The organism is Ruegeria sp. O6 (genome assembly GCF_056535045.1).
Window position 1 is genome coordinate 1 of the sequence record NZ_JBQERM010000020.1, and the last position, 48,541, is coordinate 48,541.

Genomic DNA, 48,541 nt, shown 5'->3' on the forward strand with positions numbered 1-48,541 from the left:
ATCCGAAATCGGCATCATCGCAGAGCCAATGATCCCAAACGCATGTTCAATACCATGCATCTGCAAAACCTTAACAAAGGCCTCTTCCGTCGTCATCTTCATAGGGGTGTTTCCTTATCTTCAGAACGCCAAAGCGTTGGTAAATTAGAGTATTTCGTCTCTGAGGTAATAGCCGACATAGGCTATGCGCTGGCCGAGGCGGCGGAAGGGTGTCAGGATGCCATGGCTGGGCAGCGGGGACGTGAAGATCGGCAGGGCAAAGGCCTTGTCTTTCTTGCCCGCGATCAGCTGTGCCATACGACGCCCGGCCTGAGCCGAGTACATCACGCCGTTGCCACCATATCCCATCGCGTAGAACACGCGCTGTTCCGGGTCCGGTTGAAAGATACGCGGCATCATATCGTGGCTGACATCGACCCAGCCCCACCACGAGTAATCGAGGTTGATATCCGTCAGCGCCGGGAACTTTCGGGCAAGACCCTTTTTCAGAAGCTCCAGATGTCTTTCGTTCTCGGCGTCTCGTCCTGTTACCGCGCTGCGGCTGCCGATCTGCATCCGGTTGTCAGGCAATAAACGATAATAATGGCGCAGGGTGCGCGTGTCCGTCAGGGGCGATTTGGTCTGAATGCCACACTCATCCAGCTCGGCCTGGGTCAGCGGCCGTGTCACCATCGAGTTCGACAAGATAGGCATCAGGCGGTGCTTTGTGCGCGTGTTCAGACCTGGTGGGGTATAGCCCGCGGTTGCCAACGCCACGGTTTTGGCGCGGACGATGCCGCCCGGTGTGCGCAGGTGATGCACGCCGCTCTTCGTCTGCCATCCCATGACCGGGCTGCCAGTGTGAATTTTCACCCCCAGACGGCGCGCCATGTTGACGTAGCCGAACGCCAGTTTACCCGCATGGATGCAGGTCCCGTCAGGTTCCCACATGGCACCTGCGGCCTCCATATCGCGCACGTGCTTTTCGTGCAGTTCTTCCCGAGAGAGGATGCGCGAGCCATAGCCGAACACATCGTTGAGCAGCTTGCTCTCTTTCTTGAGGGACGGCATGACCTTGTCGCGATGCGCGATGTAGTAGTGGCCACCCGGCTGGGGGTCGCAATCGATATCGTCGGTCGCAATCAGATCGTTGAACAGCTGAAACGCTTCAGTGACCTCGGCATGCATGCGCTTGGCCACGTCCGTTCCCCACCGTTCGATCCATTGCGACCGCTTGAGCCGCCCGGATGAGATCTGGGCCTGCCCGCCGTTGCGGGTGGAGCAGCCCCAGGAGACGGTATTTGCTTCTAAAACAACGGCTTGAATGCCATGTTCCTTGGCAAGATGGATGGCGGTGGACAGGCCGGTATACCCCGATCCGATCACCACCACATCCGCATCCATATCGCTGGACACAGGTCCATCATCGGCCGGAGGTGTTCCGGCCGTTCCAATCCAATATGTGGGCGCGTGGTCGCGATTGTGACCCGGACCCGCATCAATGATCGGGTCATATTTGGGGTCATAGCTGGCCTTGGGCCAGTGACGCGGGATGCTGTTATCCACCATTCTTGTTTTTCTCCGAGGCTGCGCGCAGGGCGGCGGATCAGGCTTTGAACATTGGGCGCGTTTTGCGAAGCGCCTGTTTTACAACGATTTTACCGTCACGAACAGTGAACAGATCCGCACCTTCAGCTTCGATCCGCATACCGTTTGCATCGGTTCCCGAGAAGGTCCACTCGGACACCGCACGATCACCGTGGACAAAATGACTGTGATGATCCCAATGGGCGTCTTTCATGCCTGCCCAGACGCCCGAAAACGCAGCGGCGATGGCTTCGGCACCTTCAACCTTGTTGCCGTATTTTTCGTCACCGGCCACGGTGTAGAACACGCAGTCGTCGGCGAAGTGGGTCATCACGCCGTCGATGTCGTGGCGATTGAACGCGTCAAACGTGTCCGCCAGGTCCTGCGCGGTCAGGGTTTTGTTCATTTTGTACTTCCTTGTCAGTGGGGTTGTTACATTTCGTCCGGGTTCGGAACGATCAGTGTCGGGATCCTGGAGCGCCGCAAAACGCGTTTTGCGACCGTGCCCAGGAAGGTGTGCGAAAAGCCGTGATCATGCGCACCCAATACGATCAGGTCGCAACCCAGTTCGACCGAGCGGCGCAAGATCACTTCTGCGGGATGGCCGTCAGTCACCTCGACCGAGGTGACCTGATCGCGAATTTTCCCGTCGTCGCCGTCGAACTGCGCCCAGAATTTGGCTTGCCGTTCGGCCAGAACCTTGCGCACCATCTCGTGACGACGCTCAATCGCGGCCTTGCGGGTCTCTTCGTTCATGATGAAGATTTCCATCGTGATCTTGGCATCCTCCGACAGGGGTTCATTCACATGCAGCACGTGAATTTCCGCCCCGGTGGCCTGCGCGATGCTTGCGGCATGGCGCATGGCGTGACCCGAGTTTTCGGACAGGTCGGTGGCAAACAGGATGTTGGTGACCATCTGTTTCATGTCGTCATCCTTTCAGATCAGTAGCCAAACAGCCGTGGGAGCCACAGCGACAGTTCAGGGAAGAAGGCGATGATGAAGATCGCCACCGTGTTGGCCGCCGCAAAAGGCAGCGCGCGAAGCGAGATCTGTTCGATCGAGATGTTCGAGATACCGGATGCGATGAACAGGTTCTCGCCCAGCGGTGGGGTCTGGAACCCGATGCCCAGCGTACAGACCATCACCACGCCAAAATGGATCGGGTCAATACCCACCGAATAGGCCACCGGCAGCATCACCGGAACAAGGATCAGGATGGTGGCCAGTGTTTCCATGAACATGCCGACGAAGAGCAGGAAGAAGATGATCAGCGCCCAGATCACATAGAGGTTGTCGGTAAAGCTGAGCATCCCTTCTGCGATGATTGCCGGGATCTGGTTTTCCACCAGCAGACGACCAAACACCGTCGCGGTGAACAGGATCAGCAGAACGCGGCCGGTCAGCCATGTGGTGGCTTCAAGCGACTGGAACAGCGACTGCCAGGTCAGTTCGCGATAGATGACGACACCCACGAACAGGGTATAGAAGATCGCGACGATTGCAGCCTCGGTCGGGGTGAAAAAGCCGGTATAGATACCGCCCAGGATCACCAGCGGAGCCATCAACGACCAGAACCCGCGATACATCTCGCACCCGACATTGCGGATCGACCAGCCCTCGGCGACGCCTTTGTAGCCGCGCTTTTTCGACATGAAATAGTTCAGGATCAGCAGGCTTGTGGCGATCAGGAAGGCGGGTACGAACCCGGCAATGAACAGTTTCGAAATCGAAACCGACTGGAAGGTGCCGAATTTCTCGACCGCTTCGGGCGGCGGGGCCATACCGAGCGCGGCAATGCCGAAGATCACCATCGGGATGGAGGGAGGAATGATAATCCCGAGGCCGCCAGAGGACGCAGTGATCGCCGAGGCATAGCCGCGCTCATAGCCGCGGTCGATCATTGCCGGGATCATCAGCATCCCAACAGCCGCGGTTGTTGCCGGGCCCGAGCCCGAGATGGCACCAAAGAACAGACAGGCCATGACCGTTGCGGCCGAAATACCACCGGTAAAAGGACCGGCCAGACTTTCGGCAACGTTGATCAGGCGTTTTGAGATACCGGCAGCCTCCATCAGGGCCCCGGCAAGGATAAAGGCTGGCAGCGCCATCAGCGGGAACGAGCCCACGGATGTAAAGGCGATCTGCACGAACTTGATCGGATTGTCGCCCAGATAGAGAAACGAGATCAGCGACGCGACACCCAGCGCCACCGTGATCGGCGCGCCAATGAGCAGCAAGAACAGAAATGATCCAAACAGGACCGTGACGATTTCGGATTCCATGGTTACCCCTCCCGGTCTCAGTGGTCTTTGGCCGCTTCGGCAGCGGCCTTGATCTCGTCCAGATCGATCTGGTCGGGATCGTGAATGTCCTCGCCTTTGACAAGGCGGCGGTAATTCACCTGAATGATGCGGAAGGTCATCAGCGCAAATGCGATGGGCAGCACCATGTAGATATACTTCATCTCGATGCCCAGTGTCTGGGATTTCCAGAACTTGTTCATCTTGTTGAAAACAAAGTCTGTCGCCAGATAGAGGAAGTAGACATTGAAGAAGAGCCAGAAGAGGTCGGCAAAGGCTTCGACATATTTGATCGACCCGTCAGGCAGGAATTTGAACTGGAACGTCACGCGGTTATGCGCCCCTTTCAGGGCGGCGTAACTTGCACCGAAATAGACGAACCATACGAACATGTAGACCGAGAGTTCTTCGATCCAGCTGACCGAAAAGCCGAAGACCTCGCGCGCGATGATCTGCACGAACAAAAGGCAGACAAAGCCGGATAAGAGTATCCGGCAGATGACACTTTCTATGTTGTCCAGAAATTTCCAGAACATGTGGTTTCACTCCTCCCTGAGATGAGAAGAGCGCCGTGGCGCTCTTCCCGGTATCGCTCTGCGGCGATTATTGCTGCACCGGCTCGCGGCCGATGGCTTCCAGAACGGTGTTCAGTTTTTCGACGCCACCGATGGAGTCGTAGAACTGGGGCCATACGGCACCGGTCGCCAGTTCGATGAACTCGGCTTCGTCGTTTTCGGGATCGATGATCTCCATGCCTTTGGCGGTCAGCTCTTCCTTGATGGCGGCTTCGGAATCCCGCAGGAATTGTGCGGATGCCAGGGTGGCTTCTTGTCCTGCTTCAAGGAGGATTGCCTGATCTTCTGCGGACAGGTCCTGGAAGACCGCTTCTGAAACGATCAGCGGTTCAATCGAGAAGATGTAGCGCAGGTTGGTGACGTGGTCCTGAACCTCGTAGAACTTCATCGCGTTGATGGTCAGATAAGGGTTGTCCTGCCCGTCGACCACCTTGGTTTGCAGACCGGTGAAGGTTTCCGACCATGCCATCGGCGTCGGGTTGATGCCCCATGCCTTGTAGGTTTCGATCATGATCTCGTTCTTAGGAACGCGGATGACCAGATCCTGAAGGTCAGCAACCGATTTGACCGGTTTTTTCGAGTTGGTCAGGCGGCGGAAACCGGTATAGGTCCAGCCGATGATGCGCACGCCGGCATCACGGATGGTGTTTTCGACCAGTTCCTGACCGATTGGGCCCTGGGTCAGCTTTTCGGCATCTTCCAGGCTGAGGATCACGTAAGGCAGCGTGAAAACACCGACCGAAGGCGAAAAAGGCGTGATGTTGTTGATCGCCAGCAGCGACATATCCAGCGTGCCGATCGCCGCTTCGTTCACGGTGTCCTGTTCGGACCCCAGCTGACCGTTCAGGAACAGCGTTGCGGTATGTGCACCGCCCGATTTCTCTTCCAGCGCCTTGACGAAGGCGATGCCCAGAGCTTCCTGTGCGCTTCCTGCGCTATCGCCCACCGCGATCTTGAAGTTCTTCGCATCAGCCGTGCCCGCAACCATCAGTGCAGCAACGGAAACGGCGGCGCTGATGGTGCCAAGCTTTTTGATAAATGACATGGATGTCCTCCCATTTGTCGTGTTTCGAGGTGCGCGATGGCCTGGGGAGAAGGTGGCCAGTCCGATTCTGCCTCGGCCACAAGAGGCTATCTTGCCAACATGGTTTCGTCGTTGTTAATATTTGCGTGAAAGGTTTCACAGATGTCGAACTTTTAATATGAGACAAAACCCACTGGCCACCCGCATCGGGGACACGGACATCCGCCTTCTTCGGGTTTTCAAAACCGTTGCGGAAAGCGGAGGGTTTTCAGCGGCGGAAAATGAGCTCAACATCGGGAAATCAACAATCTCGAAACACATATCGGATCTGGAGCTTCGGCTGGATCTGAAGCTGTGCAACCGTGGCCCGGCGGGTTTTTCCCTGACTGAAGACGGCGAGAAAGTGCTGGCCGCGACTGAAGACCTGCTGATTTCGGTTTCTCAGTTCAGAACAGAAGTCAACGAGATCAAGCAGCAACTGGCAGGAAGTATCCGCGTGGCGCTGTTCGATCAGTGTACCACGAACCCCGAAGCGCGCCTTGCCCGCGCCATTCACAGGTTCAACGAAGCCGCCCCTGCCATCCAGATCGAGTTGTCAATCGAACCACCCAACGTCATTGAGACCATGGTTATCAGCGGGCAGCTGGATGTCGGGATCATCGCCCTGCACCGCCCCTCGGCAAGCCTGCATTATGCGCCGCTTTATGGGGAAAACATGTTTCTGTATTGCGGGCAGGACAATCCGTTGTTCAGCCAGTCCGCTGACACGCTGAGTTTACGGGACATTCAGGCGTACAACTATGCGGGCCTGAACGTGAATTCGCCCAACCTGATCTATGGCCAGCAACTGGGGTTTCGGCGCGCTGCCAAAGTGCAAAACGAACAGGCCCTTGCAATTCTTATTCTGTCAGGCAGCTATCTGGGCTTTCTTCCGGACCATCTGGCGCAGGAATTTGTCGAGCAGGGGCTTATGAGGCAGGTGATGCCGCAGGAAATCAAATACAGAACGCGCTTTGCGGCGGTGACGCGAAAACAGCCGGATCCGACACGTGCGGCCAAGCTGTTTCTGGAAACCCTGCTGAGCGTCCATTCCGACGTGCCCTGAGCCCGGCCTCGCCGCCTGTTTGCGCGTGGCACCCCGCAAGAGGATTTGTTCACTGAAGGCATGCGCCAACCGGGTGCGCGCGGCCGCGCTTGTCTTGTCCACTCGGGCGTAAGGCATGAGGAAAATGGGTCAAAAACGTCTGATTGAAAACAAGTTTGACTTGGCAATTCCAGTTTGATTTCAATCAGCAAAGACCCACACCTCTTGCCCCCAGACAACCGGAGAGCCGCATGTCATCCGACCCTGTAGCCGCCTTGCGCACTCAAACCGATCACGAGGCGCTATCATGAGCCGCGATGCCTTGCTGCAACCTTATCAGCTAAAGCACCTGACGCTGAAGAACCGGATCATGACGACCAGTCACGAACCCGCCTATCCCGAAGATGGGATGCCGACGGAACGTTATCGTGCCTATCACGAGGTGCGGGCCAAAGCGGGGGTTGCGATGACCATGACGGCGGGGTCGGCCGTTGTCAGCCGCGACAGCCCGCCTGCGTTCAACAATATCCTAGCTTACAAGGACGAGGTGGTCCGCTGGATGGCGGAGCTGACGGATGCCTGCCATGCCCATGGCTGTGCGGTGATGATCCAGCTGACCCATCTGGGGCGGCGCACGGGCTGGAACAAGGGTGACTGGCTGCCATCCCTGTCGCCGTCGCACGACCGGGAACCGGCGCACCGGGCCTTTGCCAAGAAGATGGAAGATTTCGACATCGCGCGGATTGTGACCGATTACGCCGATGCTGCCGAACGGATGCAGGCCGCCGGGCTGGATGGAATTGAATTGCAGGCCTATGGCCATCTGATCGATCAGTTCTGGTCGCCGATGACCAATCGGATGGACGCGCCTTTTGGGGGCAATCTGGACAACCGGTTGCGCTTTGGCTTCATGGTTCTGGATGCAATCCGCGACCGCGTCGGGCGCGATTTCATCATAGGGGTCCGTTACACCGCCGACGAGGTGGAAAAGGGCGGCATCACCGAAGCGGAAGGGCTGGAGATTGCCCGAAGGCTGCGTGACAGTGGTCAGGTCGATTTCCTGAACATTATTCGCGGGCGTATTCATACCGACCCGGCCATGACGGACGTGATCCCGGTTCAGGGCATGAAAAGCGCACCCCATCTGGATTTCGCCGGGCGCGTGAGGGCCGAGGTTGGGATGCCGACCTTTCACGCCGCGCGCATTCCCGATGTGGCAACGGCACGGCATGCGGTGGCCTCGGGCCTGCTGGACATGGTCGGCATGACCCGCGCACATATGGCCGATCCGATGATCGTTGCCAAAATCCGGGCCGGACGGGAAGAGGACATCCGGCCTTGCGTTGGCGCCACCTATTGTCTTGACCGCATTTATCAGGCGGGTGAGGCGCTGTGCATCCACAACCCGGCCACCGGGCGCGAATTGTCGATGCCGCATGTGATCCCCGCCGCTGAAACGCGCCGCCGCGCGGTGATTGTGGGCGCAGGCCCCGGCGGGCTTGAGGCCGCGCGGGTTGCGGCCGAGCGCGGGCATGACGTCACCGTTCTTGAGGCCGCGCCCGAACCCGGCGGTCAGGTGCGGCTGACCGCGCAATCCCGACGCCGGGCCGAGATGATCGGGATCATCGACTGGCGCATGGCCCAATGCGCGGCGCGCGACGTGACATTTCGGTTCAACACCTTTGCGGACGCCGATGCTGTAACCGCGCTTGCGCCGGATATGGTGGTGATCGCAACCGGCGGGTTGCCCGAGGTGACGGTTCTGGAAACGGGCAACGATCTGGCGGTTACTGCCTGGGATATCCTGACCGGTGATGTGCGCCCCGGCGACAATGTCCTTATCTATGACGATGCGGGGGATCACCCGGCCCTGATGGCGGCTGAGGCTATCGCGCAGGCAGGGGGGCGGGTAGAAATCATGACCCGCGACCGCAGTTTTGCCCCCGAAATCATGGGGATGAACCTGGTGCCCTATATGCGGGCCCTGCAAAAGACCGGAGCCGTGTTTACAGTCGCCCGGACGCTGAAATCACTGGTGCGATCAGGCAACCAGCTGGAGGCAGCCATTGGAACGGATTACTCGGACCTGATAGAAAAGCGCCTGTATGATCAGGTGGTTGTCAATCAGGGTGTTTTGCCGCTGGATGATCTGTACTTCGACCTGAAACCGCTGTCGCGCAACCTGGGCGCCGTGGATTATGAAGCGCTGGTCGGCGGGTCCGGCCCCGTGTTTCCACAATCTGTCCCGGAGGCCGGGTTTGATCTGTACCGGATCGGAGATGCCGTTTCATCACGTAACACGCATGCCGCCATTTATGATGCGCTGCGCTTGGGGCTTCGGTGGTGAGATCATTGAAGCACGCCACAAGCAGCCTTTCACCTGACAGTCAGTCAAAGGACCGGACATGAGCAACACAGAGGTCATCGAAACCGTTTGGATCCCCATGCCGGACGGCGCAAGGCTTGCGGCACGGCTTTGGCTGCCCCGCTCGGCCCGAACGACGCCTGTTCCCTGTGTTCTGGAATACATTCCCTATCGCCGCCGGGATCGCACCCGGATGCGGGATGAAAGCATGCATCCGCATTTCGCCGCAGCAGGCTATGCGTCGATCCGGGTGGATATCCGCGGTTATGGTGACAGCGACGGGATCCCCGAGGATGAGTATTCGCATCAGGAGATTCAGGATGGGCACGACATCATCCAGTGGATTGCAGCTCAGGACTGGTGCGACGGAAATGTCGGAATGTTCGGAAAAAGCTGGGGGGCGTATAACGCCTTTCAGGTGGCCGCGACCCGCCCACCAGCGCTGAAGGCGATTGCGCCGGTGATGGGAACGGATGACCGCTGGCGCGAGGATATTCACTTTTACGGCGGCTGTCTGGCCAATGACAATTTCTGGTGGGGCTCGATCATGCAGCTGTACAATGCCATGCCGCCCGACCCCGAGATCGTGGGCGCGGATCGCTGGATCGACATGTGGCGCACACGGTTGGAGGGGGTCGAATTCTGGCCCGCCATGTGGCTGGAACATCAGACCCATGACGACATGTGGCGGCGCGGCTCGATCTGCGAAAACTATGCGGATGTCGATGTGCCGGTGTATTTCTTTGGCGGATGGATGGACCTGTATCGCGACACTCCGTTCCGCATCGCGGAACACCTGAGTGGGCCGGTCAAGATCCTGATGGGCCCCTGGGCGCATCTGTACCCGCAAGAAGGGGTGCCAGGGCCCCGGGTCGATTTCGTCGGCGAGGTGATCCGGTTCTGGGACCATTGGCTGAAGGGGATCGACACCGGCCTGATGGACGAGCCGCCCTTGCGGTTTTTCCTGCAGGACAGTGCCGCCCCGTCCGGAACTCATGTGCACCGCGAGGGGCGGTGGATCGAGGAGCCAAGCTGGCCGTCGCCACATGTCAAGGACCAGCCCTTGTGGCTGAATGACGGAACGCTGGACGCCTCCGCCGGGTCGGGCGGGGAGATGTCGGTTTGTTCGCCGCAGAATTTCGGGGCCGCAGCGGGCGACATGTGTTCCTTTGCAATACCCGGAGATATGGCAGCAGATTGCCGGATCGAGGCCGCAGGGGCGCTGCAATTCAAAGCAAAGCCCTTGGAAAAGCCCATAGATATTCTGGGCCAGCCCTCGGTAGACCTGACAGTTTCCGCCGATCGGGCGCAGGGTTTTGTTGCGGCCTTGCTGGTGGATGAGGCCCCGGACGGCGCGCAGACATTGATTGCACGCGGGTTCTGCAATCTGACCCACCGGATCAGCGACACTGAACCGACACCGATCACACCCGGCGAAGACATGCACGTGACTGTCCCGCTTTATGGAACCGGTTATCGGGTGTTGGCGGGTCATCGCATCGTTCTGCAAATCGCGTCTGCCTATTGGCCGGTTCTGTGGCCAGCGCCCGAGCCGGTTACACTGACGATCCGACCCGGCACATCGCGGCTGATCCTGCCCGTGCGCAGCCTGCGAGATGACGCGCCAGCCCCACGCCCTCTGCCCGAACCTCAGCGTCCTGACGTCGCCCCGCGGAAGACAAACGTCCGCTCCGGGTCGATGGAGCGTTCGGTCCACACCGATCTGACCAATGGTGAGGTGACACACAGGTATTTCCTTGACGGGGGTGTCTTTGGGCCGGTGGGCGATATTCGCCTTGACGATATCGGCACGGTGCTGAGCGATATGTCGGATCGACGCTATACCATCCAGCCGGGTGATCCATTGTCGGCAGTGGCCACAATGGAGCAAACCGCCGGTTTCGACCGCGAAGGGTGGTCAGCCAAGATCTGGACCCATTCCGAACAAAGGGCGACAGCGACCGAATTTCACCTGACCGCTCGCCTAAAGGCGTGGTCGGGTGACGACCTGATCTTTGAGGAAGAACAGTCTTTTGTCATCCCCCGCAACGGGATGTAGGCGCAGAATGGATTACAGACCTGCCGTCTTGTGATGCGTGGGCTGGTGTTCCCCTCGCGGGATCGAAATTGTTCAGGGCTCTCATCCGGGGGCAACGTGCATCAATCGGAACCTATCTTTGAGCGGGATTGCAAAACCCTGTAGCAATGACGAAAGAAAGCAGGACGAAGGAGAGTTGCCATGACGAGTTTTTTCGAAAACCTGCGCGCCCTGCGGCATGAGTTTCACCGCAACCCCGAGCTTGGCTTTCAGGAGGACTGGACCAAGGCCCGGATCGCCGATCACCTGAGAAGCCTTGGCATCGAGGTGCATGAAGGTGTCGGCGTTGTTGGTGTTCTGCGCGCGGGCCATGGCAACCGGTCCATCGGTCTGCGCGCGGATTTCGACGCGCTGCCCATTACCGAAGCCAACAGCTTTGCCTACAAGTCTCGGAACCCGGGCGTGATGCATGCCTGCGGCCATGACGGCCATACGACGATGCTGCTGGGCGCGGCCGAGCTTTTGGCCAGGGATCAGGGCTTTGACGGCACCGTTGTCTTCCTGTTCCAGCCCAACGAGGAGCACGGGCTGGGCGCGCGGGCGATGATTGAGGAAGGCGTCCTGCGGGATTTTCCGATTGACGAAATCTATGGCGCGCACAATCTGCCGGGCGAACCCGTCGGGCGGGTTTCAACCCGCGCCGGTGTCATTTGTTGCAGCGAAAGCCTATTCGAGATCACCATCACCGGTCAGGGCGGCCATGCCTCGATGCCCCATGTCGGGCGCGAGACAATCACGCCCGCAGCAGAGCTTGTTCTGGCCTTGCAAACCATCGTTTCGCGAAAGCTTGCCCCATTGTCTGGCGCGGTCGTTTCCGTGACCGAGTTCATCACCGATGGGCAGCGCAACGTCCTGCCGGGTCGAACAGTGTTGAAAGGGGACGCACGGGCGATGTCCCCCGATGACCGCGCGCGGATTGAACACCATATGCGGCAGATCGCGGCGGGCGTGGCGGAAAGCCACGGTGTCGCGGTGACGGTGGAATTCCGGACCGAATTCATCGAGGCAATCAACGATACCGACGCCGCAACCCATGTGGTTTCAGCAGCAAAAACGCTGGGTCTGGAGGTTGACGGCGACCGGACCGCCATGTCGTTTTCCGAGGATTTCGCGGAATTTGCGGCTGCGGTTCCGGGGTGTTTTCTGCTGATCGGCAATGGAACCGAGGGGTCGAATGGCCGCCCCCTGCACGCGGACGATTATGATTTCAACGACGCGCTGCTGCCATTGGGGGCAAACCTGTGGGCCGAACTGGTGCGGCAACGTCTGCCAGTGACCACCTGACTGCGCAGGACGATCCGTGGATGTTTCGGATCGCTTCCTCTGGTCGCCTCAAACATTCGCCCACGGATGCCGGACTTTTCCAGAATGATCAGCGTGCCGCTTCGGTGGACACGCGTGCCGAACCCGACCATTCAGCACCGGATGCGCCGGTCAGGAACCCATCGCTTAGCCTTATATCGGGCTCGTCCGTGCACAGGGCATGTTCCAGATCGCCCCGGTCAAGTTGACCATCCAGCCGCTGACGGTAGAGCGCGCAGAGCCTTGGGAACCCCTGAGATTGCGGCGACAGGCGCAGGGCCGAGACGCCCGCGCTTTGCAGCAACTCGATCTGGTGATCCGTGCAGGCATAGCTGTCTGACAGGGTCTGCACGCCGTTCATGGCCATGAACGGCTGTCCATCCCCGGTCAGCACATCCAGCCCGTCGGGATCGTTTTCACAGGCAAACTGGCAGTTGTCTTTGCTGCGCCCATGCAGGCGCGCGTGGTAACACCGGCCGGAGATGGCCAGCGGCAGGCGACCATGGCCCCAAACCTCGACCGCGACACCCAGACGGGCGGCGGCCTGTGCCAGAACCCTGACCGAGGCGATTGGCAGTTCCGGCGGCAGGCATATGCGACGCGCCCCGCGTGTCGCCAGCCATTCCAATGTGCCTTCGTTATAGACATTGATCAGCGGTCCGACATCGAAATCGGTGTTTTCGGGCAGATGCGCCAGCGCGGTCAGATCGTTGATCTCGACCGTGACGCCCAGATCCGCCAGATCGGCGGTCAGCTTGCGTTCACGCCTGAGCGTCACCAGTGCAAGACTGGTCAGCGCAACCTGTTTGCCAGCCTCAACCAGCCGGGCAATCGCGTCGGGGATCCGGTCCTGATAGAACGGCAGGCGCTTGGAGCAAACCAGCTCACCCAGCACGATGCGGTCGACGGGGGTTTGGGCCAGATCCTCATAAAAGGAAGTCCAGTTCTCGGCGGGCCAGAAAAACTGGTTGGGGCCAACGGTCAGTTCCATCACGCTATCTCCAGGTCTTTTTGTATGCGCCGGTTGTCATGGCCTGCCCTTCGGACAAACGGGCCAACATCCCCTCGGGCAGAGGGCGCCCGGCCTCAAGCGCGTCGACAGCGGCACGGAAGTTCCGAACCACCTGCGCAACGTAGGATTTCGAGCGCTGGCGCCCTTCGATCTTCAGCGCGGTGACACCGGCCTTCTGCAATTGCGGGATCAGCCGTTCCGCGTTCAGGCTGACGGGGTCTTCGAACAGGTGGCCCGTCTTTTCACCTGCGGAAAAGCACCCTTTGCACAGTGTCGGATAGGGTGCAGGCTGGTTTCGTTCGACCCGGTGGATCAGGTAGCCACCCAGACGGGTGTTCAACGCGCCCTTGTCGTTCTGGTATTCAACATGGCTGGCGGGCGAACAGACGCCATTCATGTTCGGAGACAGCCCGGTGGCATAAGAGGACAGCGAACAGCGACCTTCGGCCATCACACAGAGCCCGCCGAACACAAAAACCTCGGTCTCGACTTCTGTTTCGGCGTTGATGGCGGCGATTTCGGGAACCGACAGCACGCGCGGCAGGACCACGCGTTTGACGCCAAAAGTTTCGGCATAGAAGTTGATCACATCGGCATTCGCCGCCGCGGCCTGCACGGACAGGTGCCTGCGCAGCCCCGGATGGTTGCACGCGGCATAATCCAGCAGCCCGATATCGGCGAGGATCACGGCATCCGCGCCGCAGGTTTCCGCATCGGCCACGGCGCGGTGCCAGATTGCTTCGCTGCCCGCGCGGGGAAACGTGTTGATCGCAACCAGCACCCTGGCCCCGTGGTCATGGGCAAAGGCAACGCCCGCGCGCATTTCGGCCCGGTCAAAGTTCAGACCGGGAAAGTTGCGCGCATTGGTTTCATCATTGAAGCCGCAATAGACCGTATGCGCCCCGGCCTTGACGGCTGCGCGCAAAGCGGCGGGCGTTCCTGCCGGGCAGACGATTTCCATTACCATAGTACAGCGTCTTCCGGTCGGGTCAGGTACAGGCCGGTTCGACGTTCCACCAACGCGATGAGCTGCTTGAGCGGGCGCGCAAGCGGGCCGGAGAGGGCTTCGGCCTCGTGCGCGAGGTCCAGTTCCGCGTCGTCGATTGCATTGCGCAGCGCCAGCGCCGCAGCCGTATCGCCCTCGATCACCAGATCACGTGAGAAGAACAGCGCATCGCCGTCAAACGCGCCGTGAACCAGCCCAAGAAGGGCCGCCAGAGGGCCGGAAATACGCGCAACCCCTGTCCCGCCGCGCCGGGTCAGTGTCACCTTTGGGGCACCGCCATTCGGATCAAGCAGCAGGACAACAGGCAAATCCGTCGGATCAAGAACGAAAACTGATCTTCCGTATGCGCCAAGCCGTTGAAACATTTCCGGGTTTTTCTTTGCCAACTGGCGCGTGAAGACCGTCAGCGACAGTGATAAGGGGGCAAGCGGCGCTATCCGAAGCATCGCCGCCAAAGCCGCCGGGCAGCGCGGTATCGTGTTCTCAGGAACGGGCAATAAGACCTCCTGCTGTCTCAACATTGTGACCTTGGATGCCTTCCTAGGACGATCGCGGCAGGGGTGACTTGACGGTTGTCAATTCGACCCCTCGCTTTCGTTGCTAGAGGGTGGACACCACCGTCGGAGCAACCCCATTCGCACCCTGCCGCAATATCCCAGCCTTCGGCATTTTCTGAAATGGTGCGAGGACACCGGACAGTTCAGGCGCATCCCTGATCCGGTTTCCGTACGCCACCAGATGACCGCTGTTCACCGCGCCGTGCTTGAGGCGGGCGGACCGGTTCTGCAATTTGACCACCCGACAGACGTGGCCACTGATCGGTTCGATACCCCGGTCGTCGTCAACCTGTTCGGAACGGCAGAGCGGGTTGCTGCCGGGCTGGGTGTCACACCCGACGGGCTGGACGATCTGGGCGCCTTTCTGGCCGCGCTGCGGGCCCCGACGCCGCCGGACGGGGTGCGGGACGCGCTGGCCAGATGGCCGATGCTGAAGGCGGCCCTGTCGACCCGACCGAAACTGGTCAGAACGGCCCCGGTTCAAAGCCACTGCCACAGCGGGGCGAATGTGGACCTGACCACACTGCCGGTCCAGACGCACTGGCCCGGTGATGTGGGGCCGCTGATCACATGGCCCGTGGTCCTTACCCGGCCCTACGGCGGCGATGCCAACGCGGCGCAAGGCTATAACGCGGGGGTTTACCGTGTTCAGGTGCTGGACCGGAACCGTGTCATCATGCGCTGGCTGCCTCATCGCGGCGGCGCGGCGCATCACAGAAGCTGGGCGAGGTGCGCCGAAAAGATGCCCGTCGCAATTGTGCTGGGCGCAAACCCCGCGACGCTGTTGTCGGCGGCCTTGCCACTGCCAGAGGCGGTATCCGAGCTGACATTTGCCGGAGCCCTGAACCAGAAGCGACCACATCTGATCCCGGCCAGAACCATCCCCCTGCTGGTCCCTGCTGATGCCGAGATTGTTCTGGAAGGTTGGGTTTCACCAAGCGAAACCGCCCCCGAGGGGCCTTTTGGGGATCACACCGGCTATTACAACCCGGCTGAACCCTTTCCGGTGATGCAGGTCAGCGCTGTCACCCATCGGGACGCGCCGCTGTATCTTTCCACCTATACCGGGCGGCCACCGGACGAGCCGTCGATCATTGGCGAGGTGTTCAACCGTCTGGCCTTGCCGACCATCCGCGCGCAAATCCCCGAAATCCACGATCTTTGGCTGCCGCCCGCCGCCTGTTCCTATCGCATCGCAATCGTTGCCATCGACAAACGGTATCCGGGGCAGGCCCGGCGCGTGATGATGGCCCTGTGGGGAATGCTGCCGCAATTCAGCTATACGAAAATGATCATCGCGGTCGATGCTGATATCGACCCCCGAAACTGGGAGGATATAGCCTGGGTGCTTGCCACACGCATGGACCCGGGCCGGGATGTGATGGTGCTGGACAGGACACCTATGGATTATCTGGATTTCGCATCGCCCGAACCCGGTCTGGCCGGAAAAATCGGCATCGACGCCACGACGAAACTGGGCAGTGAAACGCAGCGGGAATGGGGGACGGTGATGCACACTGCGGATGGAGATCACGCCTTTGCGGAAGACCTTGTAAACCGATTGATGCCGGAGCTGAGAGCATGACAAACACCCGTGTTGTTCTGGGGGTATCCGGTGCGTCGGGCGCGGCGTTGGGCCTTGCCGTGGCCCGGTGTCTGGCGTCATCGGATATCGAGACCGATCTTGTGGTCAGCGCAGCCGGGATGCGGACCCTTGCGCAGGAATGCGGCCCGGACGCTTTGCCAAACCTGCGGCAACTGGTGACGCGGCATCACCCGAGCGCCGATATCGGTGCCAGCATTGCGTCCGGGTCGGTTCCGGTATCCGGCATGATCGTTGCGCCCTGTTCCATGCGAACGCTTGCCGCAATTGCGCATGGGCTGGACGATAACCTGCTGACGCGCGCCGCCAGTGTTCAGCTCAAGGAACGCAGGCCGTTGGTTTTACTGACACGCGAAGCACCGTTGACGCTGGCCCATTTGCGCAACATGACGGCGGCGGCAGAAATGGGGGCCGTCATCCTGCCCCCGGTTCCTGCGTTTTATCTGAAGCCCGACACCCTGATGGATATCGTGTCCCAGATCGCTGCACGCGCGGTGGACTGCCTGCGCATTTGTGACCCGGTGGCGCAAGAGTGGCGCCCGCAATGCGCTGGTGGGTGAGTTCGGACGCCTCCGGCGGGAGTATTTGGAAAAAGATGAAGTCGCCTGAAGGGCCGGGACGAGACATCTTTTGGAGCGTCTTATTGGCCTTGCCTGCCTGTAGACGGGTTATGAGCGTCAGCACCGCAGTCTGGCGCCTGTCGGGTCAAACGGAGCCTCGGCCAGTACGCGCGCCTTGTGCGGTTTGCCGATGACCTGAATGACCACCTCATCGCCCGGCTGTGCCCTGTTTGGGTTGCGGAACCCCAGCGCCAGCGATTTCCCGACCGAATAGCCGAACGCCCCCGACGTGACACGACCCACGGGCGCGCCGTCGGGGGTAAAGATCGGCTCACCCCCGGTTGCGTCGGCATCTGCGGTCACATCCAGTTCGAAGACGGACAGCACCTCGCGCGCGGGGTTGTCCTTGATGGACAGATAGGCGTTTTTGTGCAGGAAATCCTTGTCCAGCTTGATCAGGCCGGCCAGCCCGACCTCTTGCGGCCAGTATTCCTGAGAAAACTCTCGACCCCACGAGCCATAGCCCTTTTCGATCCGCAGCGCCCCCAGCGCGCGCCCGCCCACCGGACCGCCACCACAGTCTTTGGCGGCCTCAAGCAGGGCGGTGTAGAGCGCCACCTGATCCCCCTCGGCGCAGTGCAGTTCCCAGCCCAGATCGCCGGTAAAGCTGACCCGGATGGCCACGCATTCGACGCCGGCGACCGTGATTTTCTGCGACTGCATGAAGCGGAACGCCTCGTTCGACAGATCGGCATTGGTCAGGCGTGCCAGCGCTTCGCGTGACCTGGGGCCTGCGATGTTGAACCCTGCGATGCGGTCGGTGGCGACCTCAAGAGTTGTGCCCTCGGGCATTTCCACCATTTGAAAGAAGCGCTGATGATAGCGTTCGGCCATGCCGGATCCAATCATCATGTATTCATCCTCGGCCAGCTTGGTGATGGTGAAATCGCCCGCCACGCCACCGCGAACCGAGATCAACGGCGTCAGACAGCTGCGCCCCACTTCGGCAGGCACCCGATTGGCCACCAGACGGTCCAGCCAGTCATGGGCACCGGGGCCCTTGATCACGTAATTGGCGAAGTTCGAAATGTCGATCAGGCCCACGCTGTCGCGCAGCATCTGCACCTCTCGGCCCACGGGCTTCCACCAGTTCTGGCGGGTAAAGCCGGTGGTCTCTTCCACCTCGGGCTCATCGGCGAACCAGAGCGGATGTTCCCAGCCGCAATTAAGGCCAAAGACGCAGCCCATCTGCTTCTGCATCTCATAGGCGGGGCGCACACGGGCCGGACGGCCTGCGCTGCGTTCCTCGTTGGGGAAATGGATCTTGAAGCGGTGGGTGTAGGCATCCTGAACACGGGCCTTAGTGAATGCCTTGTCGGCCCAGTCGCCAAACCGGGCCAGATCCCAGGCGAACATGTCATATTGCGGCTCGCCCTCGATCATCCATTGCGCCGCCAGCAGACCCAACCCCCCGGATTGCGAGAAACCGGGGATCAGGCCGCCGCAGAGGAAATAGTTCTTCAGCTCGGGCACCGGCCCCCACAGCATGTTGGCGTCGGGCGACCAGATCATCGGCCCGTTGATCACGCGTTTCACCCCGGCAGTGGCCGCGACCGGCACGCGTTCGGTGGCGCGGATCACGTTTTCCATGATCCGGTCCAGATCGTCGGGGAACAGATCATGGGCAAAATCCAGCGGCGTGCCGTCTTCGGCCCAGAATTTCATATCTTTCTCATAAGCTCCGATCAGAAGGCCGTTGCCCTCTTGCCGGAAGTAATATTCGCCGTCGCGGTCGGCGATCGAGGGCAGACGGCGCCCCAGGCTGGCGACCTCGTCGATGCTTTCGGTCACGAAATACTGATGCTCGGTCGGTTGCAGCGGCAGGGTCAGACCCGCAAGCGCCGCCACCTCGCGCCCCCAGAGACCGGCGGCGTTGACAACCCACTGGGTGTGAATGTCGCCTTTGGGCGTGCGCACGATCCAGCTGCCGTCGGGTTGTTGTTCGGTTCCCGTCACCGGGCAGAACCGTTCAATAGTGGCCCCCATCGCACGGGCCCCGGCGGCATAGGCATGCGGCACGCCCGACGGGTCGACATTGCCGCCATCGGGTTCGTACATGATGCAGCGGATGTCATCGAACTGCGCCAGCGGATGCAGTTCCTTGGCTTCTTCACGGCTGACTTCGTAGAAGTTCAGACCATAGAACCGGGCCTTGGCCTCTTGCAGGCGCAGCTGGTGCTCACGCTCTTCGGTCTGGGCCAGATAGAGCGAGCCGGGCTGGAATACGCCGCAGCTTTGGCCGGTTTCCTGTTCCAGCTGTTTATACAGATTCATCGTATAGTGCTGGATGCGGGTGATGTTGTTGTTATCGTGCAGCCCGTGGATATTCGCCGCTGCGTGCCAGGTCGAGCCGGAGGTCAACTCGTTCCGTTCCAGTAGGACAACGTCGGTCCAGCCAAGCTTGGCCAGATGGTACAGGATCGAACAGCCGGCAAGGCCCCCTCCGATCACGACAGCTTGTGCATGGGTTTTCATGAGTGCTTGTCCCTTGGTCCGCCGCAGCTCAGGCGGCGATTTCTTTCATGACAGCCAGAAATCTGGCGACTTCGGCGATCGAGTTGTAGTGGCACATCGAGACCCGGACGCAGGCGTCATAACCCAGCGGTGTCAATATGTTGCCAGAGTAATGGTCGGCCTTGCGCAAATGGGTGCGAATACCCTCATCGTTCAGCCGTTTGACGACATCCGCCGAGGCCACGCCCTGCACGCGCAGCGACACCAGCCCTTCGCGTGCGGGGTTGTCGGCACCGCCCAGAATGGTGACCTTCTCCATCTCGGCCAGACCGCTCAGGTTGCCGGTGCCGTGGATCATCGCGTCGGTCAGTGCCTTTTCCTGCGCGTGGATGGCTTCGCCCGCTGCCAGAAATCTGGCACGCCGGTCGGTGGCGTCGCTGACCTGACTGCCAAGCCATTCGAAGTAAGACACAACGTCGGACATGGTCGCATAGGCCCCTGTATCGCGCGTGCCCATTTCCCAGTTATCTGCCGGACCGTCCAACAGGGCATTGTGTTCGAGCCGCGTCAGCCGGTCGGAAATCCACGCCACGCCGTAGCCATGGCGCGAAAACACCTTGTAGGGCGAGATCACGTAGCCGTCGACGTCATACGCGCTGAGGTCGATCTGGCCATGGGCGGCGTGCTGGATGCCATCGACAATGATGAAACAGTCTGGCGCCACGGCGCGAATAGCCTGCGAAACAGCGGCCACATCGACGCCCATGCCCGTCACGGGTGAGGTGTGCAGGATTGTCGCCACTTTGGTGTTGGGGGTAACAGCTGCGGCATAGGCCCCGGCTGTTACGGTGCCGGTGTCGTCATCATGGGGCACCAGCACATGGGCCTGCCCGGCAATACGGGCCCAACGATCACAGGCTGACCGTGTGGCGGGGTGTTCCAGTGTCGACCCCAGCACAATCCCCGGACCGGTTCCCAGACAGGCGTTCATGATTAGCCGGAACAGAAGTTCGGTGCCGCTTTCACCGACAAAGAACTGACCACCGGGTGCATTCACGAAATCCCGCATATCGGCCTTGGCCGCGTTGATCGTGGCAACCAGCGCATGAGACCCCGGATTGTCGCGCCCCTGATTGTCGGGGATTGCGGCATGACGCGCCGAGCTGTCCAGCACGGATTTCAGTGTCAAAGCCCCGCCGGCGTTTTCGAAAAATATCCGCTCGCCCTGTTCGGGGCAGTGATCGATCTGGGCAAAACGGTCGCGGATCTGGTTCAGCAGATTTTCCGAAATTTGGCTCATGAAAAGCGGCACCTTTGTATTTTGTGAACGTATGATGTTTCAGACAAGCCTAAGATGGTTTCCCCGCGGGGCAGGCCAAATTTCCCGTGACTGTGCGGCTGGTTCAACATGTGCTTCAATCCCGAGCGGTCCTTATTCCGACTATGGCGTAGAAGGCGCGGTATCTTGTTCTTTTGCGACGTAAATACAGTCACGTCTGCGACACGGCGCGTTGGGTGGGCTGGAATACCCGCCCCATATGCCGGTGCGCTCCCGCCTTTGATGCGGGCAGCCGACCGGGGCGGGTTCCATGCTTTTGCCTAACCCAAGGCTATAGCAGATCAAACAACCGCCCCGGAACAGTCCCGTGCCTTGGCAGGTCAAGCGCCCGCATCAGGGCAAACATCATGGCCTGATTGGACGTCACAACAGGTTTATCAAGGGCCGCTTCGATCCGGTCTATGGCCTCGACCGCGCGCATGTCGGTGCAGCTGAGTATAACGGCCTCGGCCTTTGGGTGGTCGGCCTGCATGGCAAGGTCGAAAACCTCGTCCGGGGTCAGTTCGCCCTGCCCGTAGTTGCCCAGCTCGCGGCCGATATCGGCACATTTCACCGTTGTGATCCGGTTCTGCGTCAGAAAATCCATGGCCTGCGTGTTGATCTCGCCCAGATAGGGCGAAGAAAAACCGACCCGGGACAGGTCGAGCGCATGGATCGCTGCAACAAGCGCCCCAGCGGCGGTAATACACACGGCCCCCGACGCGGCCCTGATGTCCTGTGCCAGCTGGTGGTCAAAGGACGGGCCATGGGTCAGCGTGGCCGAAGTACAGCCATAGAGCACCACATCGGGCCGAACGCCCGAGATCATCTTGAGGTCATGGCTGATATCCGAGGCCCCCAGACCCGCCATCTGATCCGATCCGGGGATCTCATCCACGTCATAGCCACCCATTCGCTGAAAATGCACCGTCGTGTCCGGGCAGCGCATCAGCATCATGTCAGCTTCGAGATTGGTGTTGGTAAAGGGCACCAGCACCCCGATTTTGGCCCGTGTCCGGGTTTCAAAGGTCATGACGTCACCTCTTTCAGAACAGTCAGGCAGCGCTCCATCACTGCCGTGTCGCAGATCGTGGCGCGCAGGCAATCCGCGAGGCCATAGCCGCCCATTCCGCGCATGAGCAAACCCGCTTTGCGCAACGCGGCATCCGCTTTTTGCGCCGTCGCGGCATCGGCAAAGCGGATCAGGACAAAATTGGTGTGGCTGCGCGGAACAGATAATCCCAGCTCCCGGCACCCGTCGGCAAAGCGATCCCGGATGGTGGCGGTTCTGGCAACCGTGTCGCACATGTGGGGCTGATCCTGCATCGCTGCCGTTGCCATGGCCTGAGAGAGGGTCGATACGTTGTTGGGGTTGAGCAGCTTTCGCAGCTCAATCGCGACCTCTGACGGGAACAGACCCCAACCCACGCGCGCGCCCGCCAGACCGTAAGCCTTTGAAAAGGTGCGTATGACCACGGTATCCCCACGTGCGACGAGGGCAAAGATTTCAGCCGGGTCGTGATCGCGATCGGTGAATTCGGCATAGGCCTGATCGACCACCAGCAGCACGTTCCCGGGCAGGGTGTCGCGCAGGCGGATGACCTCGGCATTCGGGATCAGGGTGCCGGTCGGGTTGCCGGGGTTGCAGACAAAGACGATCCGGGTATCAGGCGTGACAGCGGCCAGAATGTCATCGACCGAGACGGTCAGATCGACCTCGCGCGCTTTCACATAGTCTGCCCGCACCTGCGCCGTGGCTGAGGCCACATAGGCATAGCCGTAATCCGTGCCCAATACATGGTCGCCCGGCCCTGAATAGGCGCGGATCAGGCAGCCGATCAACTCCATCGACCCGGCACCGCACAGGATGTTGTCGGCTGGTACCCCGTGCCCCTGAGCGATGGCGGCGCGCAGGTCCGACCAGTCGGGATCGGGATAAAGCGGCATCCGGTGCAATGCCGCCTGCCCCGCCGCAATTGCGGCAGGGCTGACCGGGAAAGCGCTTTCATTCTGGGCCAGAGATACAGTGTCCGACGCGCCCAGATCGGCCAGCGCATAGGCCGCCATGGCACGAATGTGATCAACTGCGCGGATCATGAGGCACCCCCATAGGCTTTAGCCCCTTCTTCCGTGACCAGCCCGCGCCTGAGGTCCAGCGCCAGCGCCTCTGGGTCGCGCGCGGCCGGATCGCCAAAGCCGCCGCCGCCGGGTGTGTCGAAGATCAGGTAGTCGCCACTTTCCACACGTAGCTCACCCTTACCCGGAATGTCTGCGCCGCCATCGCGGAACCGGATACGCCCCGGCGCGCCGGGCAGGCCACCCATGCGGCCCAGAGCCGGAAATTTCAGACGTTCGACCGACAGGAAGACGATGAAGGGGGCATCGTTGGCAGACGTCATCTCGATCCGCTGACCCAATCCTCCCCTGTACTGGCCCGCGCCGCCCGAGTCGGGCAACAATTCTCGTCGCCACATGATCACCGGGGCGACACTTTCGGTTATTTCGACCTGCGAGCCGAACACCCCCGAAGGGTAGGCCGTCGCAGACAGGCCATCCGCGTGGGGCCGCGCCCCGGTGCCGCCATTGTGAACGGGTTCGATGGCAAATTCGCGCCCGCCATTCGCCGCCACTTCGGGAGCGTGGCGCATTGGCAGGTCGAACATGCACGAGGCCCCTTCGGCAGGCACCTGTTCGGGCAACGCCTGATGCAGGCAGCCCAGAACCAGATCCGGTGTGACCTGCCCCAGCGTATGCCGCATGGCCACCGGCACCGGATGCTGGGCGTTCAGGATGCAACCCTTGGGGCCGTCCACCGTGAAAGGTTCCAGCGAGCCTGCGTTGTTCGGGATATCCGGCCCGACGATGCAACGCAGGGCAAAGACCGTATAGGCGGTCGCATAGTTCAAAGGCACGTTGATGCCCTTCTTAGAACACCCGGACGTGCCCGTGAAATCGACATGCATCCCGTCTTTGGTCACGGTGAGCGTCGCGTGCAGCTCCAGCTCGGCCTCATAGCCGTCCATGTGCAGCACGTTTTTGTAAACGCCTTTGGGCACCTCGGCGATGGCCTGTAACGCGCCTTTGCGCGAGGTGTCGATGATATAGGTGCCAAGCCTGTCCAGATCTTCGATCCCGAACTCCTCCATCATCGCAACAAGGCGGTTCACCCCGGCCTCGCAACAGGCGATCAGGGCGTAGATGTCGCCCTCATTGGCCACAGGCTCGCGCGAGTTGGCGCGGATGATATCCATCAGCAGCGCATTGGGCGTTCCGGCCTCGACCAGTTTGCAAGGCGGGATCAGCAGGCCTTCGTCATAGATGTCCGAGCCTTCAGGTCCCATACCCAGACCGCCCAGATCCACCAGATGCGAGGTGCAGGAGGTAAAGCCCACCACCTTGCCGTCCTTGAACGCGGGCATCATCAGCAGGAAGTCGTTCAGATGCCCCGAGGCCAGCCACGGGTCGTTTGTCATGTAGATGTCGCCGGGGCGCATGTCCTGCACCGCGAAACGGGCGCGCAGGTGCAGCACGGCCTCGGCCATGGTGTTGATATGGCCCGGTGTTCCGGTCACGGCCTGCGCCAGCATCCGGCCATTCACGTCGAATATCCCGGCGGAAATGTCACCGCATTCACGCACGATGGGCGAAAAAGCTGCGCGGATCAGGGTCTGGCCCTGTTCTTCGACCACAGCCAGCAGACGGTTCCACATCACTTGCAGGCGGGCGGGGGACAGATCAGCGGTCATCATGCGCCTCCTTTCTGGTCCTGTATCAGGACAAGGTTGCCGATTGCGTCCATCTCGGCCGAGAAATCGGCGGAAACGAGTGTGGTTGTTTGTGGTTCATGGATCAGCGCGGGGCCTGCCACATGGTCACCGGGGCGCATATCGGCGCGGGCGAGAAAGGCGGCCTGTTTTACCGTGCCATCCAGATCACAGGTGATGGGGCGCGTCTGCGTGACCTGAAATGCGGTTTTGCCCGGCGTTTCCAACACCGTAGGCACCGCTTTGTCCGGGGTGGCAACGCGAACGGCCCAGTTGAGAACCTCGATCTTCATCCCCGGCACAGGACGTGAGAATTGTTTGCGGTATTCTTCTTCGAATGCGGCTGTCAGCGGGGCGATATCCGGGCGTGTCAGGGCGCGGTCCGGCAACGTAATCTCGATCTCATGCCCTTGCCCGCTATAGCGCATGAAGGCGGTGCGCAGGGTTTCGGTGGGTGCATCCCCTGCCCCTTGGGCGACGACCTCTTTTGCTTCGGCAATCATCGTATCGAACAGGGCGTTCACCCCGTCCATGTCCATGCTGTCGAGCAGAGAATAGCGCGAGCGGACGATTTCGAAAGATACCGGGGCAAACAGGAACCCAACCGCCGAACCGACACCGGGATTGGGCGGGATCACGATACGCGACACCCCGGCGGACCGGGCGACGCGGGTGGCATGCAGCGGCCCGTTGCCACCAAAGGCAATCATGGTGCGCGGGCCAAGGTCCTTGCCGCTTTCGACCGCATGCATCCGCCCGGCGCTGGCCATGCTTTCGACAACGATGCGGCTGACCCCATCTGCCGCACCTGTTGCATCCAGCCCCAGTTTGTCCCCGATCACACGTCTCAGGGCGGCCTTTGCCTCATCGGGGTCAAGCTGGATATGCCCCTCGGCAAAGGTGTCGGGCACGATATAGCCCAGAGTGATGTCGCTGTCGGTCACGGTCGGATCGACGCCACCGCGCATGAAAGCGACCGGTCCGGGTTCCGAGCCTGCCGATTTCGGCCCGACTGTCAGACGCCCGAGACGGTCAACACCCGTGATCGAACCGCCGCCAGCACCGATTTCAATCATCTCGATCACCGGAATGCGCACCGGCATTCCCGACCCCTTGATGAACCGTGCCGCGCGGGCGATTTCGAAAGAGCGGGATGTCTGAGGGCGCGCCTTGTCGATCAGGCAGAGCTTGGCCGTGGTGCCACCGACGTCAAATGACAGGACCTGATCCAACCCGGCACGCGCGGCGATGCGGGCGGCCAGAATGGCCCCACCGGCAGGGCCGGATTCTACCAGACGAATGGGGAAACGCGTGGCGGTGTCGATCGTGCACATACCACCGCCTGCCGTCATCATCAGGATCGGACAGGTTACGCCCTCGGCCGTGAACTGATCCACAAACCGGGTCAGATAGCTATCCATCAGCGGCTGAATATAGGCGTTGGCCACAGTGGTGCAGAGCCGGTCAAACTCACGCGCTTCGGGGCTGACATCGGACGAGATCGAGACGGTCAAACCGGGGCGGTGTCGCGCGAGAAGATCGCGCAAACGCCGTTCGTGGGTCGGGTTGGCGTAAGAGTGCATCAGGCAGATGGCCACCGCCTCGGCCCCGCTGGCGTCAATCTCGGCCAGCAACCGGTCTACTTGCGCTTCATCCAGTTCAATCAGCACCTCGCCTTCTGCCGACATGCGTTCGCATATGGTCAACGAGCGTTCGCGCGGCACCAGCATGTCCGGCTTTTCAAGGTTGATGTCGTATTGGGAATACCGACGTTCGTACCCGATATCGAGAATATCGCGGAATCCTTCGGTGCAGACCGTGGTCACGACCGCCCCGCGCCGTTCGATCAGCGCGTTGGTTGCCAGAGTTGTTCCGTGAATGAATCCGGTGACATCTTTCAGCGACCGGCCAGTCTGCGCCATGACTCGCCGCGCGCCTTCCAGTGCGCCTTCTGCCGGGTTCTGGTGGGTGGTCAGGGTTTTGGTGGAGGCCAGTATCGTCTCATCACCCGAGACGAGGACCGTGTCGGTAAAAGTGCCGCCAATATCGATGGCGAGGCGCAGAGCGGTTGTCATGAGGTATTCCGTTGTCGTCTGAAAGCAGGCAGGCAGAACGGCCCCGAAGGGCGGTTACCGGCGCGTCGCGACCAGATCACAGCCGGTCGCACGGCGATCAAGACGGGTGGGGATACACTGACAGGTCATACAGTTTTGTCCCCTAATGCGCCCCGCTTCACTAGCAGATTTACGACAGATTGGCCCGCAAGCGACACATTTGTCGCCGCAGAGGGTTCTGCCCTGAACCTGCCTGGTGTCAGTCTAAGGGTGCTTAAGGTGAACCGTTTCGCCGGTTTGCAGGGCCTGCTGCGCCGCCAATCCCATTCGCACCGCCCACAAACCGTCATGCACTGTCACATCCGGTTCGGCCTTGTGCCCACGCACCAGATCCAGAAACCCCTTGTGCTGATAATAGGTCGAGCCGTTGTGATCTCCGGCAGCCAGCAAACGGGGATCGACAGGGATATCCTGCGACATTGGCCCCTTGGGGTCCCGCGGGCTGACGATGACCTGCGGCACTGGCGGCGTTCCCAGATGGTCGGGCCAGAACCGCCCCGGCCCCGGCACCAGAGCCTCGACCTTGGCTTTCGGTCCGATGGCCGAAATCTCCTCCTGATAACGGGCGCCTTCGGCGAACATGCACAGCTCGAGCATCGCGCGCGCGCCATTGGCGAAATCGACCAGAACATAGCCATGATCCAGTATGTCGGGTGTTTCACCCCCGTAGGTTTCGTCTAGATGATTCACCGCCTGCCCGCCGCTTGCGGTGATCCGCACAGGGTCAGATTGCAGGATCAGCCGCATCAGATCGAAGAAGTGGCAGCATTTCTCGACAAAGGTGCCGCCGGTGTTGCGGTTGAACCGGTTCCAGTCGCCGACTTTCCGCAGAAACGGAAAGCGATGTTCCCGGATCGACAGCATCCTGACCCCGCCTGTGTCCCCGATCTTGTCGATCAGGGTCGCGATGGGCGGCATATAGCGGTATTCCATTGCGACCCAGATCGGGTGTGGATAGTCGCGCTGAACCTTCGCTAGCCTTGCGGCGTCCTGGGGGTTGGTGAACAGGGGCTTTTCCACCAATAGCGGCAAGGGGCGCGTTTGCGCGATTTCACAGATCTGGTCGACATGCATGTGGTTTGGGCTGGCGATGACCAAGCAGTCCAGGTCTTCGATATCCAACACCTCTTGCACCGAGCGTGCCATAACCGCACCCGGCGCAATCGCCTGCGCGGCTTTTGCCATCCCGGGATCGGGTTCGAATATCGCTGCGACACGCGTGCCGTCCAGCAGGGCGATGTTGTGCAGGTGTTCCTGCCCCATCATGCCACATCCGATCAGCCCGTAATTGATGGTCCGGGTCATGCGCGTTTCCTTTTACTTCAGACGTTGGACATAGGTGGCCCGGTCCGGGTCGAACCAGGTCTTGGAAAATTCGACAGGTTCGGCCTTGTCCGACCAGCTGAACCGTTCGATATAGCCCACCGTTTCACCGGCGGCTTTGGTGAACACCGCGGGCGTCCAATCGGGCAACTGGCCAATCGATACGCGATCTTCGGCCCGTGATATCCAGAAACCCAGCTGGTGCTGATAATAGCGGTAGAGCGAGTCCGACAGCAGGCTTCGCTTGATCAGGCCGGCTGATTCGTCCAGCCAGATTTCCTCGACCGCGATGATTGTGTCATTCAGATAGCGCATCCGACGTACGCGCGATCCGGTGTCTGAAGTGCCAAAATCCGGCAGATCGGAAGGTTTCTTCAGATGATCGACGGACAGGATATCCGCACGCGGCAACCCGCCCCCTTGGGGCAATTCCAGCCGGAACATCGCGTAGACGCTGTTCTGAGTTCCGGTCTCGCGGATGTAATTTCCTGACCCCTGAATACGCTCCAACATGCCTTTTTTCTCAAGCTCTGCGAGAGATTTTCGCAGCGTGCCGACCGACACGTTCAGCTCGGCCGCCATATCGCGTTCCGGGGGCAGACGCTCACCATCGATCAAGCGGCCCGCAGCGACATCGCGGATCAGCAGCTCGGCAATCTGAACGTAGATAGGCAGGGCATTGGGGTTTCGGGTGTTGGGGGGCATTTCAGGCGCTTCATTCGGTCGCAGGAAAAATTGATACACTATTGATCTACATCAATGTGATTGCTACGCAAGAGGAAAGTAAAAGATGCACGGAGCGTGAATCAAATGACCATCGTCCCCATCACATCCCCTGATCTGGATGCGGCCGAGGTTTCGTGGTTCGCCGCCTTATGTTCGGACGATTATCAGTTCCTGGGTGTGCCTGATGGTGATCTGCGGTCCAGCTGGGAGCATTGCTCGGCCATCGTGAAGGAGGCCGAGGCGCAGGGGTTCCGCAACATCCTGTGCCCGTCATCGTATCAGGTTGGGCAGGACACGCTGAGCTTTGTCGCCGGTTGCGCGCCGATCACGCAAAAGATCAACCTGTTGGCCGCTGTGCGCTGCGGCGAGATGCAGCCGATCATGCTGGCCCGCACGATCGCGACTTTGGATCACATGTTGAAGGGGCGGCTGACCGTCAACATCATTTCATCCGATTTTCCCGGCGAAAAGGCCGACAGTGCCTATCGTTATCAACGGTCGCGCGAAGTGGTCGAGATCCTGAAACAGGCCTGGACGCAGGAGGAAATCAACCATGCGGGCGAGGTCTACAACTTTACAGGTCTGACAACCGACCCGGCGCGACCCTATCAGACTGGCGGGCCGCTGCTGTATTTCGGCGGTTATTCGCCCTCGGCGCTGGAGCTGTGCGGCGAGCATTGCGATGTGTACCTGATGTGGCCGGAAACCAAGGATCAACTGGCCGAGCGGATGAAAGCTGTTCATGCAGTGGCCGAAAATTATGACCGTACGCTCGACTATGGCTTGCGGGTTCACATGATCGTTCGCGATACCGAAGCCGAGGCGCAGGAATACGCGGATTACATCGTTTCAAAACTGGATGACGACTATGGCCGCGCGATCCGCGAACGGGCGTTGGATGCAACGTCGCTTGGCGTAGCGCATCAGGCCAGGAATCGTGATCTGGCGGATAAGTACGGGTATGTGGAACCCGGTCTGTGGACCGGCGTCGGCCGCGCCCGCTCGGGCTGTGGTGCGGCACTGGTTGGATCAACCGATCAGGTCATGTCAAAGATCGAAGATTACCGGAAGATGGGCATTCGCGCGTTCATCTTCTCAGGCTATCCGCACATGGATGAGGCCATGCATTTCGGTGCTCGTGTGATGCCGCATCTGAAAACCTGCTCGCTTCCCGAAGCCTACGGGCGTGTGCCCAAGACACCCCCGGCCACACCGCTGGGCAACGGAGTGCGCCGCTGATGCAACGCGTGAAACTATCCCCGACGCTGGAAATGAGCCGCCTTGTCTATGGCATGTGGCGGCTGGGTGACGATAGCGACACCTCGGCAGGGCATGTCGAGGCCAAGATTCAGGCCTGTCTTGATCAGGGCATCACCACCTTCGATCAGGCCGATATTTATGGCGGTTACGCGGCCGAAGCCGTTCTGGGCAACGCCTTGCGCGCCAATCCCGGCCTGCGCCAGAAGATGGAGATCGTCACCAAATGTGACATCGTCGCACCTGTGGGGCGGCATTCCGATGCGAAGGTCAAATACTATGACACCTCACGCGCGCATATCCTGAAATCCATCGACATGTCCCTGTCGGAAATGGCCATCGACCACATCGATCTGCTGCTGATCCACCGTCCTGATCCGTTCATGGACCACCACGAAACCGGGGCTGCGCTGGATGAGGCTGTCGCCAGTGGCAAGGTGGGCGCGGTTGGTGTTTCGAACTTCCGCCCGTGGGACTGGACCCTGCTGCAATCGGCGATGAAAACCCGGCTGGTCACCAACCAGATCGAGATCTCACTGGGCGCGATCGCCCCTTTCACCAATGGCGATCTGGCGTTTCACCAGCAGCATGGGCACCACCTTATGGCGTGGTCGCCGCTGGGGGGTGGGCTGCTGATGGCCGGAAACCCGCCCGTCGGGGTTGTTGCTGATGAAATCGCGGAGGAGTTCGGTGTAGACCGGGCCGCTGTGGCCGTCGCCTTCCTGCTGGCTCATCCGGCGGGCATTCTGCCGGTTCTGGGCACCAACAACCTGAACCGTATCAAACGCATCTCGGACGCGCTGAAAGTCACAATTGATCGCGAAACCTGGTTCCGCCTGTACGAGGCGGCGCTGGGGCATGAGGTAGCATGATGAACGCAATCTCAAGAAACATGACCCACACCTTTGTGCCACATAAGGACGACACCCGGACCCTGCGGGATGCTTTTGGTCGGTTTGCAACCGGCGTTACCATCGTGACATGCGACAGCGGTGATGGCCCGATCTGCATCACAGCCAACAGCTTTTCGTCGCTGTCGCTGGACCCGCCACTGATCATGTGGGCCGGCGACCGCAACTCGCGCCGGTTCCCCTATTTTCGCGCGGCACCGCATTTCACGGTGCATGTGTTATCGTCTGCGCAGGCTGAGCTGTGTTTTGGCTGCTCGAAAGATGCCCATGCCCTGCGCGACATCCGGCACGAGCGCTGTGCAAACGGCACCCCGCTGCTGTCGGATTGTCTGGCACGGTTTGAATGCGAACAACATGCCTATCACGACGCGGGCGATCACGTGATCGTGGTGGGCAAAGTCCTGAAGGCCAGCATGAGCGACGGCGACGCGCTGACGTTCTATGCCGGGAAAATGGGCCAATTCGCGCAGCACTAAGCGCGATCTGACGACCGCGGGACACACCTGCGGCTGAACAAGGGAGGATCCGCATGGGCGGACTGGCATCGGTGCTTGCGCCGATTGCATTTGTAAACGAAACCGTGCTGCGTCTGGGCCGCGCGGTTGGCGTTGTTGCGATTGCATTCATGGTCATCGCAATCCTGATTCAGGTGTTCTTCCGATACGTTCTGGGCAACGCCCTGCCTTGGCCGGATGAGGCCGCACGGTTCTGCATGTTGTGGATGACCGGGTTGATGGCACCGACGGCCTTTCGGCGCGGCGGTTTTGTAGCTATCGACATGCTGCAACGGTTTCTGCCGCGTATGCTCGGCCTGTCGCTCAATCTGTTCCTCCTGCTGATCTCGCTGGCCGTGCTTTTGGTTGCGGTCAATATCGGCTGGTCCGAGGTCACGGGCTTTGGCGGCAGGTTCGCCACCGCCGCCCTGTACCTGCCGACATCGCTTGGGTTTGACGAGTGGTATCGCATTCCGCGCAGCTGGATGATGGCTTCGCTGCTGGTGGGCATCATTCTGCTGATCTCGGTCAATATCGAGCTTATCCTGCGTTCCGTGGTCACCTTGCTTGGCGGCGCGCATCTTTTGCCGGACATTCCCGACGCAGCGATGGGGGCCGAATAGATGCTGATCTGGTTCCTGCCTACGTTCCTGATTTTCCTGCTGATTGGCCTGCCGGTCTTTTTCGCGCTTCTGGCGGCGCCCGGCATCCTGCTGTGGCTGAACGGACAGACGAATGACATCACCCTGCTTTATCGCAATGTCTACAACGGCATGGACAGCTTTCCGCTGATGGCCATCCCGTTCTTCATGCTGGCCGGGGAAATGATGAACCGTGGCGGCATAACCATCCGCCTTGTCGAATTCAGCCAGGCCCTGATGGGCCATCTGCGCGGCGGGCTGGCGCATGTAAATGTGCTGAGCTCGATCCTGTTCGCGGGCCTTTCGGGATCTGCGGTGGCTGACACGTCCGCCCTGGGGTCGATGCTGATCCCGGCGATGGAAAAACAGGGCTACACCCGAAAATTCGCCGCCGCCATCACAGCCGCAAGTTCGGTGATCGGGCCGATCATCCCGCCCTCGGGCATTATGATCATCTATGCCTATGTCATGGGTGAAAGCGTGGCCGCCTTGTTCCTTGCGGGGATCGTGCCCGGAATCATGGTGGGTGTCGGCCTGATGGTGATGATCAAGTTCATGGCCGACAAGTACGATTTTCCCGTCGCCAGCCGGAAATACACATGGGATGAGCGGCGCAAAGCCAGCCTCAAGGCGTTCTTCCCGCTGATGACGCCTGTGATCATTCTGGGCGGCATTCTGGGGGGCATCTTTACTCCGACCGAGGCCGCCGCTGTTGCTGTGGGCTACGCCTTTATCATCGGATTTTTCGTTCTGCGTACACTGACCCTGAGGGAAATTCCGGATGTTCTGAGCAATGCAGGTATGACGTCGGCTGTGGTGCTGCTGCTGGTTGGCGCAGCAATGGCGTTCAAGACCGTGGTCAGCCTGAGCCACGCCCCGGAACAATTGGCCTCGTTGATCCTCAGCCTGTCGGAAAATCCGCTGATCCTGTTGTTTCTGATCAACCTGTTGTTGTTTATCGTCGGTATGTTTCTGGACGCAGGCCCCGCGATCATCATCCTTGGCCCGATCCTTGGTCCCATTTTCACTGGCCTCGGCGTAGACCCGATCCATTTCGCCATCATCATGAGCGTCAATCTGACCGTCGGCCTTGCCACGCCCCCCATGGGGCTGGTGCTGTTCGTGGCCGCCGCCGTGTCGCGGGAGCGGGTCGAAACAATCGCCAAGGCGATCCTGCCATTCCTGGCTGTCGAAATCATCGTGATCTTTCTGATCACCTACATCCCCGCACTATCCATGACGATCCCGAGGATAACGGGATTTGCAAACTGACTGAGTATCACAGGGAGGAAACGCATGCTCGGAAACTTCATAAAAACAGCGGCGATTGCCACATCGCTTGTGGCCGCGTCTGTGGTCGCGGCGACGGCCGCTGACTATACGCTGCGCGCCACAGCCAATTCGAACGAAAATGACGAGGATTACGACGGTCTGATCGTTTTCAAGAACTATGTCGAGGCGGCGTCGAACGGCGCCATCGAGGTTGAGCTGTTCATCGGCACCCAGCTGTGTTCGAACGGTGCAGAATGCCTGCAAGGCGTGGCGGATGGCACCATCGATATCTATATCTCTACCTCGGGCGGGGCCTCGGGCATCTTCCCCTATGTGCAGGTTCTGGACCTGCCCTATCTGATGGCCGATGACCGGATCGCCGAGCATGTTCTGTCGGGCGATTTCACCCGCACCATGCGCGACATGGCGCTTGAGGATTCCGGTGGCGCGATCCGCCTGATGACCATCGGCAACACCGGTGGCTGGCGCAACTTCGCCAACACAAAACACCGCGTCGCCGAGCCTGCCGACATGGAAGGTCTGAAAATCCGCACCGTCGTTGCCGACCTGCCGCAGGAACTGGTCAAGGCCCTGGGCGCGTCACCTACACCGATCCCGTGGCCGGAACTCTTCACCAGCTTCCAGACCGGCGTTGTCGAGGGGTCAAAGAACGGCATCACCGACATCATGGGCATGAAGTTCCCGGATGCCGGCCTGCAGTATGTCACCCTGGACGGGCACGCCTATATGGGTGCGCTGTGGTGGATGAACAACGCCAAGTTCCAGGCGATGCCGGAAGATATGCGTCGGGTCGTTGTCGATGGGTTCTACGCCCTGCAACAGGCCACCTTTGCCTCGCCCAAGCGCAAGTCGATCCAGGCATATGAGGACTTCGTCGCAGGTGGCGGCGACCTTTATGTCCCGACGCCCGAGCAGAAGGCAGCGTTCAAAGCTGCGGCTTCGCCTGTCTATGACTGGTTCCAGACCAATGTTGCCCGTGGTGATGAAATCTTTGCCGCGCTGACCGAAGCGGTCGCGGCGGCTGAGGCGGACGTGAACGCCTCGCGCAATGCGGACCTGAACTAAACGGATGGGTCGGGCCTTGTGGCCCGGCCCTTATCGAAACGGGTACATCCACCCTTTGTAGTCGTTGACCAGAACATGCGCCTTCTCGATCTGCTCCGGCGACATTTTCTTGATCACTTCCTCAAGGCTGATCGCCGCATCGGGATCGCCGCCAATGGCGCTGAGCGTGTACCACATATAGGCCCGCACCAAATCGGGCGCGGGCATTCCCAGACCCAGTTCATAGTACCAGCCGACCCCCGACTGCGCCCCCGGATGCCCCTTCATCGAGGCACGCAGATACCATTCAAACGCCCTTTCATGGTCCTGCTCGACCCCAAGACCCAGCCCGTACATCACACCAATCAGTTCCTCGGCCTCGGCATTGCCCGACCGGGCGGCGGGCAGCAGTTCCGCGCGCGCGGCTTCAAACTCTCCGGCCTCCATCATGTCACGGGCCTGTTCCAGCTCAGCCAGAGCCGGGGTCGCAAGAAAACAAAGGGTAAAGAGAAACTGGCGCATTGGGCGATTGTCCTCGTTTGGGCGGGGGCCGCGGTGGCGCAGGACCTGCCGCGCCCGCTGACAGATGATGACTTTATCCCATTTGATATGGAACAGGCCGCTATCGGTCATCAACTGTTTTACGATCCGATCCTGTCAGGCAATCTGAACATTTCATGCGCCCATTGCCATCACCCCGATTTCGGCACCTCTGACGGGTTGTCCCTGGGGATCGGCGAAGGCGGACAGGGTCTTGGCCCGGAGCGCACGCCGGGCACCGGGGCGGACAGGATCCGCAAACGCATTCCCCGAAATGCGCCGGGGTTGTGGAACCTCGGGGCCAAGGACATCCATACCGTTTTCCACGATGGCCGCCTGAGCATCTCGGACCTCTATGGCAACGGGTTCAATTCGCCAGCACAGGAATGGCTGCCCGGCGGATTGAACTCGCTTCTGGCGGCGCAGGCTTTATTCCCGCTGACCGCGCAATTCGAGATGGCCGGTAATGTCGCTGAAAATCAGGTGACCGGCGCGGTTCACGACAGGATTGACAAGGGCTGGCCGATCCTTGCCAAACGCGTGCGGACCGATCCGCGCTATGGCCCTGCCATAGTCGCGGCTTTTGACGATATCGAGACCACCGAAGAAATCACAATCACCCAGATCGCCAACGCGCTGGCGGCCTTCATGGCCATTGAATGGCGCAGCACCGACAGCCCGTTCGACCAGTACTTGGCCGGGGACATGGATGCGCTGTCAGACGTCCAGAAAGACGGGATGAACCTGTTTTATGGCAAAGCGCGATGTGCGACATGCCATGCGGGTCCGTTGATGTCGGACCAAAAGTTTCACGCGCTGGGTTTGCCGCCATTCGGGCCGGGTCGGACCCGGCAATGGGATCCATATGCGCGGGACGTTGGGCGGATGGCGGAAAGCAACCGTGTGGAAGACGCCTATCGCTTTCGCACGCCGATGCTGCGCAATGTCGCCCTGACTGCGCCTTATGGACATAACGGCGCTTTTGCGGATCTCGAAAGCATGATCCGTCACCATCTTGACCCACAGACCAGCCTTGCCAAATGGAAACCCGACATGGCTGCGTTGCCCAAGGTCCCCTGGTTGCAAGAGGTGGATTTCGTGGTGTGGGACGACCGGTTCGAGATGGAACGCCAGCGCAGCAGGATCGACATTGTGCCAGTGACGCTGTCGGATGTGGAAATCGCCGCCCTGGTCGCATTTCTGCATTCCTTGACGGGCACCGGCGTTGGCTCTCCTCCTTTCGGGGTGCCGGCCGATTTCAACCCCTGATGGCGGTCACGCCATAATGACAATTATTCCGGCATAATGTCGGATAAGTCGATCACTTCGTCAAATTGCGGCCTATGAAATGTCTGGCCAGCCTTGCACCATAATATCAGGAACAGAAATTTACGGAGACGTTGATGTCCTGGAATATTTGCGTAATCGGGGCTGGCAAGATCGGTCAGATGATCGCGACGCTGCTGAGGGCCTCGCCAAACTATACAGTGACTGTGGCCGACCATGACCTGAAAGCATTGGGTGAAATCACAAGGCTTGGTATTGGCACGAAGCAGATTGATGCCCGGGATGCGGACAGTCTGGCAAAGGAACTGACCGGGTTTAACGCCGTGGTTTCAGCGGCACCGTTCTTTCTTACCCCAAACATTGCCAAGGCCGCCAAAGAGGCGGGCGCGCATTATTTTGACCTAACCGAAGACGTCGCGGCCACCGAGGCCGTACGCCAGCTGGCCGAAGGCAGTGAGACGGCTTTCATGCCGCAATGTGGTCTGGCACCTGGTTTTGTGGGTATCTCCGGAGCCGCGCTTGCCGCAGAGTTTGATGAACTGGACAGCCTGCATATGCGGGTGGGCGCGCTGCCGCTTTATCCGACCAATGCACTGAAGTACAATCTGACCTGGTCGACCGATGGGTTAATCAACGAGTACTGCAATCCCTGCGACGCCATTGTGAACGGCAAACTGGTCAAGACCGCGCCGCTGGAAGATTACGAGATTCTGGGTCACGATGGCGTGGAATACGAATGCTTCAACACCTCGGGCGGGTTGGGCACGCTGCCGGAAACACTGGAAGGCAAGGCGCGGGCCGTGTCTTATCGCACGATCCGGTATCCCGGCCATTGTGAAATCCTGAAACTGTTGCTGCACGATCTGGGACTGGAACGCCGCCGCGATCTGCTGAAAGAGATCTTCGAGACCGCCCTGCCCCGCACCGATCAGGACGTTGTGCTGGTCTATTGCACGGCCAAGGGCATGATCAACGGCGTTCTGCGCGAGAAATCTCTGATCAACAAGAGCTTTTCCCGCACCATCAACGGACAGGTCTGGAGTGCCATTCAGGTCACCACAGCTGCGGGTATTCTGGGCGTTGTTGACCTGATGCGCACCGGCACGCTGCCTTCGAAAGGGTTCGTCCGGCAGGAACAGGTTAAACTGAACGACTTCCTGAATACGGAATTTGGCCAGCTGTATCGTGCTGGTGACGTGACCCGGCAAAACAAGGCGGCCTGAGATATGAAAGACATCGTAATGACAGCCCAAACCACGCTTGCAAATCTGGATCTGACGGATGCTGCATTGAAGGGCGGCACTCTGAAGGTGACGTCGCCGATTGACGGCAGCCTGCTGGCCGACGTGCATGAAACTCCGGCCACCGAAATGGACGCGATCATTGCCCGCGCCAAAACCGCGTTCAAGGCGTGGCGCGTTGTGCCGGCCCCGCGTCGGGGCGAACTGATCCGCCTGCTGGGCGAAGAGCTGCGCGCCGCCAAGGACGATCTGGGCGCGCTTGTCAGCTGGGAGGCCGGCAAGATCACGTCCGAAGGTCTGGGCGAAGTGCAGGAGATGATCGACATCTGCGACTTTGCCGTTGGTCTGTCGCGTCAGCTTTACGGTCTGACCATCGCATCGGAACGTCCGGGGCACCGGATGATGGAAACCTGGCATCCGGCGGGCCCGGTCGGGGTGATCTCGGCCTTCAATTTCCCGGTTGCGGTCTGGTCGTGGAACGCCGCTTTGGCACTGGTCTGTGGCGATCCGGTGATCTGGAAACCGTCCGAGAAGACCCCGCTGACAGCGATGGCCTGCCAGAAGATCTTTGAACGCGCGCTGGTGCGGTTTGGCGATGCCCCCGAAGGGTTGCTTCAGGTCCTGATCGGTGGCGCGGAGTTGGGCGAGGCGCTGGTGGCCAGCGAAGATGTTCCGATCATCTCGGCCACGGGTTCGACACGTATGGGTCGTGCAGTTGCGCCCATTGTAGCGGCACGCTTTGGCAAGTGCATTCTGGAACTGGGTGGCAACAACGCGATGATCGTTGGCCCTTCGGCGGATCTGGAAATGGCCGTGCGCGCCATTGTCTTCTCGGCCGTTGGGACCGCCGGTCAGCGCTGTACGACGCTGCGCCGTCTGATCGTGCACAACTCGATCCGCGAGGAACTGGTGAGCCGCCTGAAAAAGGCTTATGCTGGTCTGCCCATCGGCAATCCGCTGTCTGAGGGCACGTTGATCGGGCCACTGGTAGATGAGGCATCGGGTGCCGCCATGACATCCGCACTGGAGGCCGCAAGGGCCGAAGGCGGCACCGTGTTTGGCGGCGCGCGCGTGACCGCAGGGCTTCCTGCGGGTGTCTATATGCAGCCCGCAATCGTCGAAATGCCCGGCCAAAGTGCGGTCGTGAAAACCGAGACATTCGCACCGATCCTTTATGTCATGGGCTATGACGATTTTGACGATGCGATCCAGATTCAAAACGATGTGCCGCAAGGGCTGTCATCCTGTGTGTTCACGCTGAACATGCGCGAGGCCGAGCAATTCCTGACTGCGGCGGGGTCGGATTGCGGTATTGCCAACGTCAACATCGGCCCCTCGGGCGCCGAGATCGGTGGCGCATTCGGTGGCGAAAAGGAAACCGGTGGCGGACGCGAAAGCGGCTCGGACGCGTGGAAAGCCTATATGCGCCGCCAGACCAACACCGTGAACTACTCGGCAGAGCTCCCGCTGGCGCAGGGTGTCAAATTCGACATCTGAACCAGCGCGCAAACTGACGGGCAATCTGATCCCCCCGGAGCTTTGATGTTTCGGGGGGATCGCTTTTGTCGTGCAGGGTTTGGCACTGGCAGGCTGAAGCAGGCACAAAACCGGTGGTTCTTGACGAAATCCCTGCCGTGCGGCATGTGATGTCGCTGGGGGGGGAACGGCATGTCCGATAGGGTCAGATGGCCCGACACGGCATGTATGAACAGGTTAAGCGTCCGAGTGGCCCCGATGGCTGGCTGCTTTTATACCGGAAGGTAAGTAAGATATGTGCCCTGCACCCGTTGATGCAGAGACCCCGCGCGGGTTCATCATCCCGATCGGCGGCGGCGAAGACCGCGTTAAGGAAATGCAGATTCACCGCAAGTTCGTAGAGCTTTCAGGGGGTGAGAACGCCGATATTGTCGTGATCCCGACAGCCTCGATGCTGGAAGAAACCGGACCGGACTACAATCGCATCTTTTCCGAACTGGGTGCAGGCAAAGTCGAATTTCTGCCCATCTCGCGGCGTGCCGATTGCGACAATCCCGATTATGCCGAGATGCTGGACCGCGCCACAGGGATATTCATGACCGGTGGCAACCAGCTGCGGCTGTCGGCGATTCTGGGTGGCACGCTTGTGGCGCAGAAAATACGCCGCCGGAATGCGGCCGGTGTGCCGGTTGCCGGCACTTCAGCCGGGGCGTCGATCATGTCCGAACATATGGTGGCCGGGGGCAGCAGCAACTCGGCCCCGGCTGAGGGCAATATCACGCTGGCTCCGGGCATGGGTTTGACCAACGCCGTCATCATCGACCAGCACTTCACACAGCGCAATCGGCTGGGACGTTTGCTAACCGCTTCATCTTTCAACCCTTTTTTGATCGGACTGGGTATCGACGAAGACACGGCAGCCTTCATCGGACCCGATAATGTCCTTGAAGTCGTGGGCAGCGGATCGGTTACCGTCGTGGACGCCAGTCATCTGACCCATTCATCGATGTGGGACGCGCGCCGCGGCGAAGCGCTGAGCCTGCTTGGACTTCGGCTTGACGTTCTGGGCGAAGGGTGCCGTTATGATCTGACGGCTCGCCAGGCTTTTCCGCCGGATGAGCATTTGGCGTTCTGCACATTGCCGGACATGTCCGGTCAAGAGGCCGCCAGCGGGGGGAAAACAAAAAGCTAACCAACGGGGAGCCTCATGAAAATAATCTCGACCAATGTCTTTGTCGGCCCGAATGTCTGGGCAAGTTTTCCGGTCATTCGCCACGTCATCGATCTGGGTGTTCTGGAAGAGTGGCCCTCGGCAAAAATTGGTTCCGAGTTTATTGACGCCTTGATCAAGGCGCTTCCCGGTCTGGCGGAACACGGCTGTTCCTATCGCGAACCCGGCGGCTTTATCCGCCGCCTGCGCGAGGATGAAGGCACCTGGCTGGGACATGTGCTGGAACATTGCGCCATCGAAGTTCAGAACGTGGCCGGGTCCGACGTGACCTTTGGACGTACGCGCGGCACAGGTGAGCCGGGCCAGTACAATATGGTCTATGAATACCGCCAGCGCGACGTCGGTCTGGATGCGGGCAATCTGGCGATGCGGTTACTGATGCACCTGCTGCCGCAATCCCTGAAAGATCAGGTGGATTACGAATTCGACCCGGACTTCAACTGGGATGAAGAACTGCGCAGCTTTGTGCTGCGGGCGCAACGCAAGGAATTTGGCCCATCGACCGGATCGCTGGTCAAGGCGGCGCAGGAACGCGACATTCCGTGGATCAGGCTGAATTCCGGCTCGCTTGTGCAATTTGGACACGGCAAGTTTCAGAAACGCATTCAGGCGACAATTACGTCCGAGACCAAGCATATCTCGGTCGAGATATCCTGTGACAAGGAAGACACCCATAATCTGCTGAACGATCTTGGCCTGCCGGTTCCGCAGCAGCGCATGGTCTATTCGGCCCGCGAGGCCGTACGCGCGGCAGCCCGGATCGGGTTTCCGGTGGTGGTCAAACCGTTGGACGCCAACCATGGGCGCGGCGTTTCGATCAATCTGAATTCCGATGCCGAGGTCGAGGCGGGTTTTGCCGAGGCCAAGGAGCATTCGCGCAGCCGCGCCATTCTGGTCGAGAGCTTCATCACCGGCTTTGATCACCGGATGCTGGTCGTGAACGACAAGCTGGTTGCGGTGGCCAAACGCGTCCCCGGCCATGTAATAGGCGACGGAACCCATACGATTGCCGAACTGGTCGACATGGTGAACCAGGACCCACGCCGGGGCATCGGGCACGAAAAAGTGCTGACCAGGCTCGAGCTGGACAATCAGGCTAACCGCCTGATGGAGAATGCGGGCGTGACGGAAGACACTGTCCTGCCCGAGGGTGAGGTTTTCTATCTGCGCTCGACCGCGAACCTGTCAACCGGTGGCACCGCCATCGATCTGACCGACGTGGTGCATCCCGACAACCGCGACATGGCCGAACGCGCCATCATGGCCGTCGGGCTGGATGTGGGCGGTGTCGATTTCCTGATCGACGATATCACCAAATCCTACAAGGATATCGGTGGCGCGATTGTCGAAGTAAATGCGGCCCCCGGTTTCCGGATGCATGTGGCCCCGTCCGAAGGTCAGCCGCGCGATGTGGCGGGCAAGGTCATCGACATGCTGTTCCCCGCCAATGAACAAACCCGCATCCCGATTGCGGCCATCACCGGCACCAACGGCAAGACGACCACGTCGCGGATGCTGGGTCATATCATGAAAACCAGCGGCAAGATCGTTGGCATGACCTCGACCGACGGCGTCTATGTGGATGGCAAGCTGAGCGTAAAAGGGGATATGACCGGCCCGAAATCGGCGCAGATCGTCCTGCGTGATCCGATGGTCGATTTTGCGGTGATGGAAACCGCGCGGGGCGGGCTGGTGCGCTCGGGTCTGGGCTATCAACGCTCGAACGTGGCAGCCTGTCTGAACGTCTCGGCAGATCATCTGGGCCTGGGCGGGATCAACACGGTCGAGGAGCTGGCCGTCGTCAAACGGGTGGTGGTGGAAAGCGCGACCGATACGGCCGTGCTGAACGCCGACGACATCAATTGTCTGAAGATGGCCGATTACGCCGGGGCGGATCAGATCTTCTATGTCACGACCAACCCCGGTCACAGTCTGGTCAAGGAACATATCAAGACAGGGGGCAAGGCCATCGTGCTGGAAAAAGGCATGAATGGCGACATGCTGACCATCTATGACAAAGGGCTTCACATCCCGGTTCTGTGGTCGCATCTGATCCCCGCCACGCTTGAAGGCAAGGCGATCTTCAACGTGCAAAACGCCATGGTCGCAGCTGCAATGGCCTATAGCTTTGGGGTCGATTTGGACAATATCCGGCATGGTCTGCGCACTTTCGACACCAGTTATTTCCAGGCACCGGGGCGGATGAATGTCTATGATGAACATCCCTTCAAGGTGATCCTTGATTACGGCCACAACCCGGCCGCGCTGAAGGCGATGGCCGCTTTGGCCGATCAGTTGGAGGTCAAGGGCCGCAGGCTGTGCGTTGTTGCGATGCCCGGTGATCGGCGCGATGAAGACATTGTTGATGGGGCCGCAGCGCTGGCCGGGCATTTTGACCACTTCATCTGCAAGGCCGATGACCGCCGCCGGGGTCGCGGGCATGACGAGGTGCCGCAAATGATGCGGCAGGCCCTGATCGATTGCGGGACGCCGGATGAGGCAATCTCGATCATCCCGGATGAGGTTGAGGCCGTAACCACAGCGCTGGAGATGGCGGCACCGGGCGATCTGCTGGTGATCTTCGGAGATGACACCACACGCTGCTGGAAACAGATCATCTACTTCAATTCCGATGGCGAAACCTCTGAAACCGAGGCGACACCCAAAACCAGCCCCGCCGATACCACGTTCGAGGACATGTTCGACAGCGACCAGAACCTGATCCGGGACGAACGCGGCGTAAGACTGGCGCGTGAAATCAGCGAAGACGCGGATTGAGCGGAGGCACCGGAATGGACCGGATCGAAGAGCTTGAAACCGCGCTGACCATCGAAAGCGCGACCGCTGATCATATTCAGGTGGATGACGCGCGGCGACTGACCGGCCCCGGCCTGTTATGGGATCACCCCGGCGCGGTGATGGATGTGTTTTTCACTATTATCGACCCCGCGCAGGTCATTGCACTGTGGGAAAAACACGCCCGGCGCGTTCTGGATGCGCTTGGCTGGCAGGATCAGGCACTGACCCACCGTACCTTTACCGGAGGCGTCAATCTGGCAATCTCGGCACCGATGGATCAGCTTTATTCCGCGATCTTTGCGGCGCAGACCGCCTGGCATTTCTGCGCGGCAGAGTTGCTGGAGACCACGCCGGGCGATTTTGATCAGATGATCCGGGACGTCAAAGGCGTCATGGCGAAGGAGGCCAATCCTGCGCTGATCGCCCTGATCGCGGCAGCCGACGCGCATGGTGTGGATATCCTGTGCGACGATGATGAGATTTCCATCGGGCATGGAACCGGCAGCCAAACCTGGCCTGTCGACGCGTTGCCCGCCCCGGATGACGTGGACTGGCCCGCCTTTCACAACATCCCCGTCGCCTTCATCACCGGCACCAACGGCAAGACCACCACGACCCGGTTGCTGGAGGCGATCGCCCGCGCCTCGGGCAAGGTCGCAGGGCTGACCTCGACCGAGTTTGTGCGGGTGGGTGACGATATTCTGGATCGCGGCGACTATTCCGGCCCCGGCGGAGGGCGGATGTTGCTGCGCGACAAGCGGCTTGAAATCGGATGCCTTGAAGTGGCCCGTGGGGGTATCCTGCGCCGCGGCCTGCCGACGCGTGCCGCCATGGCCGCCACTGTCACCAACGTGGCGAACGATCATCTGGGGCAATACGGCGTCAACACGGTGCCCGAGCTGGCTCAGGCGAAATTCGCCGTGCACCGGACACTGACCAAGGGCGGTGTTCTGGCCCTGAATGCCGATGATCCTTTTGTCCGTGCCGAGGCCGAAAACACGGCGGCGAATATCTGGTGGTTTTCACTGGATGCCGGGAATGATCTGATCCGTCGGGCGCGCGACGCGGGAACATGCTGCGCTTATGTCTCGCAGGGCAACATCGTCTTCTTTGACGGCCGGTCCGAGCATACGGTCATTGCCGTGTCCGACGTGCCCCTGACCATGGGCGGGGCCGCGAAGTACAACATCCTGAACGCTCTGGCGGCTATGTGCCTTGCGCTGGCTTTGAAGCTGACGCTTGAGGCGGTGCGGCATGGGTTGGCCGGGTTCAAACCGGATGCCAGGGACAATCCGGGTCGCTGTAACGAATTCCAGCACAACGGCGCTCAGGTTTTCGTGGATTTCGCGCATAATCCGCATTCGATTTCTGCCGTGTGCGATGCGCTGTCGGCCTTGCCGGCAAAACGGCGGTTCATCATGCTCAGCCATGCCGGAGACCGCTCGGACCAGGACATTCGCGACGTCACCGCAACCGCCTTGAATTTCCAACCCGACGTGGTCGTTGCTGCTGAACTGGAAGGGTACCTACGGGGTCGCGCTTTGGGAGAGATACCGGACCTGATTGAAAAGTCGGCTCTGGAACAAGGATATGACAAGACCCAGATCCAAAGGGCCGCATCCCCGTCCGAGGCTGCCGCGATGATCCTGAAACAGGTGGAACCGGGCGATCTAGCCCTGCTGCTGGTTCTGTCGGAACGCGACGCCGTGCTTGAGATGCTGAACCAGCAGGTGACGTAGTGGGGTGAGGGAGCAGGAAGGCAGCGAGCCGCCATCTCCGGCTGCGGTCATCTGAGCAGCAAATTGCGCAACACCCTTGCATTGAAACCCAGCCTGACAATACTCGCCCAACACAGGCAACAGGTGGTTAAGGTTAGGTGTTATGGAGATTGAGCAGACGGGGTTGTCGGGTGTGTTGGTTATTCGCCCGCAGCGGCATGGGGATTTGCGCGGGTTTTTTTCCGAAAGCTGGAACAAGGCGCGGCTGGAGGAGGCTGGGGTTGTGTTGCCGGAATTTGTGCAGGACAACCATTCGCTGTCGTCCGCGGTGGGGACATTGCGCGGCCTGCATTTTCAGGCGCCTCCGCATGCGCAGGGCAAATTGGTGCGCGCGGGCCGGGGCGCGCTTTATGATGTCGCCGTCGATATCCGCAAGGGATCGCCAACTTATGGGCAATCTTTCGGCATCGAGCTCAGCTTTGAGAACGGGCGACAGCTTTGGGTGCCGGCGGGATTTGCCCATGGTTTTGTGACGTTAGAGCCCGACACCGAAATCTGCTACAAATGTACCAGCTCTTACAATGCGGATGCCGATGGGGGTGTGCGCTGGGACAGCTGTGGTATTGATTGGCCCTTGCAGGGGAACCCGGTGCTGAGCGACAAGGACAGGATTGCGCCTGCGCTGGCCGATTTTGACAGCCCGTTTGTTTACGAAGGATAGAATATGAAACTGTTGGTGACAGGTGGTGCGGGTTTCATCGGGTCCGCGGTCGTGCGGCGTGCCATTGCGGACGGACATCAGGTCGTGAACCTTGATGCGCTGACCTATGCGGCCTGCCTCGACAATGTTGCCGAGGTTGCAGAGAACCCGAACTATGCCTTTGTTCACGCAGATATCCGCGACCCTGCGGCCCTGAAGGCGGTGTTTGCCGAGCATGCGCCTGATGCGGTGATGCACCTGGCGGCGGAATCCCATGTTGACCGGTCCATCGACGGGCCGGGGGCTTTCATCGAAACCAATGTCCTGGGCACATACAACATGCTGGAGGCGGCGCGCAGCTATTGGGCCGGACAAGGAAAACCGGACACTTTCAGGTTCCACCATATCTCGACCGATGAAGTCTTTGGCAGCCTGGGCCCCACCGGCCAGTTCACCGAGGATACCCCCTATGATCCGCGGTCACCCTATTCCGCGTCGAAAGCCTCCAGCGATCATCTGGTCCGGGCCTGGCACGAGACCTATGGCCTGCCGGTGGTGCTGACCAACTGTTCGAACAATTACGGGCCCTATCATTTCCCTGAAAAGCTGATCCCTGTTGTGATCCTGAACGCAATCGCGGGCAAGGCGCTGCCGATCTATGGCGACGGCTCGAATGTCCGCGACTGGCTGTATGTCGAGGATCACGCCGACGCACTTTTGCTGGTGGTGCAAAAGGGGACTGTCGGCCGGTCCTATAACATCGGTGGCGAGAACGAGCGCAGCAATCTGGAACTGGTGCAGACGCTGTGCGCGATCCTGGACGACCTGCGCCCGAAACCGCAGGGGCTCTATGCGGACCAGATCACCTTTGTCACAGACCGCCCCGGGCATGATGCGCGTTACGCCATCGATCCCTCGCGGATGCGCAACGAAATGAACTGGCGCCCGTCCGTGACGGTAGAGGAGGGTCTGCGCAGAACGGTTGAATGGTACCTGAACAATGAAGACTGGTGGCGGTCTTTACAGAACCGGTCCGGCGTTGGCGAACGGCTGGGGGTCAGCGCGTGAAACTTCTGGTCTTCGGGGCGACCGGTCAGCTGGGCCGGGAACTGATCCGGTGTGGCGGGGAAATCTCGGTTGAAGCGCTTGGGCGCGACAAGGCGGATTTTACCGATCCCGAAGGGTGCGCGGCCCTGGTTCGCAACACCGATGCGGATGCGGTGATCAACGCCGCCGCATATACCGCCGTCGACAAGGCCGAGGCGGAGGAAGACCTTGCCCTGCTGATCAACGGAACCACGCCCACGGCGCTGGCCAAAGCTGCGGCCGGGCGCGGATTGCCGTTTGTTCAGGTCTCGACAGATTATGTGTTTGACGGGGCGGGCACGGCCCCGTTCTTACCCAACCACGCGACCGGCCCGCTGGGCGCCTATGGGCGCACCAAGCTGGCGGGTGAGGCCGGTGTGATTGCGGCGGGCGGACCCCATGCAATCATACGAACCTCGTGGGTGGTGTCGTCACATGGACATAACTTCGTCAAAACCATGCTGCGCCTCGGCAAAGAGCGTGACCGCCTGACGATCGTCGCAGACCAGATTGGCGGGCCAACCCCGGCGGCGGAACTGGCCGGGGCCTGTGTGGGCGCGGCCCGTGCCCTTTTGACAAACCCGGATGAAAAGACCGGAATTTACCATTGCAGCGGTGGCCCTGATGTCAGCTGGGCCGATTTTGCCCGCGAGATCTTCGATCAGGCCGGCATTGACTGCAATGTCGAAGACATCCCGTCCAGCGCATACCCGACCCCCGCGAAACGCCCCCTGAACAGCCGCCTGGACTGCACGACACTGACAACGGACCTGGGCGTGCCCCGTCCGGATTGGAAGGCGGGCCTGCACAGCATACTTGAAGACCTTGGAGAGCTCGGCACATGACGACCCGGAACGGCAAGAAACGCAAAGGTATCATTCTGGCAGGCGGGTCAGGTACCCGTCTTTATCCGATCACGATGGGCGTCTCGAAGCAGCTTTTGCCCATCTATGACAAGCCGATGATCTATTACCCCCTTTCGGTGCTGATGCTGGCCGGGATCCGCGACATCGCGATGATCACGACGCCGCAGGATCAGGAGCAGTTTCAGCGCCTGTTGGGCGACGGAAGCCAATGGGGCCTGTCCCTGACCTGGATTGTTCAACCTTCTCCTGACGGGTTAGCGCAAGCCTATATTCTGGCAGAAGACTTTCTGGATGGTGCCCCCTCGGCCATGGTGCTGGGCGACAACATTTTCTTCGGGCACGGCCTGCCCGAGATCCTGCAATCGGCAGACGCCAAAGAGACGGGAGGCACCGTTTTCGGCTATCGGGTCGCTGATCCCGAACGCTACGGGGTCGTGGCCTATGACGAGGCTGGCGCCGTCACCCAGATTGTCGAGAAACCTCAAGTGCCGCCATCGAACTACGCCGTGACCGGGCTGTATTTTCTGGACGGCTCTGCCCCTGAACGGGCCCGCGCCGTAAAACCGTCTGCACGCGGCGAGCTTGAGATTGTCACCTTGCTTGAAATGTACCTTGAGGCCGGGTTGCTCAGCGTCAACCGCATGGGGCGCGGTTATGCCTGGCTGGATACCGGAACCCACGCAAGCCTGCTGGACGCCGGAAACTTTGTGCGTACGCTTCAGGACAGGCAAGGCCTGCAAACCGGATCACCTGACGAAATCGCCCATACGCTGGGCTGGATCAGCGACCAGGACCTCGAAGCCCGCGCCCAAAGATTCGGCAAAAACGACTACGGCGAATACCTCAAGAACCTGCTGAACCATTAGCCGTTCAATAGCGGTATTGGCTTGATTGAGTTTTTTGGTTTTGGTTTTGGTTTTGGTTGTGGGTTTGGTGGTGAGGTCTTATTTAGCGTGTTTGGATGTTGGGATGGGTTGGTCTGCCGCAGGGTAGCATCAGCCCTTTAGGCGCGGCGGGATATGGGGTATCTGGGCGTGCGCACCGTTTCACGGATTTGGAGAACGCAATGATGAAGCGCGCCTGGAACAAGTGGCGATCGGGCTATATGGGCCGGCTTGTCGGTGAGAGCTTTTATGCGCAGGG

41 protein-coding genes are annotated in these 48,541 nt (G+C 60.3%); 23 read left to right on the forward strand and 18 right to left on the reverse strand.

Translation table 11 applies throughout. The annotated features are described in order from the left end of the window. Nucleotides 1–144 precede the first annotated feature (144 nt). The 6 genes from ACR0DY_RS18430 to ACR0DY_RS18455 all read right to left on the reverse strand — a co-directional run bounded on the left by ACR0DY_RS18430 (nucleotide 145) and on the right by ACR0DY_RS18455 (nucleotide 5,489). Nucleotides 145–1,548 (reverse strand): NAD(P)/FAD-dependent oxidoreductase, encoded by a 1,404-nt coding sequence (locus ACR0DY_RS18430; RefSeq protein WP_480547512.1) that lies wholly within the window; start codon nucleotides 1,546–1,548, stop codon nucleotides 145–147. 37 nt (nucleotides 1,549–1,585) lie between these two features. Next, the gene (locus ACR0DY_RS18435) at nucleotides 1,586–1,972 is read right to left on the reverse strand and encodes a nuclear transport factor 2 family protein (RefSeq protein WP_209507924.1); all 387 of its coding nucleotides are present in this window, start codon (nucleotides 1,970–1,972) and stop codon (nucleotides 1,586–1,588) included. A gap of 26 nt (nucleotides 1,973–1,998) precedes the next feature. After that, nucleotides 1,999–2,493: a universal stress protein gene (locus ACR0DY_RS18440; RefSeq protein ID WP_480547514.1), complete on the reverse strand. Its 495-nt coding sequence runs from the start codon at nucleotides 2,491–2,493 to the stop codon at nucleotides 1,999–2,001. 17 nt (nucleotides 2,494–2,510) lie between these two features. Continuing rightward, nucleotides 2,511–3,851 (reverse strand): TRAP transporter large permease, encoded by a 1,341-nt coding sequence (locus ACR0DY_RS18445; protein WP_480477501.1) that lies wholly within the window; start codon nucleotides 3,849–3,851, stop codon nucleotides 2,511–2,513. 17 nt (nucleotides 3,852–3,868) lie between these two features. Continuing rightward, the gene (locus ACR0DY_RS18450) at nucleotides 3,869–4,405 is read right to left on the reverse strand and encodes a TRAP transporter small permease (RefSeq protein ID WP_480477503.1); all 537 of its coding nucleotides are present in this window, start codon (nucleotides 4,403–4,405) and stop codon (nucleotides 3,869–3,871) included. A gap of 67 nt (nucleotides 4,406–4,472) precedes the next feature. Then, complete coding sequence (locus tag ACR0DY_RS18455) at nucleotides 4,473–5,489, reverse strand: TRAP transporter substrate-binding protein (RefSeq protein WP_267366014.1); 1,017 nt, start codon at nucleotides 5,487–5,489, stop codon at nucleotides 4,473–4,475. Nucleotides 5,490–5,646: 157 nt separating this feature from the next. Between ACR0DY_RS18455 and ACR0DY_RS18460 the strand changes: the two genes are divergently transcribed. The 4 genes from ACR0DY_RS18460 (at nucleotide 5,647) to ACR0DY_RS18475 (ending at nucleotide 12,299) form a co-directional block, all read left to right on the forward strand. Further along, nucleotides 5,647–6,573, forward strand: a complete 927-nt coding sequence (locus ACR0DY_RS18460) for a LysR family transcriptional regulator (protein WP_480547516.1) — start codon at nucleotides 5,647–5,649, stop codon at nucleotides 6,571–6,573. Between the two features lie 286 nt (nucleotides 6,574–6,859). After that, nucleotides 6,860–8,899, forward strand: a complete 2,040-nt coding sequence (locus tag ACR0DY_RS18465; protein WP_480898894.1) for an oxidoreductase — start codon at nucleotides 6,860–6,862, stop codon at nucleotides 8,897–8,899. Nucleotides 8,900–8,957: 58 nt separating this feature from the next. Beyond that, the gene (locus ACR0DY_RS18470) at nucleotides 8,958–10,976 is read left to right on the forward strand and encodes a CocE/NonD family hydrolase (RefSeq protein WP_480898895.1); all 2,019 of its coding nucleotides are present in this window, start codon (nucleotides 8,958–8,960) and stop codon (nucleotides 10,974–10,976) included. A 180-nt stretch (nucleotides 10,977–11,156) separates the two neighbouring features. Then, nucleotides 11,157–12,299, forward strand: coding sequence for an amidohydrolase (locus ACR0DY_RS18475; protein WP_480898898.1), 1,143 nt, complete (start codon nucleotides 11,157–11,159; stop codon nucleotides 12,297–12,299). A gap of 88 nt (nucleotides 12,300–12,387) precedes the next feature. Here the strand turns inward: ACR0DY_RS18475 and ubiV are convergent, their stop codons facing one another. From ubiV to ubiT, 3 genes are read right to left on the reverse strand one after another with little or no spacing between them, the layout of a single operon-like run. After that, a complete protein-coding gene (gene ubiV / locus ACR0DY_RS18480) occupies nucleotides 12,388–13,308 on the reverse strand; it encodes a ubiquinone anaerobic biosynthesis protein UbiV (RefSeq protein WP_480898901.1) in 921 nt (306 codons plus the stop codon). A gap of 4 nt (nucleotides 13,309–13,312) precedes the next feature. After that, nucleotides 13,313–14,290, reverse strand: a complete 978-nt coding sequence (ubiU, locus tag ACR0DY_RS18485) for a ubiquinone anaerobic biosynthesis protein UbiU (RefSeq protein ID WP_480774377.1) — start codon at nucleotides 14,288–14,290, stop codon at nucleotides 13,313–13,315. Continuing rightward, nucleotides 14,290–14,832, reverse strand: coding sequence for a ubiquinone anaerobic biosynthesis accessory factor UbiT (ubiT, locus tag ACR0DY_RS18490; RefSeq protein WP_480484807.1), 543 nt, complete (start codon nucleotides 14,830–14,832; stop codon nucleotides 14,290–14,292). Before ubiT ends, ubiU begins: the two co-directional genes overlap by 1 nt. 136 nt (nucleotides 14,833–14,968) lie before the next feature. Here ubiT and ACR0DY_RS18495 point away from each other — a divergent pair, with 136 nt between their 5' ends. Continuing rightward, the gene (locus tag ACR0DY_RS18495; protein WP_480898929.1) at nucleotides 14,969–16,477 is read left to right on the forward strand and encodes a UbiD family decarboxylase; all 1,509 of its coding nucleotides are present in this window, start codon (nucleotides 14,969–14,971) and stop codon (nucleotides 16,475–16,477) included. Next, nucleotides 16,474–17,055, forward strand: a complete 582-nt coding sequence (locus ACR0DY_RS18500; RefSeq protein ID WP_480547524.1) for a UbiX family flavin prenyltransferase — start codon at nucleotides 16,474–16,476, stop codon at nucleotides 17,053–17,055. The genes ACR0DY_RS18495 and ACR0DY_RS18500 overlap by 4 nt, the downstream gene beginning before the upstream one ends. A gap of 117 nt (nucleotides 17,056–17,172) precedes the next feature. Here ACR0DY_RS18500 and ACR0DY_RS18505 read toward each other — a convergent pair whose 3' ends face one another. The 8 genes from ACR0DY_RS18505 to ACR0DY_RS18540 form a co-directional block, all read right to left on the reverse strand. Then, nucleotides 17,173–19,590, reverse strand: a complete 2,418-nt coding sequence (locus tag ACR0DY_RS18505) for a GcvT family protein (protein WP_480898904.1) — start codon at nucleotides 19,588–19,590, stop codon at nucleotides 17,173–17,175. A gap of 28 nt (nucleotides 19,591–19,618) precedes the next feature. Next, nucleotides 19,619–20,869 (reverse strand): aminotransferase class V-fold PLP-dependent enzyme, encoded by a 1,251-nt coding sequence (locus ACR0DY_RS18510; protein WP_480898907.1) that lies wholly within the window; start codon nucleotides 20,867–20,869, stop codon nucleotides 19,619–19,621. A 310-nt stretch (nucleotides 20,870–21,179) separates the two neighbouring features. Further along, a complete protein-coding gene (locus tag ACR0DY_RS18515; protein WP_480898909.1) occupies nucleotides 21,180–21,920 on the reverse strand; it encodes a maleate cis-trans isomerase family protein in 741 nt (246 codons plus the stop codon). Continuing rightward, nucleotides 21,917–22,984 carry a pyridoxal phosphate-dependent aminotransferase gene (locus ACR0DY_RS18520; protein ID WP_480898911.1) on the reverse strand — a complete coding sequence of 356 codons (1,068 nt, stop codon included), beginning with the start codon at nucleotides 22,982–22,984 and terminating at the stop codon, nucleotides 21,917–21,919. The genes ACR0DY_RS18515 and ACR0DY_RS18520 overlap by 4 nt, the downstream gene beginning before the upstream one ends. Further along, nucleotides 22,981–24,633, reverse strand: coding sequence for a hydantoinase B/oxoprolinase family protein (locus ACR0DY_RS18525; RefSeq protein WP_480484801.1), 1,653 nt, complete (start codon nucleotides 24,631–24,633; stop codon nucleotides 22,981–22,983). Before ACR0DY_RS18525 ends, ACR0DY_RS18520 begins: the two co-directional genes overlap by 4 nt. Continuing rightward, nucleotides 24,633–26,726, reverse strand: a complete 2,094-nt coding sequence (locus tag ACR0DY_RS18530) for a hydantoinase/oxoprolinase family protein (protein ID WP_480898913.1) — start codon at nucleotides 26,724–26,726, stop codon at nucleotides 24,633–24,635. Before ACR0DY_RS18530 ends, ACR0DY_RS18525 begins: the two co-directional genes overlap by 1 nt. Before the next feature lie 243 nt (nucleotides 26,727–26,969). Further along, a complete protein-coding gene (locus ACR0DY_RS18535) occupies nucleotides 26,970–28,070 on the reverse strand; it encodes a Gfo/Idh/MocA family protein (protein ID WP_480898915.1) in 1,101 nt (366 codons plus the stop codon). Between the two features lie 12 nt (nucleotides 28,071–28,082). Next, the gene (locus ACR0DY_RS18540) at nucleotides 28,083–28,793 is read right to left on the reverse strand and encodes a GntR family transcriptional regulator (protein ID WP_480488966.1); all 711 of its coding nucleotides are present in this window, start codon (nucleotides 28,791–28,793) and stop codon (nucleotides 28,083–28,085) included. Between the two features lie 105 nt (nucleotides 28,794–28,898). Here ACR0DY_RS18540 and ACR0DY_RS18545 point away from each other — a divergent pair, with 105 nt between their 5' ends. Genes ACR0DY_RS18545 through ACR0DY_RS18570 form a run of 6 tightly spaced genes read left to right on the forward strand, consistent with a single transcriptional unit; the run spans nucleotide 28,899 to nucleotide 34,475 of the window. Then, nucleotides 28,899–30,053 (forward strand): LLM class flavin-dependent oxidoreductase, encoded by a 1,155-nt coding sequence (locus ACR0DY_RS18545; RefSeq protein ID WP_480488968.1) that lies wholly within the window; start codon nucleotides 28,899–28,901, stop codon nucleotides 30,051–30,053. After that, entirely contained in the window at nucleotides 30,053–30,943 is an 891-nt protein-coding gene (locus ACR0DY_RS18550; protein WP_480539941.1) for an aldo/keto reductase, read from the forward strand. The genes ACR0DY_RS18545 and ACR0DY_RS18550 overlap by 1 nt, the downstream gene beginning before the upstream one ends. Next, nucleotides 30,943–31,458 (forward strand): flavin reductase family protein, encoded by a 516-nt coding sequence (locus tag ACR0DY_RS18555; protein WP_480484813.1) that lies wholly within the window; start codon nucleotides 30,943–30,945, stop codon nucleotides 31,456–31,458. The genes ACR0DY_RS18550 and ACR0DY_RS18555 overlap by 1 nt, the downstream gene beginning before the upstream one ends. Before the next feature lie 53 nt (nucleotides 31,459–31,511). Further along, a complete protein-coding gene (locus tag ACR0DY_RS18560; RefSeq protein WP_480484795.1) occupies nucleotides 31,512–32,099 on the forward strand; it encodes a TRAP transporter small permease in 588 nt (195 codons plus the stop codon). Next, the gene (locus ACR0DY_RS18565; RefSeq protein WP_480477545.1) at nucleotides 32,100–33,389 is read left to right on the forward strand and encodes a TRAP transporter large permease; all 1,290 of its coding nucleotides are present in this window, start codon (nucleotides 32,100–32,102) and stop codon (nucleotides 33,387–33,389) included. Nucleotides 33,390–33,413: 24 nt separating this feature from the next. Continuing rightward, the gene (locus tag ACR0DY_RS18570; protein WP_267365607.1) at nucleotides 33,414–34,475 is read left to right on the forward strand and encodes a TRAP transporter substrate-binding protein; all 1,062 of its coding nucleotides are present in this window, start codon (nucleotides 33,414–33,416) and stop codon (nucleotides 34,473–34,475) included. A 30-nt stretch (nucleotides 34,476–34,505) separates the two neighbouring features. Here the strand turns inward: ACR0DY_RS18570 and ACR0DY_RS18575 are convergent, their stop codons facing one another. Continuing rightward, nucleotides 34,506–34,976 (reverse strand): tetratricopeptide repeat protein, encoded by a 471-nt coding sequence (locus ACR0DY_RS18575; protein WP_267365609.1) that lies wholly within the window; start codon nucleotides 34,974–34,976, stop codon nucleotides 34,506–34,508. 33 nt (nucleotides 34,977–35,009) lie between these two features. Between ACR0DY_RS18575 and ACR0DY_RS18580 the strand changes: the two genes are divergently transcribed. The 11 genes from ACR0DY_RS18580 to ACR0DY_RS18630 form a co-directional block, all read left to right on the forward strand. Further along, the gene (locus ACR0DY_RS18580) at nucleotides 35,010–36,263 is read left to right on the forward strand and encodes a cytochrome-c peroxidase (RefSeq protein WP_480488973.1); all 1,254 of its coding nucleotides are present in this window, start codon (nucleotides 35,010–35,012) and stop codon (nucleotides 36,261–36,263) included. A gap of 134 nt (nucleotides 36,264–36,397) precedes the next feature. Continuing rightward, nucleotides 36,398–37,504 carry a saccharopine dehydrogenase family protein gene (locus ACR0DY_RS18585; RefSeq protein ID WP_480547540.1) on the forward strand — a complete coding sequence of 369 codons (1,107 nt, stop codon included), beginning with the start codon at nucleotides 36,398–36,400 and terminating at the stop codon, nucleotides 37,502–37,504. A 3-nt stretch (nucleotides 37,505–37,507) separates the two neighbouring features. Next, nucleotides 37,508–39,019 carry an L-piperidine-6-carboxylate dehydrogenase gene (gene amaB / locus ACR0DY_RS18590; protein WP_480547542.1) on the forward strand — a complete coding sequence of 504 codons (1,512 nt, stop codon included), beginning with the start codon at nucleotides 37,508–37,510 and terminating at the stop codon, nucleotides 39,017–39,019. Nucleotides 39,020–39,293: 274 nt separating this feature from the next. Continuing rightward, entirely contained in the window at nucleotides 39,294–40,190 is an 897-nt protein-coding gene (locus tag ACR0DY_RS18595; RefSeq protein WP_480484790.1) for a cyanophycinase, read from the forward strand. A 15-nt stretch (nucleotides 40,191–40,205) separates the two neighbouring features. Continuing rightward, complete coding sequence (gene cphA / locus ACR0DY_RS18600) at nucleotides 40,206–43,007, forward strand: cyanophycin synthetase (RefSeq protein ID WP_480484789.1); 2,802 nt, start codon at nucleotides 40,206–40,208, stop codon at nucleotides 43,005–43,007. Between the two features lie 14 nt (nucleotides 43,008–43,021). Then, nucleotides 43,022–44,767 (forward strand): Mur ligase family protein, encoded by a 1,746-nt coding sequence (locus tag ACR0DY_RS18605; protein WP_480898918.1) that lies wholly within the window; start codon nucleotides 43,022–43,024, stop codon nucleotides 44,765–44,767. Nucleotides 44,768–44,909: 142 nt separating this feature from the next. Further along, a complete protein-coding gene (rfbC, locus tag ACR0DY_RS18610) occupies nucleotides 44,910–45,467 on the forward strand; it encodes a dTDP-4-dehydrorhamnose 3,5-epimerase (protein ID WP_480488984.1) in 558 nt (185 codons plus the stop codon). A gap of 3 nt (nucleotides 45,468–45,470) precedes the next feature. After that, a complete protein-coding gene (gene rfbB, locus ACR0DY_RS18615) occupies nucleotides 45,471–46,514 on the forward strand; it encodes a dTDP-glucose 4,6-dehydratase (RefSeq protein ID WP_480547546.1) in 1,044 nt (347 codons plus the stop codon). Beyond that, nucleotides 46,511–47,377 (forward strand): dTDP-4-dehydrorhamnose reductase, encoded by an 867-nt coding sequence (rfbD, locus tag ACR0DY_RS18620; protein WP_480547548.1) that lies wholly within the window; start codon nucleotides 46,511–46,513, stop codon nucleotides 47,375–47,377. Before rfbB ends, rfbD begins: the two co-directional genes overlap by 4 nt. Beyond that, nucleotides 47,374–48,264: a glucose-1-phosphate thymidylyltransferase RfbA gene (gene rfbA / locus ACR0DY_RS18625; protein ID WP_480484785.1), complete on the forward strand. Its 891-nt coding sequence runs from the start codon at nucleotides 47,374–47,376 to the stop codon at nucleotides 48,262–48,264. The genes rfbD and rfbA overlap by 4 nt, the downstream gene beginning before the upstream one ends. A gap of 95 nt (nucleotides 48,265–48,359) precedes the next feature. Continuing rightward, the coding region (locus ACR0DY_RS18630; protein WP_480898922.1) for a hypothetical protein at nucleotides 48,360–48,541 on the forward strand (182 nt) is incomplete at its 3' end.

Excerpts from the sequence above, each read along its gene's own strand:
- ACR0DY_RS18430 (WP_480547512.1), bottom strand. The coding sequence starts at position 1,548 with ATGGTGGATAACAGCATCCCGCGTCACTGGCCCAAGGCCAGCTATGAC.
- ACR0DY_RS18435 (WP_209507924.1), bottom strand. The coding sequence starts at position 1,972 with ATGAACAAAACCCTGACCGCGCAGGACCTGGCGGACACGTTTGACGCG.
- ACR0DY_RS18440 (WP_480547514.1), bottom strand. The coding sequence starts at position 2,493 with ATGAAACAGATGGTCACCAACATCCTGTTTGCCACCGACCTGTCCGAA.
- ACR0DY_RS18445 (WP_480477501.1), bottom strand. The coding sequence starts at position 3,851 with ATGGAATCCGAAATCGTCACGGTCCTGTTTGGATCATTTCTGTTCTTG.
- ACR0DY_RS18450 (WP_480477503.1), bottom strand. The coding sequence starts at position 4,405 with ATGTTCTGGAAATTTCTGGACAACATAGAAAGTGTCATCTGCCGGATA.
- ACR0DY_RS18455 (WP_267366014.1), bottom strand. The coding sequence starts at position 5,489 with ATGTCATTTATCAAAAAGCTTGGCACCATCAGCGCCGCCGTTTCCGTT.
- ACR0DY_RS18460 (WP_480547516.1), top strand. The coding sequence starts at position 5,647 with ATGAGACAAAACCCACTGGCCACCCGCATCGGGGACACGGACATCCGC.
- ACR0DY_RS18465 (WP_480898894.1), top strand. The coding sequence starts at position 6,860 with ATGAGCCGCGATGCCTTGCTGCAACCTTATCAGCTAAAGCACCTGACG.
- ACR0DY_RS18470 (WP_480898895.1), top strand. The coding sequence starts at position 8,958 with ATGAGCAACACAGAGGTCATCGAAACCGTTTGGATCCCCATGCCGGAC.
- ACR0DY_RS18475 (WP_480898898.1), top strand. The coding sequence starts at position 11,157 with ATGACGAGTTTTTTCGAAAACCTGCGCGCCCTGCGGCATGAGTTTCAC.
- ubiV (WP_480898901.1), bottom strand. The coding sequence starts at position 13,308 with ATGGAACTGACCGTTGGCCCCAACCAGTTTTTCTGGCCCGCCGAGAAC.
- ubiU (WP_480774377.1), bottom strand. The coding sequence starts at position 14,290 with ATGGAAATCGTCTGCCCGGCAGGAACGCCCGCCGCTTTGCGCGCAGCC.
- ACR0DY_RS18500 (WP_480547524.1), top strand. The coding sequence starts at position 16,474 with ATGACAAACACCCGTGTTGTTCTGGGGGTATCCGGTGCGTCGGGCGCG.
- ACR0DY_RS18505 (WP_480898904.1), bottom strand. The coding sequence starts at position 19,590 with ATGAAAACCCATGCACAAGCTGTCGTGATCGGAGGGGGCCTTGCCGGC.
- ACR0DY_RS18510 (WP_480898907.1), bottom strand. The coding sequence starts at position 20,869 with ATGAGCCAAATTTCGGAAAATCTGCTGAACCAGATCCGCGACCGTTTT.
- ACR0DY_RS18515 (WP_480898909.1), bottom strand. The coding sequence starts at position 21,920 with ATGACCTTTGAAACCCGGACACGGGCCAAAATCGGGGTGCTGGTGCCC.
- ACR0DY_RS18520 (WP_480898911.1), bottom strand. The coding sequence starts at position 22,984 with ATGATCCGCGCAGTTGATCACATTCGTGCCATGGCGGCCTATGCGCTG.
- ACR0DY_RS18525 (WP_480484801.1), bottom strand. The coding sequence starts at position 24,633 with ATGACCGCTGATCTGTCCCCCGCCCGCCTGCAAGTGATGTGGAACCGT.
- ACR0DY_RS18530 (WP_480898913.1), bottom strand. The coding sequence starts at position 26,726 with ATGACAACCGCTCTGCGCCTCGCCATCGATATTGGCGGCACTTTTACC.
- ACR0DY_RS18535 (WP_480898915.1), bottom strand. The coding sequence starts at position 28,070 with ATGACCCGGACCATCAATTACGGGCTGATCGGATGTGGCATGATGGGG.
- ACR0DY_RS18540 (WP_480488966.1), bottom strand. The coding sequence starts at position 28,793 with ATGCCCCCCAACACCCGAAACCCCAATGCCCTGCCTATCTACGTTCAG.
- ACR0DY_RS18545 (WP_480488968.1), top strand. The coding sequence starts at position 28,899 with ATGACCATCGTCCCCATCACATCCCCTGATCTGGATGCGGCCGAGGTT.
- ACR0DY_RS18550 (WP_480539941.1), top strand. The coding sequence starts at position 30,053 with ATGCAACGCGTGAAACTATCCCCGACGCTGGAAATGAGCCGCCTTGTC.
- ACR0DY_RS18555 (WP_480484813.1), top strand. The coding sequence starts at position 30,943 with ATGAACGCAATCTCAAGAAACATGACCCACACCTTTGTGCCACATAAG.
- ACR0DY_RS18560 (WP_480484795.1), top strand. The coding sequence starts at position 31,512 with ATGGGCGGACTGGCATCGGTGCTTGCGCCGATTGCATTTGTAAACGAA.
- ACR0DY_RS18565 (WP_480477545.1), top strand. The coding sequence starts at position 32,100 with ATGCTGATCTGGTTCCTGCCTACGTTCCTGATTTTCCTGCTGATTGGC.
- ACR0DY_RS18570 (WP_267365607.1), top strand. The coding sequence starts at position 33,414 with ATGCTCGGAAACTTCATAAAAACAGCGGCGATTGCCACATCGCTTGTG.
- ACR0DY_RS18575 (WP_267365609.1), bottom strand. The coding sequence starts at position 34,976 with ATGCGCCAGTTTCTCTTTACCCTTTGTTTTCTTGCGACCCCGGCTCTG.
- ACR0DY_RS18585 (WP_480547540.1), top strand. The coding sequence starts at position 36,398 with ATGTCCTGGAATATTTGCGTAATCGGGGCTGGCAAGATCGGTCAGATG.
- amaB (WP_480547542.1), top strand. The coding sequence starts at position 37,508 with ATGAAAGACATCGTAATGACAGCCCAAACCACGCTTGCAAATCTGGAT.
- ACR0DY_RS18595 (WP_480484790.1), top strand. The coding sequence starts at position 39,294 with ATGTGCCCTGCACCCGTTGATGCAGAGACCCCGCGCGGGTTCATCATC.
- cphA (WP_480484789.1), top strand. The coding sequence starts at position 40,206 with ATGAAAATAATCTCGACCAATGTCTTTGTCGGCCCGAATGTCTGGGCA.
- ACR0DY_RS18605 (WP_480898918.1), top strand. The coding sequence starts at position 43,022 with ATGGACCGGATCGAAGAGCTTGAAACCGCGCTGACCATCGAAAGCGCG.
- rfbC (WP_480488984.1), top strand. The coding sequence starts at position 44,910 with ATGGAGATTGAGCAGACGGGGTTGTCGGGTGTGTTGGTTATTCGCCCG.
- rfbB (WP_480547546.1), top strand. The coding sequence starts at position 45,471 with ATGAAACTGTTGGTGACAGGTGGTGCGGGTTTCATCGGGTCCGCGGTC.
- rfbA (WP_480484785.1), top strand. The coding sequence starts at position 47,374 with ATGACGACCCGGAACGGCAAGAAACGCAAAGGTATCATTCTGGCAGGC.